The organism is Streptomyces sp. NPDC058000 (assembly GCF_042886435.1).
Classification (GTDB): domain Bacteria; phylum Actinomycetota; class Actinomycetes; order Streptomycetales; family Streptomycetaceae; genus Streptomyces.
This window is the reverse complement of record NZ_JBHVQS010000008.1, coordinates 115,344-170,577: the sequence shown is the minus strand read 5'-3', so window position 1 is coordinate 170,577 and position 55,234 is coordinate 115,344. Positions and strand designations below refer to the sequence as shown.

At 72.9% G+C, this 55,234-nt stretch carries 52 protein-coding genes and 1 riboswitch (2 of these 53 only partly in view); of the genes, 32 read left to right on the top strand and 20 right to left on the bottom strand.

What is annotated here, in order from left to right:
- The 3 genes from ACFVT2_RS11435 to ACFVT2_RS11425 all read left to right on the top strand — a co-directional run.
- Positions 1–741, top strand: partial view of a LysR family transcriptional regulator gene (locus tag ACFVT2_RS11435; RefSeq protein WP_390015252.1) — the 3' portion only. It extends 174 nt beyond the left edge of the window; only the last 741 of its 915 coding nucleotides appear in the window; the start codon falls outside the window, past its left edge; it ends in the stop codon at positions 739–741.
- A gap of 178 nt (positions 742–919) precedes the next feature.
- Positions 920–1,726, top strand: a complete 807-nt coding sequence (locus tag ACFVT2_RS11430; RefSeq protein WP_390015249.1) for a carbon-nitrogen hydrolase family protein — start codon at positions 920–922, stop codon at positions 1,724–1,726.
- Between the two features lie 158 nt (positions 1,727–1,884).
- Positions 1,885–3,591: a flavin monoamine oxidase family protein gene (locus ACFVT2_RS11425; protein ID WP_390015247.1), complete on the top strand. Its 1,707-nt coding sequence runs from the start codon at positions 1,885–1,887 to the stop codon at positions 3,589–3,591.
- A gap of 159 nt (positions 3,592–3,750) precedes the next feature.
- Here ACFVT2_RS11425 and ACFVT2_RS11420 read toward each other — a convergent pair whose 3' ends face one another.
- Together ACFVT2_RS11420 and ACFVT2_RS11415 are read right to left on the bottom strand one after the other, a co-directional pair.
- The gene (locus ACFVT2_RS11420) at positions 3,751–4,683 is read right to left on the bottom strand and encodes a TIGR03619 family F420-dependent LLM class oxidoreductase (protein WP_390015244.1); all 933 of its coding nucleotides are present in this window, start codon (positions 4,681–4,683) and stop codon (positions 3,751–3,753) included.
- Positions 4,684–4,773: 90 nt separating this feature from the next.
- Positions 4,774–5,529, bottom strand: a complete 756-nt coding sequence (locus ACFVT2_RS11415) for a DUF5995 family protein (protein ID WP_390015241.1) — start codon at positions 5,527–5,529, stop codon at positions 4,774–4,776.
- 327 nt (positions 5,530–5,856) lie between these two features.
- Here ACFVT2_RS11415 and ACFVT2_RS11410 point away from each other — a divergent pair, with 327 nt between their 5' ends.
- On the top strand, positions 5,857–6,291 hold the full coding sequence (locus tag ACFVT2_RS11410) for a phospholipase (RefSeq protein WP_390015430.1): 435 nt from the start codon (positions 5,857–5,859) through the stop codon (positions 6,289–6,291).
- A 219-nt stretch (positions 6,292–6,510) separates the two neighbouring features.
- Entirely contained in the window at positions 6,511–7,896 is a 1,386-nt protein-coding gene (locus ACFVT2_RS11405) for a uracil-xanthine permease family protein (protein WP_390015238.1), read from the top strand.
- Here the strand turns inward: ACFVT2_RS11405 and helR are convergent.
- Positions 7,866–10,082: an RNA polymerase recycling motor ATPase HelR gene (helR, locus tag ACFVT2_RS11400; protein WP_390015235.1), complete on the bottom strand. Its 2,217-nt coding sequence runs from the start codon at positions 10,080–10,082 to the stop codon at positions 7,866–7,868. The two genes, ACFVT2_RS11405 and helR, sit on opposite strands and share 31 nt — an antisense overlap.
- Positions 10,083–10,581: 499 nt before the next feature.
- On the opposite strand from helR, the gene ACFVT2_RS11395 reads away from it, so the two are divergent.
- Entirely contained in the window at positions 10,582–11,085 is a 504-nt protein-coding gene (locus ACFVT2_RS11395) for an acyl-CoA thioesterase (RefSeq protein ID WP_390015233.1), read from the top strand.
- A 10-nt stretch (positions 11,086–11,095) separates the two neighbouring features.
- On the opposite strand, the gene ACFVT2_RS11390 is transcribed toward ACFVT2_RS11395, so the two are convergent.
- Complete coding sequence (locus ACFVT2_RS11390; protein ID WP_390015231.1) at positions 11,096–12,370, bottom strand: MFS transporter; 1,275 nt, start codon at positions 12,368–12,370, stop codon at positions 11,096–11,098.
- Positions 12,371–12,440: 70 nt separating this feature from the next.
- Here ACFVT2_RS11390 and ACFVT2_RS11385 point away from each other — a divergent pair, with 70 nt between their 5' ends.
- Positions 12,441–13,703, top strand: a complete 1,263-nt coding sequence (locus ACFVT2_RS11385; RefSeq protein ID WP_390015228.1) for an ROK family transcriptional regulator — start codon at positions 12,441–12,443, stop codon at positions 13,701–13,703.
- 62 nt (positions 13,704–13,765) lie between these two features.
- Here the strand turns inward: ACFVT2_RS11385 and ACFVT2_RS11380 are convergent, their stop codons facing one another.
- On the bottom strand, positions 13,766–14,542 hold the full coding sequence (locus tag ACFVT2_RS11380; protein ID WP_390015225.1) for an SDR family oxidoreductase: 777 nt from the start codon (positions 14,540–14,542) through the stop codon (positions 13,766–13,768).
- 165 nt (positions 14,543–14,707) lie between these two features.
- Positions 14,708–14,838: riboswitch (FMN riboswitch) on the top strand.
- A gap of 185 nt (positions 14,839–15,023) precedes the next feature.
- Here ACFVT2_RS11380 and ribD point away from each other — a divergent pair.
- The 10 genes from ribD (at position 15,024) to ACFVT2_RS11330 (ending at position 23,740) form a co-directional block, all read left to right on the top strand.
- Positions 15,024–16,118: a bifunctional diaminohydroxyphosphoribosylaminopyrimidine deaminase/5-amino-6-(5-phosphoribosylamino)uracil reductase RibD gene (gene ribD, locus ACFVT2_RS11375; protein ID WP_390015427.1), complete on the top strand. Its 1,095-nt coding sequence runs from the start codon at positions 15,024–15,026 to the stop codon at positions 16,116–16,118.
- 1 nt (position 16,119) lies between these two features.
- Positions 16,120–16,755 (top strand): riboflavin synthase, encoded by a 636-nt coding sequence (locus ACFVT2_RS11370; protein ID WP_390015222.1) that lies wholly within the window; start codon positions 16,120–16,122, stop codon positions 16,753–16,755.
- Positions 16,752–17,411: a nicotinamide riboside transporter PnuC gene (locus tag ACFVT2_RS11365; protein ID WP_390015220.1), complete on the top strand. Its 660-nt coding sequence runs from the start codon at positions 16,752–16,754 to the stop codon at positions 17,409–17,411. The genes ACFVT2_RS11370 and ACFVT2_RS11365 overlap by 4 nt, the downstream gene beginning before the upstream one ends.
- The gene (locus ACFVT2_RS11360; RefSeq protein ID WP_390015218.1) at positions 17,408–18,775 is read left to right on the top strand and encodes a bifunctional 3,4-dihydroxy-2-butanone-4-phosphate synthase/GTP cyclohydrolase II; all 1,368 of its coding nucleotides are present in this window, start codon (positions 17,408–17,410) and stop codon (positions 18,773–18,775) included. Before ACFVT2_RS11365 ends, ACFVT2_RS11360 begins: the two co-directional genes overlap by 4 nt.
- Before the next feature lie 55 nt (positions 18,776–18,830).
- Positions 18,831–19,316: a 6,7-dimethyl-8-ribityllumazine synthase gene (gene ribH / locus ACFVT2_RS11355; RefSeq protein WP_390015216.1), complete on the top strand. Its 486-nt coding sequence runs from the start codon at positions 18,831–18,833 to the stop codon at positions 19,314–19,316.
- Positions 19,317–19,386: 70 nt separating this feature from the next.
- Entirely contained in the window at positions 19,387–19,659 is a 273-nt protein-coding gene (locus ACFVT2_RS11350) for a phosphoribosyl-ATP diphosphatase (RefSeq protein WP_100602326.1), read from the top strand.
- Positions 19,660–19,713: 54 nt separating this feature from the next.
- Entirely contained in the window at positions 19,714–20,562 is an 849-nt protein-coding gene (gene hisG, locus ACFVT2_RS11345; protein WP_390015213.1) for an ATP phosphoribosyltransferase, read from the top strand.
- 45 nt (positions 20,563–20,607) lie between these two features.
- The gene (locus ACFVT2_RS11340) at positions 20,608–21,078 is read left to right on the top strand and encodes a PH domain-containing protein (RefSeq protein ID WP_390015210.1); all 471 of its coding nucleotides are present in this window, start codon (positions 20,608–20,610) and stop codon (positions 21,076–21,078) included.
- 173 nt (positions 21,079–21,251) lie between these two features.
- Positions 21,252–22,613 carry a hemolysin family protein gene (locus tag ACFVT2_RS11335; RefSeq protein ID WP_390015207.1) on the top strand — a complete coding sequence of 454 codons (1,362 nt, stop codon included), beginning with the start codon at positions 21,252–21,254 and terminating at the stop codon, positions 22,611–22,613.
- Positions 22,610–23,740, top strand: coding sequence for a hemolysin family protein (locus ACFVT2_RS11330; protein ID WP_390015204.1), 1,131 nt, complete (start codon positions 22,610–22,612; stop codon positions 23,738–23,740). The genes ACFVT2_RS11335 and ACFVT2_RS11330 overlap by 4 nt, the downstream gene beginning before the upstream one ends.
- Before the next feature lie 121 nt (positions 23,741–23,861).
- Here ACFVT2_RS11330 and ACFVT2_RS11325 read toward each other — a convergent pair whose 3' ends face one another.
- Both ACFVT2_RS11325 and ACFVT2_RS11320 read right to left on the bottom strand, forming a co-directional pair.
- On the bottom strand, positions 23,862–25,763 hold the full coding sequence (locus tag ACFVT2_RS11325) for an AAA family ATPase (protein WP_390015201.1): 1,902 nt from the start codon (positions 25,761–25,763) through the stop codon (positions 23,862–23,864).
- A gap of 498 nt (positions 25,764–26,261) precedes the next feature.
- Positions 26,262–26,858 carry a uridine kinase gene (locus ACFVT2_RS11320; protein WP_390015198.1) on the bottom strand — a complete coding sequence of 199 codons (597 nt, stop codon included), beginning with the start codon at positions 26,856–26,858 and terminating at the stop codon, positions 26,262–26,264.
- 148 nt (positions 26,859–27,006) lie between these two features.
- Here ACFVT2_RS11320 and ACFVT2_RS11315 point away from each other — a divergent pair, with 148 nt between their 5' ends.
- Entirely contained in the window at positions 27,007–28,386 is a 1,380-nt protein-coding gene (locus ACFVT2_RS11315; protein WP_390015195.1) for a peptidase C39 family protein, read from the top strand.
- A 194-nt stretch (positions 28,387–28,580) separates the two neighbouring features.
- Here ACFVT2_RS11315 and ACFVT2_RS11310 read toward each other — a convergent pair whose 3' ends face one another.
- Positions 28,581–28,856 (bottom strand): nuclear transport factor 2 family protein, encoded by a 276-nt coding sequence (locus ACFVT2_RS11310; RefSeq protein ID WP_390015193.1) that lies wholly within the window; start codon positions 28,854–28,856, stop codon positions 28,581–28,583.
- Between the two features lie 58 nt (positions 28,857–28,914).
- Complete coding sequence (locus ACFVT2_RS11305; protein ID WP_390015190.1) at positions 28,915–29,676, bottom strand: SDR family oxidoreductase; 762 nt, start codon at positions 29,674–29,676, stop codon at positions 28,915–28,917.
- A gap of 148 nt (positions 29,677–29,824) precedes the next feature.
- On the opposite strand from ACFVT2_RS11305, the gene ACFVT2_RS11300 reads away from it, so the two are divergent.
- Positions 29,825–30,691 carry a helix-turn-helix transcriptional regulator gene (locus ACFVT2_RS11300; protein ID WP_390015187.1) on the top strand — a complete coding sequence of 289 codons (867 nt, stop codon included), beginning with the start codon at positions 29,825–29,827 and terminating at the stop codon, positions 30,689–30,691.
- Positions 30,692–31,333: 642 nt separating this feature from the next.
- The gene (locus ACFVT2_RS11295) at positions 31,334–32,047 is read left to right on the top strand and encodes a TetR family transcriptional regulator (RefSeq protein WP_390015425.1); all 714 of its coding nucleotides are present in this window, start codon (positions 31,334–31,336) and stop codon (positions 32,045–32,047) included.
- A gap of 290 nt (positions 32,048–32,337) precedes the next feature.
- Here the strand turns inward: ACFVT2_RS11295 and ACFVT2_RS11290 are convergent, their stop codons facing one another.
- Positions 32,338–32,916 (bottom strand): TetR/AcrR family transcriptional regulator, encoded by a 579-nt coding sequence (locus ACFVT2_RS11290; RefSeq protein WP_390015184.1) that lies wholly within the window; start codon positions 32,914–32,916, stop codon positions 32,338–32,340.
- An 86-nt stretch (positions 32,917–33,002) separates the two neighbouring features.
- On the opposite strand from ACFVT2_RS11290, the gene ACFVT2_RS11285 reads away from it, so the two are divergent.
- Complete coding sequence (locus ACFVT2_RS11285) at positions 33,003–33,884, top strand: SDR family oxidoreductase (RefSeq protein WP_390015181.1); 882 nt, start codon at positions 33,003–33,005, stop codon at positions 33,882–33,884.
- Between the two features lie 321 nt (positions 33,885–34,205).
- Entirely contained in the window at positions 34,206–35,054 is an 849-nt protein-coding gene (locus ACFVT2_RS11280) for an SDR family oxidoreductase (protein ID WP_390015179.1), read from the top strand.
- 202 nt (positions 35,055–35,256) lie between these two features.
- On the opposite strand, the gene ACFVT2_RS11275 is transcribed toward ACFVT2_RS11280, so the two are convergent.
- Entirely contained in the window at positions 35,257–35,709 is a 453-nt protein-coding gene (locus ACFVT2_RS11275) for a nuclear transport factor 2 family protein (protein ID WP_390015176.1), read from the bottom strand.
- Positions 35,710–35,864: 155 nt separating this feature from the next.
- Here ACFVT2_RS11275 and ACFVT2_RS11270 point away from each other — a divergent pair, with 155 nt between their 5' ends.
- Positions 35,865–37,571, top strand: a complete 1,707-nt coding sequence (locus ACFVT2_RS11270) for an amidase (protein ID WP_390015173.1) — start codon at positions 35,865–35,867, stop codon at positions 37,569–37,571.
- A gap of 46 nt (positions 37,572–37,617) precedes the next feature.
- On the opposite strand, the gene ACFVT2_RS11265 is transcribed toward ACFVT2_RS11270, so the two are convergent.
- Positions 37,618–38,076 carry a nuclear transport factor 2 family protein gene (locus ACFVT2_RS11265; RefSeq protein ID WP_390015170.1) on the bottom strand — a complete coding sequence of 153 codons (459 nt, stop codon included), beginning with the start codon at positions 38,074–38,076 and terminating at the stop codon, positions 37,618–37,620.
- A gap of 91 nt (positions 38,077–38,167) precedes the next feature.
- Between ACFVT2_RS11265 and ACFVT2_RS11260 the strand changes: the two genes are divergently transcribed.
- Positions 38,168–38,545, top strand: coding sequence for a hypothetical protein (locus ACFVT2_RS11260; protein WP_390015168.1), 378 nt, complete (start codon positions 38,168–38,170; stop codon positions 38,543–38,545).
- Here ACFVT2_RS11260 and ACFVT2_RS11255 read toward each other — a convergent pair.
- The 4 genes from ACFVT2_RS11255 to ACFVT2_RS11240 all read right to left on the bottom strand — a co-directional run bounded on the left by ACFVT2_RS11255 (position 38,494) and on the right by ACFVT2_RS11240 (position 41,958).
- Positions 38,494–39,270, bottom strand: coding sequence for an SDR family NAD(P)-dependent oxidoreductase (locus ACFVT2_RS11255; protein ID WP_390015166.1), 777 nt, complete (start codon positions 39,268–39,270; stop codon positions 38,494–38,496). The genes ACFVT2_RS11260 and ACFVT2_RS11255 overlap by 52 nt on opposite strands.
- Positions 39,271–39,471: 201 nt before the next feature.
- Entirely contained in the window at positions 39,472–40,266 is a 795-nt protein-coding gene (locus ACFVT2_RS11250; RefSeq protein ID WP_390015163.1) for an HAD family hydrolase, read from the bottom strand.
- A 23-nt stretch (positions 40,267–40,289) separates the two neighbouring features.
- Positions 40,290–41,225 (bottom strand): M56 family metallopeptidase, encoded by a 936-nt coding sequence (locus ACFVT2_RS11245; RefSeq protein WP_390015161.1) that lies wholly within the window; start codon positions 41,223–41,225, stop codon positions 40,290–40,292.
- Between the two features lie 121 nt (positions 41,226–41,346).
- Positions 41,347–41,958 carry a DUF5134 domain-containing protein gene (locus ACFVT2_RS11240; RefSeq protein WP_390015158.1) on the bottom strand — a complete coding sequence of 204 codons (612 nt, stop codon included), beginning with the start codon at positions 41,956–41,958 and terminating at the stop codon, positions 41,347–41,349.
- A 186-nt stretch (positions 41,959–42,144) separates the two neighbouring features.
- Between ACFVT2_RS11240 and ACFVT2_RS11235 the strand changes: the two genes are divergently transcribed.
- A complete protein-coding gene (locus tag ACFVT2_RS11235; RefSeq protein WP_390015155.1) occupies positions 42,145–42,810 on the top strand; it encodes an antibiotic biosynthesis monooxygenase in 666 nt (221 codons plus the stop codon).
- Between the two features lie 25 nt (positions 42,811–42,835).
- On the opposite strand, the gene ACFVT2_RS11230 is transcribed toward ACFVT2_RS11235, so the two are convergent.
- From ACFVT2_RS11230 to ACFVT2_RS11215, 4 genes are all read right to left on the bottom strand, one after another.
- The gene (locus tag ACFVT2_RS11230; protein ID WP_390015153.1) at positions 42,836–43,450 is read right to left on the bottom strand and encodes a DNA-binding response regulator; all 615 of its coding nucleotides are present in this window, start codon (positions 43,448–43,450) and stop codon (positions 42,836–42,838) included.
- Positions 43,444–44,844 carry a sensor histidine kinase gene (locus tag ACFVT2_RS11225; RefSeq protein WP_390015150.1) on the bottom strand — a complete coding sequence of 467 codons (1,401 nt, stop codon included), beginning with the start codon at positions 44,842–44,844 and terminating at the stop codon, positions 43,444–43,446. Before ACFVT2_RS11225 ends, ACFVT2_RS11230 begins: the two co-directional genes overlap by 7 nt.
- A gap of 192 nt (positions 44,845–45,036) precedes the next feature.
- Positions 45,037–47,322, bottom strand: coding sequence for a TOMM precursor leader peptide-binding protein (locus ACFVT2_RS11220; RefSeq protein WP_390015148.1), 2,286 nt, complete (start codon positions 47,320–47,322; stop codon positions 45,037–45,039).
- A complete protein-coding gene (locus ACFVT2_RS11215) occupies positions 47,316–47,714 on the bottom strand; it encodes a hypothetical protein (protein ID WP_390015145.1) in 399 nt (132 codons plus the stop codon). Before ACFVT2_RS11215 ends, ACFVT2_RS11220 begins: the two co-directional genes overlap by 7 nt.
- Positions 47,715–48,084: 370 nt before the next feature.
- Between ACFVT2_RS11215 and ACFVT2_RS11210 the strand changes: the two genes are divergently transcribed.
- The 7 genes from ACFVT2_RS11210 to ACFVT2_RS11180 form a co-directional block, all read left to right on the top strand.
- Positions 48,085–48,900 carry a BTAD domain-containing putative transcriptional regulator gene (locus ACFVT2_RS11210; RefSeq protein ID WP_390015142.1) on the top strand — a complete coding sequence of 272 codons (816 nt, stop codon included), beginning with the start codon at positions 48,085–48,087 and terminating at the stop codon, positions 48,898–48,900.
- A 39-nt stretch (positions 48,901–48,939) separates the two neighbouring features.
- Positions 48,940–50,064, top strand: coding sequence for a nucleotide disphospho-sugar-binding domain-containing protein (locus ACFVT2_RS11205; RefSeq protein ID WP_390015139.1), 1,125 nt, complete (start codon positions 48,940–48,942; stop codon positions 50,062–50,064).
- 162 nt (positions 50,065–50,226) lie between these two features.
- A complete protein-coding gene (locus tag ACFVT2_RS11200; protein WP_390015136.1) occupies positions 50,227–51,783 on the top strand; it encodes an MFS transporter in 1,557 nt (518 codons plus the stop codon).
- A gap of 10 nt (positions 51,784–51,793) precedes the next feature.
- Positions 51,794–53,095, top strand: a complete 1,302-nt coding sequence (locus ACFVT2_RS11195; protein ID WP_390015134.1) for an aminotransferase class I/II-fold pyridoxal phosphate-dependent enzyme — start codon at positions 51,794–51,796, stop codon at positions 53,093–53,095.
- Entirely contained in the window at positions 53,092–54,546 is a 1,455-nt protein-coding gene (desII, locus tag ACFVT2_RS11190; RefSeq protein WP_390015131.1) for a dTDP-4-amino-4,6-dideoxy-D-glucose ammonia-lyase, read from the top strand. The genes ACFVT2_RS11195 and desII overlap by 4 nt, the downstream gene beginning before the upstream one ends.
- 38 nt (positions 54,547–54,584) lie before the next feature.
- Complete coding sequence (locus ACFVT2_RS11185) at positions 54,585–55,019, top strand: DUF3224 domain-containing protein (RefSeq protein WP_390015128.1); 435 nt, start codon at positions 54,585–54,587, stop codon at positions 55,017–55,019.
- A protein-coding gene (locus ACFVT2_RS11180; RefSeq protein ID WP_390015125.1) for a class I SAM-dependent methyltransferase crosses the window boundary here: on the top strand, positions 55,016–55,234 show its 5' portion. 525 nt of this gene lie beyond the right edge of the window; 219 of the gene's 744 nt are visible here — the first part of the coding sequence; its start codon is at positions 55,016–55,018; the stop codon falls past the right edge of the window. Before ACFVT2_RS11185 ends, ACFVT2_RS11180 begins: the two co-directional genes overlap by 4 nt.

Here is a 55,234-nt window from a genome sequence, read left to right as displayed (position 1 = left end):
GGCCGGCACATGGTGCCGACCCCCCGCGCGCTGGAAATCAAGGCCGAGGTGCGGCGGCTGGTCGAGGCCGCGCACGGGGTACTGGCCCCGTCCGCCCCCACCGATCCGGCCCAGCTCACCCGGAGCTTCGCCCTGAACGCCAGCGACCTGTTCGTCACCACCCTCGGGCCCGCACTGGTCGCCCGGGTCGCCCGGGAGGCGCCGGGGGTGGTGCTGCGCTTCCTCGGCGAGAGCCATGTCGATCTGCCGCTGCTCCGGGACGGGGTGGCCGACGTGGAGCTGGGCATGATCGACAGCCCGGAGCCGGAGATCCGTACGGAGCGGCTGTTCGAGGACCACGCGGTCGCCGTCGTCCGGGAGGGCCACCCGCTGACCACCCGGCCCCTCACCGCCCGCCGGTTCGCCGCCGCCGCGCACCTCAACTTCTCCCGGCGCGGCCGGCTGGCCGGCCCCATCGACACCGCGCTGGCCGAGCGCGGGCTGCGCCGCCGGGTGGTCGCCACCGTGCCGACCGTGGCGGCCGCGCTGATGATGGTGCGGGACACCGACGTGGTGGGCATGGCCGCTGAGCGGACCGCGGCACCGATGGTGCGCGGGCTGGGCCTGTGCACCCTGCCCATCCCGTTCGACCTGCCGCCGATGCCGATGGGGATGGCCTGGCACCCGCGGCAGGAGGCCGACCCGGGCCACCGGTGGCTGCGCGGCGTGGTGCGCGAGACGGTGGCCGCCGCGGTGGCCTGAGTCACCCCGTAGGCACCCGCCCGACCTGGCCGCATGCCGCGTGCAACGAATCGCCGCGGTGGCCCTTGAACGCGCAACGAATCGTCCGTCGCCACGCAACGGTGGCGCCTTGTCCCGGATCGTCGGCGGCCCGTACCGTCATTGAGTCCCACCCGAACCGCCACCGCCGAGGGGTCCCATGCCGCCGCTGCACACCGCCCTGCTCCAGAGTTCGGGACGGCCCGGCGACGTCGCGCACAACCTGAAGGTGCTCGCCGACGCGGCCCGCGAGGCGGCCGCGACCGGCGCCCGGCTGCTCGCCTGCCCCGAGCTGTTCCTCACCGGCTACGCGATCGGCGGTGACGTGCACCGCCTCGCCGAGCCGGCCGACGGTGCCGGCGCCCGGGCCGTCGGCCGGATCGCCGCCGAGCACGGCATCGCGGTGCTCTACGGCTACCCGGAGCGCGCCCCCGAAGCGGACGGCGTGGTCTACAACTCCGCCCAGCTGATCGGCCCCGACGGCACCGCGCTCGCCAACTACCGCAAGACCCACCTCTTCGGCTGCTTCGAGCGCGAGTGGTTCACCCCGGGCGACCGGGCGGTCGTCCAGGCGGAGCTGGACGGGATCCGGATCGGCCTGCTGATCTGCTACGACGTGGAATTCCCGGAGAACGTCCGGGCGCACGCGCTGGCCGGGACCGATCTGCTGCTGGTGCCCACCGCGCAGATGCACCCCTTCCAGATCGTGCCGGAGCAGATGATCCCGGTGCGCGCCTTCGAGAACCAGATGTACGTCGGGTACGTCAACCGGGTCGGCGCGGAGGGCGAGTTCGAGTTCGTCGGCCTCAGCTGCCTGGCCGGACCGGACGGCGTGGTCCGCACCCGCGCCGGACGCTCCGAGCAGCTGGTGCAGGCCGCGGTCGACCCGGAGTTCCTGAAGGAAGCCCGGGAGAACAACCCCTACCTGCACGACCGGAGGCCGGAGCTCTACACCGACCTCACCTGACCGGCGCCCCACCGCGCCCGGCGGCCCCGCCCGCCGCCGTGCCGTTCCCCGGTCCGCCGCAGCGCCCCGCACCACCCCACCGAGCCCGAGCGCGCCCCGCCCCGCCCGCCCGTGCCCGATACGCCCTGATCCGCCCCGCCCGCAAGGAGTCCGCCCCGATGACGTCCACGGTGCCCCCCGCCGTCCCGCACACCGCCGCGCAGCCGCCGATCACCATGTTCGGCCCGGACTTCCCCTACGCGTACGACGACTACCTCGCGCACCCGGCGGGCCTCGGCCAGATCCCGGCGACCGAGCACGGCACCGAGGTGGCCATCGTCGGCGGCGGCCTCTCCGGCATCGTCACCGCGTACGAGCTCATGAAGATGGGCCTCAAGCCCGTCGTCTACGAGGCGGACCAGATAGGCGGCCGGCTGCGCACCGTCGGCTTCGACGGTTGTGACGAGTCTCTCAACTGCGAGCTGGGCGCGATGCGGTTCCCGCCGTCCTCGACGGCGCTCCAGCACTACATCGACCTGGTGGGCCTGGAAACCGCTCCGTTCCCCAACCCGCTCGCCGAGTCCACCCCGTCGACCGTCGTAGACCTCAAGGGCGAGTCGCACTACGCCGAGACCGTCGACGACCTGCCCGCGGTCTACCGCCAGGTCGCCGAGGCGTGGAACGCCTGCCTGGAGGAGGGCGCCGACTTCTCCGACATGAACCAGGCGATGCGCGAGCGCGACGTGCCGCGGATCCGCGAGATCTGGGCGCAGCTCGTCGAGAAGCTCGACAACCAGACCTTCTACGGCTTCCTCTGCGACTCCAAGGCGTTCACGTCCTTCCGGCACCGCGAGATCTTCGGCCAGGTCGGCTTCGGCACCGGCGGCTGGGACACCGACTTCCCCAACTCCATCCTGGAGATCCTGCGGGTCGTCTACACCGAGGCCGACGACCACCACCGCGGCATCGTCGGCGGCTCCCAGCAGCTGCCGCTGCGCCTGTGGGAGCGCGCGCCGCAGAAGATCGTGCACTGGGCCCAGGGCACCTCGCTGTCGTCGCTGCACGACGGCGCGCCGCGACCGGCCGTGACCCGGCTGCACCGCACCGCCGGCAACCGCATCACCGTCACCGACGCCTCCGGCGACATCCGCTCGTACAAGGCGGTGGTCTTCACCGCACAGAGCTGGATGCTGCTGTCGAAGATCGACTGCGATGACGACCTGTTCCCGATCGACCACTGGACGGCGATCGAGCGCACCCACTACATGGAGTCCAGCAAGCTCTTCGTGCCCGTGGACCGGCCGTTCTGGCTGGACAAGGCCGTCGACGACGAGGGCAACGAGACGGGCCGGGACGTCATGTCGATGACGCTCACCGACCGGATGACCCGCGGCACCTACCTGCTGGACAACGGCCCGGACCAGCCGGCCGTCATCTGCCTCTCCTACACCTGGTGCGACGACAGCCTGAAGTGGCTGCCGCTGTCGGCGAACGAGCGCATGGAGGTCATGCTCAAGTCACTCGGCGAGATCTACCCGAAGGTCGACATCCGGAAGCACATCATCGGCAACCCGGTGACCGTGTCCTGGGAGAACGAGCCCTACTTCATGGGCGCGTTCAAGGCCAACCTGCCCGGCCACTACCGCTACCAGCGGCGCCTGTTCACCCACTTCATGCAGGAACTGCTCCCCGAGGACAAGCGCGGCATCTTCCTCGCCGGTGACGACATCTCCTGGACGGCGGGTTGGGCCGAGGGCGCCATCCAGACCGCACTGAACGCGGTGTGGGGCGTGATGCACCACCTCGGCGGCGGCACCGACGGGACCAACCTGGGCCCCGGTGACGTCTACGACGAGATCGCGCCGGTGGAGCTCCCGGAGGACTGAGCGCTTCCGGAGCGCTGCGGAGCGGCGGGCGTCGCGTCCTGAACGTTCCGCTCGTGTGCGCGCCAACTGACGTGCGGAGGGCCCCGGTTGATCCGGGGCCCTCCGCACGTCCGCGTACGGGCCGGGTCCGGGAGCCCCGGCGGTCCCGCAGGTGCGGTGCTACAGGCCGGCCGCCCGGACCCGTCCGTGCAGTTCGGCTGCCCGGTCGGCCAGCTCCTTGCCGTCCCGGCAGTGCACCTGGAGATCCACCAGGACCTCCCGGGCCCCGGCTTCCGCGGCGCCGGCCAGATCCGCCAGCACCTGGTCGTGGCTGCCGGTGTACGGGCGGCGCCCGGCCTCCGGCAGCGGCGCCCCGGTCAGCTCGACCCCGACCCGCAGGACGACGTCCAGCTCCCCGACGTCGCGGCCGTACCGCTCGGCCGCCCGGGCCAGCCGCGCCAGCAGCGGGGCGAGCTGCGCACCCGTCAGGTGGGCGGGCAGCCAGCCGTCGGCGCGCCGCGCCACCCGGTCCAGGGCCCGGCCACCGCCCGCGGCCAGGTAGACCTGGATCGGACGGGCCGGCTTGGGCCCGACCGAGGCCGGTGCGATCTCCGTCCAGCGGCCCCGGTACGCGACCGGATCGGGGCCCCAGACCGCCGCGCAGACGTCCAGCAGCTCGTCCAACTGGGCGCCGCGGTCGGCGTACGCGGTGACCCCGGCCGCCCGGTACTCGTCCTGGGACCAGCCGGTACCCAGGCCCGCCAGCACCCGACCGCCGCTGGCCGCGTCCAGCGTCGCCAGCGTCCGGGCGAACGGGAACGGCGCGTGCAGCCCGGAGACCAGCACACTGCTGCCCAGCCGGACCCGGTCGGTGACGGCGGCGGCCAGCGCGAGGGTGACCAGCGGGTCGGCGCACCGGCGGTAGAAGTCGGGCCAGGGCAGGCCCGGCACGCCGTAGAGCCCGTCGAGGGGCTCGCGCGGGAACACCGTCCGCTCGAAGACCCAGACGCTGTCGAAACCGATCTCCTCCGCGGCGCGGGCCACGTCCCGCACCGCGCGCCGCGGGTCGTACTGCGGCATCTGGGGCAGCCCCAGTCCCAGTCGTAACGTCATGGGCGGCACCCTACGGCGGGGCGCCCGGCAGCGGAACGAAGCGGGCGGCGGTCGTGGCGCGCCGCCGTCGGTCGGCCGCCGCGCCGCGGACTATCCCAGCGGGGTCAGCAGACAGCGGCCGATCAGGCCCACGCTCGCGTCCAGGCGGTCGGCGAACTCCTCCGCGACCTCCGGGAGCCGGCGGACGCCCCACATCATGCGGGCCGCGGCCCAGGCACCGTCGCGGGCCATCTCCAGGCTCCAGGAGCCGATGAGATGGGTGAGCGGGTCGGCGATGTCCAGGAGGTCGGGGCCGGGCATCAAGGTCTCCCGGATGCCCTCCTCCAGGCCGGTGAGGAGCGTGCCGATGCGGTCGAAGTCGCCTTCCAGGGCGGGCGGTTCGCAGTCCAGCGCCCGGCAGGTGTCCACGACGGCCAGCGCGAGGTCGTGGCCGATGTGCGCGTTGATGCCGGCCAGTGCGAACTGCAGCGGGCGGACCCTGGGGTGCCGGCGCAGCTGGAACAGCGGCCGCCAGCAGGCCGGTGGCCGCAGCCCGGTGGCGTCGGCGTCCACCGCGGTGAAGTAGCGGCGGGCGAACTGGACGTCCAATGCGCCGGCGGCCTCCGGGTCCTCGAAGGCGCCACCCCCTACCCGCTGGGCGACGGCCTCGGTGACGGCCAGGTAGACCCGGTTGAAGACGGCCACCCCGTCGTCGGCGGGCAGCGCCCGGTCCAGCGCCCGCATCCGCGCCAGTACGTGCGTCACCCCTGCCGTCGCCGCAGGTCCGGAGCGGTCGGCGGACCGGGCGGCGGGCTCTGCGGCGGTGTGCTGCGGGCCGTTTCGGCCGTGCTGCTGAAGGGTCGTCATCCGCTCAGCGTGACATCGCGGTACCCCTAAATATGCCGATGACTGTGGCGAGTTGACCGGAACGGGGTAATAATCGGCCCGCCGTCTTGAGGCCCTTCCTACCGTCCCGCGCCGTTCGGCTCCCGTGGTGCCCCTACCGCGTCGATGTGTGCTGCGCATTTCCGGTCGGACCGCAAGCAGCGGTGCTGTCCCCGCGAAATCCCGTGAGAACACCCATGTCCATGCGGACAGATCAGTTCGGACATATCCATTCGGCATCCCAGGAAACGCCGTATGAACGCGGCGCAGAATTCCGGAGGTTGATCCGTGTCCCGAAGACTTGCCGCCATGGTGGTCACGCCGCTGCTGGCGGTCTCCGCACTGACGGTGGCCGCCGCCCCGGCCCAGGCCGCCCCCGCCGACAAGCCGCAGGTGATGGCGAGCTTCACACAGACCAGTGCGGCCAGCTACGGCAACTGGCTGGCGGCCCGCAACAATCAGGGAAAATGGGCCGCCTACGCTTTCGACTGGTCCACCGACTATTGCTCCAAGTCGCCGGACAACCCCTTCGGCTTCCCGTTCAAACTCTCCTGCGCCCGACACGACTTCGGCTACCGCAACTACAAGAAAGCGGGCACTTTCTCCGCCAACAAGGCACGTTTGGACAGTGCTCTCTATGCGGACCTGAAGCGGGTCTGTGCCGGCTATTCCGGCGCGAAGAAGACCTCCTGCAACGGGCTGGCCTGGACGTATTACGAGGCCGTCAAGAACCTCGGTAGGTAACGCCGGGCGGCGCTCCGGGGTGCGGCGCGGCCACCGCCCGCGCCCCGGACCGTCCGCGGTGGCGGCCGCCGCTGCTCGGTGTGCGCGGGAGCCGGGGTGCGCAGCAGGTGGAGGCGGGTGCGCACCACGATGGTGCCTAGTTTGTCCTGAAGCGGTGGTTCGACTATGAATCACTTCGGCTCTGTGGCGTGCAGGGCGTCGCAGAAGTGGAGAGTGATCATGGCGGGCTTCGGGTGGAAGCTTCATGGAGACGGGCGGCATCTGAAGCCGGGGGAGGTGGTCAAACCCGGTGAACGTCTGACGTGGGGCCGCACCATCGCGCTCGGAGCCCAGCACGTCGTCTCGATGATCGGCGCGTGTTTCGTCGCTCCGGTACTGATGGGCCTGGACCCCGGCCTGGCCCTCATGGCATCCGGCGTGGCCACGGTCCTCTTCCTGGTGATGACCCGCGGACGCATCCCCAGCTACTTGGGCTCGTCGCTCTCCTTCGTCGGCGTATCCGCCGTGATCGCAGGTCAGGGAGGTGACGCCGGCACGCTGACGGGCGCGATGCTCGTCGTGGGCGCGTGTTTGGCGGGCTGCGGGATCGTCATTCACGTTCTCGGCGCCCGTGTGATCCACGCGGTTCTGCCGCCCGTGGTGACCGGCGCGGTCGTCATGCTCATCGGCTTCAACCTCGCCCCGGTGACGGCATCCACGTACTGGCCGCAGGATCAGTGGACGGCCCTGGCGACCATGCTGTTCACCGGCCTGGCCCTCGTCGTCCTGCGAGGCTTCTGGTCGCGGATCGCCATCTTCCTGGGTCTGGTCTTCGGGTACGTACTGTCCTGGGTTCTCGACCGCACCACGGGAATGATTCATGCGGCCAACGGCGCGGGGAAGGTGACCGACCACTGGCGCATCGACTTCTCTGCCGTCGAGAAGGCCGACTGGATCGGCCTCCCGACGTTCCACGCACCGAACTTCTCGGCCTCGGCGATCCTCGTTGCGCTTCCCGTCCTGGTGGCACTGGTCGCGGAGAACGCCGGTCACGTCAAGGCGGTGGGGGAGATGACCGGTGACCCCCTCGAAGACAAGATGGGCATGGCCATCGTCGCCGACGGCACGGCAACGGTCCTCTCGACCGCGGTCGGCGGCCCCGCCACCACGACGTACGCCGAGAACATCGGCGTGATGGCGGCGACCCGCGTCTATTCCACCGCTGCCTATTCCGCGGCAGCCGTCTTCGCGTTGCTCTTCGGCCTGTGCCCGAAGTTCGGCGCGGTGGTGGCCGCGATCCCCGGCGGTGTGCTGGGCGGCATCACGGTCATCCTCTACGGCATGATCGGCCTGCTGGGCGCCCAGATCTGGATTCGCAACAAGGTGGACTTCACCCTGCCGCTGAACCTCATCCCCGCCGCGGCCGGCATCATCATCGCCATCGGCGGCGTCTCGCTGAAGTTCACCGAGCACTTCGAACTCAGCGGAATCGCCCTCGGGACGCTGATCGTGCTCACCGGATACCACTCCCTGCGCTGGCTCTCGCAGGCGGCCGGCCAGCGCCGCATGCCGCTCCTCGACGCCGGAACCAGCGACTACGACGGATCCGCTGACCGCAACGACTGACCGCAGCGAAGGTCTGACCGCAACGAGCTGGTGAGGATGACGAGCTGCTGGGTAGCCCGGGTCATCGCGACGTAGCGGTCGACCGCTCCTTCGACGCCCTCGCCGAACGTCTCCGGGTCGATGAGGACGACCAGGTCGAACTCAAGCCCCTTCGACAGCCCCGGGGTCAGTGACCGGACGCGGGACGTCGCCCGGAACGTGCCCGCTCCGCTGTCACCGGTGCCGATGACGCAGGCGACCCCGTCGGCATGCGCACCGAGCCAGGCGTCGAGGACCGAGTCCAGATCCGCGACGGATCCGTGGACGACGGGGACGCCGCTGCTGCGGATGGAGGTCGGCACATTGGCGTCCGGGAGTTCGGCCCGGATGACCGGTTCGGCTTCCGCCATGACCTCCTCCGGCGTCCGGTAGTTGACGCTCAGGGAGGCCACGTCGACCCGGTCCAGCCCGATCCGCCCCAGCCGCTCCTGCCACGACTCCGTGAACCCGTATCTGGCCTGGGCGCGGTCCCCGACGATGGTGAAGCTCCGGGACGGGCAGCGGAGCAACAGCATCTGCCACTCGGCGTCGGTCAGTTCCTGGGCCTCGTCCACGACGATGTGTGCGAACGGGCCGGCCAGCGGTTCGGGGTCGGTGCCGGGCAGTGCGGTCTCGTCGATCAGGCTGTCCTGTAGGTCCCGTCCGCGCAGCATCGTCACCGCGCCTTCGCCGTCGTCATCGGCCGCGAGCACGGTGTCGATGACGTCGGCCATGCGCGCCCGCTCGGCGGCGACGGCGGCTCGCTGCCGACGCTTGCGCCGCGCCGCCGCCGGGTCGCCGAGCCGCTGCCGTGCCGCGTCCAGGAGCGGCAGGTCGGACACCGTCCACGCCTGGGGAGCCGCCTTGCGCTGGAGCTTTTGCACCTCGTCGCGGCTGAGCCAGGGAGCGCACATCCGCAGGTAGGCGGATACCGACCAGAGGTCTCCGACGAGGTCGGCGGCTTCGAGCAGCGGCCAGGCGCGGTTGAGGGTGGTGACCAGCTCTTCGTCGTGCTGTAGCGACCTCCGGAACAGGTCGGGCGAGACGTCACCGTCGAGTCTGTCCAGCAGGATCGCGACCAGCTCGTCCCAGATCTGCTCGCGCGCCTCGTTGTGCGGAGTGCCCGGGTCCGGTGCCTCGAACGCCTCGGCCCAGTCGTCGGCGCTCAGCCAGACGTCGGACCAGGAGGTGGTGACCGTCATCCCCTCGGTGGGCGGCTCTTCGTAGAACCTGACGGCCTTCTCGATCGCCTGCACCATGTTCGCGGACGACTTCAGGAGGGCCACGTCCGGGTCGGTCTCGTTCGCCGCGCCGGGGCCCTCGGCCACGAGGTCCCGCAGGGTGCAGGTCTGCACGCCCTCCTCGCCGAGGCTGGGGAGGACGTCCTCGACGTAGGCCAGGTAGGGCTGGTGCGGACCGACGAACAGCACGCCGCCCCGACGGTGACCGAGGCGGGGGTCGGAGTAGAGGAGGTGGGCGGTGCGGTGCAGCGCGACGACGGTCTTCCCCGTACCCGGGCCGCCGTCGACGACGAGAGCGCCGCGCGATCCCGCCCGGACGATGGCGTCCTGGTCGGCCTGGATGGTGGCGAGCACATCGCGCATCCGGGCCGACCGGGTGCTGCCCAGGCTGGCGATGAAGGCTGACTGGTCGTCGAGCGCGGCGTGCCCTTCAAGCGCGTCGGCGGTGAACACTTCGTCCCAGTAGTCGCTGATCAGGCCACGGGTCCAGCGATATCTGCGGCGGCTTGCCAGACCCATCGGGTTGGCGTGCGTCGCCGCGAAGAACGGCTCGGCCGCGGGGGAGCGCCAGTCGATCAGCAGCCGGCGCCCCGTGCTGTCGGTGAGGCCGAGTCGTCCGATGTACACGGGCTCGGTGCCGTCCGCGCTGACGGTGTGTCCGAGGCACAGGTCCAAACCGAAGCGACGCAGGGCGCGCAGCCGACCGGTCAGCCGGTGGATCTCGGCGTCCCGCTCCATCGCCGCCCGGCCCAGGCCACCGGGCGCCCTGCGTTCGGCATCGAGGCGGTCGGACAGTTCGGCGATCGTCTGCTCCAGGCTCTCCGCGATGGCCGCGAAGTGCTGTTCGTCGCCGGCGATCAGCAGTGGATCGGCCTTGGGCGCGAGTTGGTCCGGAAGGCCGAACGCGCTGGTGGTCAGGGGATTCATGTCATCAGCTCCGATCCGAGGTCGCGCCCGCGAAGTCCGACCACGCGCACACCGGCCCGTCGGCACCGAGGGCCCGCAACCGCGGCGCGCGTCCCACCACCGGCTCGACGCCGCCGCGCGCCGCCTGAACTGACAACACCGCACACACCGTGTGAATCTCCTCTTTCCGCAGGTCCGGGGCTTAGGCCAGCGATTCTGCGGTACCACCGGGGCCTTGCCGCAAGCCCCCTGGTGCGCTATACGTTGAGAGTGGCGAGGAGCGGCTGTTCCCCCTCGCCCCTCTGGTCCGCTGTGGACGACGGACCCGCTCTCACCTTCTTCGGACCTCGGCCGCCCGGCGGCATCGCCGCCGGCGCTGAAGATCGCCGTTTCGCGCTCCATTCTCACCGGGTGAAACCGGTTTTAAGCGGCCGCTTAGGATGGTTCGGGCTTGTCGCGCCGCCCCGACCGGTGCCGCGAGCACCGGACCACCCACTCGGATTCCCCAGGAGCACCACCCGTGAGCGTCGAACCCCTCCAGACCGCCGACCCCGTCGCCTACGGGCAACTGGTCCCCGTCACCGTCCACTTCGACGACCTCGACGCGCTCGGCATGCTCCACAACTCCCGCTACCCGCTGCTGGCCGAGCGGGCCTGGGCCGAGTACTGGCACGGGTTCGGCTTCGGCTTCGGCTTCGACGGCGACTGGGCCGCCGCGGGCGACATGTGCAACGTCGTCAAGGAGATGACGGTCTCCTACGAGCGCCCGGTCACCCGCGCCGGCGGCTACGCCGTGCACCTGTGGGTCGAACGCCTCGGTCGCACCGGCCTCACCTACGGCTTCCGGCTCTGCTCCGCCGACGGCACCGAGACCCACGCCCGCGGCCACCGCGTCCTGGTCCGCGTCGACCCGCAGGCGCTGCGGCCCACCCCGTGGTCGGACCGGGGCCGGACGATCGCCGCGGACCTGCTGCGGCCGGAGCCGGCGGCCGAGGTGCCGACCGCCGGGGTCGAAGCGGCCTGAGCCGCCGCGGTCAGGAGCGTTCCAGGTCGCTGTTGCTGGCGGTGCCGCTGTCGCTGTTGCTGGCGGCGGCCGGCGCGCCCGCCGAGGTCGTCCGGGACGGCATCCGCAGTACCCGCGCCCCCGCCACCAGGCCGAAGGTCAGCACCGTGACCAGGGCGAACGAGCCGGTCAGGGACGCCGCCTGGGCGATTCCGCCGATCGCCGACGGGGCGATCAGCCCCGAGGTGTAGGTGATCGTGGCCACCCCCGCGATGGCCTGGCTGGGCGCCGGGCCGCTGCGGCCGGCGGCGGCGAACGCCAGCGGGACCACCACCGCGATCCCCAGGCCGACCAGACCGAAGCCGGCCATCGCCGTCGCCGGGTGGCTCGCGGTGACGACCAGCAGCCCGCCGACGGTGGCCAGCAGCCCGCCCGCCCGGACCGTGCGCACCGGGCCGAAGCGGGCCACCACCTTGTCCCCGGCCAGCCGGGCGGCCGCCATCGTGCAGGAGAACGCGGTGGTGGAGGCGGCCGCCAGCCCCGCGTCGGTGCCCAGCCGGTCGCGGAGGTAGACCGCCGACCAGTCCAGCGAGGCACCCTCGGCGAACACCGCGCAGAACCCTATGGCGCCGATGATCAGCGCCGACCGGGGCGGGAGCGCGAAGCGCGGCGGCGGATGCTCCTCGGGGGCGCTGCGCAGATCCAGTACGCCCCGGCAGGCGAGCGCCCCGAGCAGGGTTGTCACCAGAGCGGCGCCGGCGAGATGGAGCCGGGCATCGGTGCCGGTGTGCGCGGCGACGGTGCCGGCCGCCGATCCGAGGAGTGCGCCCACGCTCCACATGCCGTGCAGCCCGGACATGATCGGCCGGCCCAGCCGGTCCTCGGTCTCCACGCCCAGCGCGTTCATCGCCACGTCCGCCATGCCCGAGGTGCCGCCGTAGACCAGCAGCGTGCCGCAGAGCACGAACACGTTGGGGGAGAGGGCGGGCAGGGCCAGCGACAGCGTCCACAGTGCGAGCAGGGCGCGCAGCGCGGCGCGGGCACCGAAGCGGTGGCTGATCCGGCCGGCCAGCGGCATCGCCAGCGACGCGCCGATCGCCGGGAAGGCGAGGGCCAGGCCGAGCTGGCCCGGCGGGATCTGGGTGTGGTCCTGGAGCCAGGGGATGCGGGTGGCGAAGTTGCCGGTGACCGAGCCGTGGACGAGGAACACCGCGGCGATCGCCCAGCGGGCGCGGCGCAGTCGGTGGTCGGGCATTCGGGGGAGCGGGGCACGGGGGGTGGCGTCGGGAACGCCGTTGCCAGCCATGGCCGGTAAATTATCAGGAACCCTGCCTGATAATAAGGGTGACGGTTCGTGAGGGTGGAAGAATCCAGCCATGCATGCACCGCTCGCGGCAGCCGCCGGCCGTACCGCCTCGCCGGCCACCGCCCGGCTGATCAACGACCGGCTGGCCCTCGAACTGCTCCAGTCCGAGGGCCCCTTGACGGCGGGTCAGCTCAAGCAGCTGACCGGACTGTCCCGCCCCACCGTCGCGGACCTGGTCGACCGCCTCCAGGAGGCCGGGCTGATCGCCGTGGTCGGCGAGAGCGGCGCCCAGCGGCGCGGACCCAACGCCCGGCTCTACGGGATCGTCGCCGACCGGGCCCATCTGCTCGGCCTCGACCTGCGCACCCACACCCTCACCGTGGCGGTCGCCGACCTCCTCGGGCAGGTACGGGCCGAACGCACCGTCCCCATCGGCCTGCCCGGCGCGCCCGGCACCGCCAACGGGCCCGCCGCCGACCCTCCCGACACCACCGCGACGGCCCTCACCAGCGCCCTCGCCGCCATTGACGGGACGCTCGCCGAGGCCGGGGCCGCCGGCCCGCACACCCTCGCCATCGGCGCGCCCGGCCTGGTCGACCCGGTCACCGGGCGGCTCGGCGGCTCCGCCCCCGCCTGGCACGACGCGCTGATCGGCGCGCTGCGCGACCGCAGGACCGGCACCCTGCTGCTGGAGAACGAGGTCAACCTCGCCGCCCTCGCCGAACAGCGGGACGGCGCCGCCCGCGACCGCGACACCTTCGTCCTGCTCTGGCTCGGTCACGGCACCGGCGCCGCGGTGGTCCTGGACGGGGCGGTGCGGCGGGGTGCCTCCGGCGGCGCCGGCGAGATCGGCTTCCTGCCGGTCCCCGGCACCGGCGGGCTGCCCTCCGCCACCGGCTGCGACGGCGGCTTCCACTCCCTCGCCGGCTCCGCCGCGATCAGCCGGCTCGCCGCGGAACACGGTTGCGCGCCGACCGCCGCCGACGACGGCCCCGCACGCACCGAGGCGCCGCCCGCCGAGGCGCTGGTCCGGGACGCGGTGGCCGCGGGCGCCGCCGGTGCCGCCTTCCTCGACGCCCTGGCCGCCCGGATCGCGCTCGGCGTGTCGGGGGTGTGCGCGGTGCTCGACCCCGGGTGTGTCGTGCTCGGCGGGGAGATCGGCCGGGCCGGCGGCGACCCGCTGGCCGAGCGCGTCGCCGGCCACCTCGCCCGGCTCTCCCCGCTGCGCACGGACGTCCGGGCCGGGACGGTAGGCGGCCGGGCGGTGCTGCGCGGCGCGGTGCTCGCCGCCCGGGACGCCGCGCAGAACGACCTGTTCGGCGCCACGGGCTGAGCCGACCCGTGGCCGACCTCGGCCGGGTCCGGCGCGTCACCGCCCCGTACCGGCCACCGGGCTCACCCGCCCGCCCGTGCCGCCAGGAACTCCGCGTAGGTGCGCCGGCCCACCGCGTGCTCCGGGGTGAGGTTCTCCCCGCGCCGCAGCGCCGCCCCGGTCGTGCCGGGCAGCCACACCGGCAGCGGCAGTCGCCGCCGCCGGCCCGCCGTCAGCGTCATCCGGACCACCTCGTCCGCCGTCAGCACCTCGGGCCCACCCATGTCGGCGACCCGCTCGGCCGGCCTTCCGAGCGCCAACTCGGCCAGCCGGTCGGCCACTTCACCGGAGTCCACCGGTTGGAAGCGGATCCCGGCCGGCACCGGGACCACGGGCGAACGGGCGCCTGTCTTGACCAACTGGAGCAGCAGGTCGTGGAACTGCGTCGCCCGCAGCACCGTCCAGCCGATCCCGGCCCCCGCCACCAGGCGCTCCACGGCGAGCTTGGTGCGGTAGTAGCGCAGCGGGATCCGGTCCACACCGACGATCGAGATGTAGACCAGGTGCCGGACCCTGGCCCGGCGCGCCGCCTCGATCAGCCGCCCGGCCGCCTCCGCGTCGCCGCCGGCGGGCGTGGAGGCGCAGTGCACCACCGTGTCCACGCCCGCCACCGCCTCCGCCAGCCCGGTGCCGTCCCGCAGGTCGACCGCGTACGACCGGGGGCGGTGCCGCCCGGTGCCGGTGTGCGGGTGCCGGCTCAGCGACCGGACGCCGTGGCCGCCGTCCAGCAGCCGGCCGACCACCGCGTGCCCGAGGGTGCCCGTGCCGCCGGTGACGAGGATTTCCGTCTTTTCCGTCATCGCGGATCCGTCCTTGAAGTGAGGGGAGGGTTACCGCCCCATGACGGGGCACCGGGCGCGGCCGTGACGGGCGGCGCGCCCGCATCCTGTGAGGCAGCCCACAGGGCTTCGCTCGCATGGCCGACGAGCGGCCGTGGCAGACTGAGGCTGTACTGACATAAGCAGCAGCGCACTCCGGGGTCGGTGTAATTCCGAACCGGCGGTAATAGTCCGCGACCCGTCCGCAGCCAGCGGCCGGTTGAGCAGGTGAAATTCCTGCACCGACGGTGAAAGTCCGGATGGGAGGCAGTGCGCGGCGGGCGAGCTTGACGTACACCGCCGTCGGCGGCGCGTCCGGACGTTTTCCGGTCGGGTCGTGTGGTGCCGGCCTGGTGTGCGGTGGCTTCAGCGTCCGCTCCTGTCGTCCAGACAGCCCCGGAGTCCGTGCCCGAAGAGGCAGGAGGACCCGGTGGCCACCCCAGCCCCCGTAGAGACCGCGGCGATGCGCCGAGCCATCGAGCTCGCCGCCCGCGGCCTCGGTCACACCAGCCCGAACCCGATCGTCGGCTGTGTCGTCCTGGACTCCGCGGGCCGCACCGCGGGCGAGGGCTGGCACCAGCGGGCCGGCGGGCCGCACGCCGAGATCCACGCCCTGCACGCCGCAGGCGAGCGCGCCCGGGGCGGCACCGCGGTGGTCACCCTGGAGCCCTGCAACCACACCGGTCGCACCGGTCCCTGCGCCCAGGCGCTGATCGACGCCGGCATCGCCCGGGTCGTCTACGCCGTCGCCGACCCCACCCCCTCCGCCACCGGCGGCGCGCTCACCCTGGCCGCGGCCGGGATCGACGTGGAGGGCGGACTGCTCGCCGACGAGGCAGCGGCCGGCAACGAAGCCTGGCTGACCTCGGTGCTGCGCGGCCGCCCGTTCGTGCTCTGGAAGTACGCCGCCACCCTGGACGGCCGGATCGCCGCCGCCGACGGCACCAGCCGCTGGATCTCCTCGCCCGAGTCCCGCGCCGACGTGCACCGGTTGCGCGCCGCCGCGGACGCCGTGATCGTCGGCTCCGGCACCGCCCGGGCCGACGACCCGCACCTCGGCGCGCGGATCGCCGGACTCGCCGGCGACGAGGTCAGCCAGCCGCTACGGGTGGTCGTCGACTCCGGCGCCAGTGCCGTCAAGGCCGGTGCCCGGGTCCTGGACGGCACCGCGCCGACCCTGATCGCGGTCGCCGAGGACGCGGACGCCGCCCACCTCGAAGGGCTCGCCCCGCTCGTCCGGCTGCCCCGCGCCCCCGAAGGGCGCGGCCTGTCCATCCCCGCCCTGCTCCACGCCCTGCACGCCCGCGACGTGCGGTCCGTCCTGCTCGAAGGCGGGCCCACGCTCGCCGGGGCCTTCCTCGCCGCCGGGGTCGTCGACAAGGTCGTCGGCTACCTCGCGCCGGTGCTGCTCGGCGCCGGCCCGGCCGCCGTCGGTGACGCCGGAATCTCCACCATCACCCAGGCGTTGCGGCTCGATGTGACCGACACCGTCCGGCTCGGCTCCGATCTGCGGATCACCGCCACCCCCATTCGCCACTCTCGTCCCGAGGAGAACTGAAGTGTTCACCGGAATCGTCGAAGAACTGGGTGAGGTCGCTGCCATCGAGGACCTCGGTGACGCCGCCCGCTTTCGGCTCCGCGGCCCCGTCGTCACCGAAGGCGCCAAGCACGGCGACTCGATCGCGGTCAACGGCGTCTGTCTGACCGTCGTGGACACCGAGGCCGGCGAGTTCACCGCCGACGTGATGGCCGAGACCCTGCACCGCTCCAGCCTCGGCGCGCTGACCACCGGCTCCAGGGTCAACCTGGAGCGCCCGATGGCCCTCGGCGGGCGGCTCGGCGGACACCTCGTCCAGGGCCACGTCGACGGCACCGGCACGATCGTCGAGCGCACCCCCGGCGAACACTGGGAGCTGGTGAAGGTCGCGCTGCCCGCCCAACTCGCCCGCTACGTCGTCGAGAAGGGCTCCATCACGGTCGACGGCACCAGCCTCACCGTCGTCGAGGCCGCCGACGACTACTTCACCATCAGCCTCATCCCCACCACCCTCGCCCTGACCACCCTCGGCATCAAGCAGCCCGGCGACCCGGTCAACCTGGAGGTGGACGTGCTCGCCAAGTACGTCGAGCGACTGCTCGGCCGGGGCCAGGCGGACACCGACGACCTCGCGGAGATCAAGGAGATGGACCGGTGAGCGTCCTGGACTGGCTCAACGGGCCGGCCTTCACGGCCTTCGGACAGCGCGTCATCTGGTCCGACATGATCGGCAACACCATCGGCCTGGCCGCCCTGGCGCTCGGCTGGCGGCGCTCGATATGGACCTGGCCCACCCAGTTCCTCTCCGGCGTCATCCTCGTCGCCGCCTACGCCTCCGCCCACCTCAGCGGTGGGGTCGGCAAACAACTCCTGGTCATCGGGGTGGCGCTGTGGGGCTGGCGGCAGTGGCAGCGCGGCCGCCAGCAGGCCCAGGACGGCTCGATCGCCGTCCGGTTCGCCAGCTGGCGCGAGCGCGGGCTGCTGATCGGCGGCACCGCCCTCGGCACCCTGGCCGTCGGCGGCCTGTTCACCCTGATCCCGCAGCTGTCCTGGAACCCCTGGCCGGACGCCTACATCTTCGTCGGCACGCTCGCCGCGATGGTCGCCCAGGCCCGCGGACTGGTCGAGTTCTGGTTCGCCTGGCTGCTGGTCGACGTGGTCGGCGTACCACTCGCCTTCAGCAGCGGCCTGGCCTTCTCCGGCTTCGTCTACGTCGTCTACCTCGCCCTCGTCGCCTGGGGCATGCGCGACTGGTGGCTCCGCTCGCGGACCGCCACCGCCGAGCGCCCCGCACTGGAAGGAGCCGCGGCATGACCGCACTACAGAGCTGGTACGGCGAGACCGAGACCGGCGACTTCACGCTGGACCCGGTCGAACGGGCCATCGCCGACATCGCCGCCGGCCGGCCGGTCGTCGTGGTGGACGACGAGAGCCGGGAGAACGAGGGCGACCTGATCATCGCGGCCGAGAAGGCCACCCCGGAGATCGTCGCGTTCATGATGAGCGAGTGCCGCGGCCTGATCTGCGCCCCCATGGAGGGCACCGACCTGGACCGGCTGGACCTCCCGCAGATGGTCGAGCGGAACACCGAGTCGATGGGCACCGCCTTCACCGTCTCGGTCGACGCCACCGCCGCGCACGGCGTCTCCACCGGCATCTCCGCCGCCGACCGCGCCACCACCCTCCGGCTGCTGGCCGCCGGCGGCTCGGCCCCCGGCGACTTCGTCCGCCCGGGCCACGTCTTCCCGCTGCGCGCCAAGCCCGGCGGCGTCCTGGTCCGCAACGGCCACACCGAGGCCGGGGTGGACCTCGCCCGGCTGGCCGGCCTGCACCCGGCCGCCGCCATCGTCGAGATCGCCGGCGAGGACGGCACCATGCTGCGGCTGCCCGAGCTGGTCCCGTTCGCCCGCAAGCACGGCCTGGCGATCATCTCCATCGAGGACCTGATCGCCTACCGCCGGTCCGCCGAACCCACCGTCCGCCGCGAGGCCACCACCCGCCTGCCCACCGCGCACGGCGAGTTCACCGCGTACGGCTACCGCTCCACGGTCGACGGCGTCGAGCACATCGCGCTCGTCGCCGGAGAGCTCGGCAACGGCGAGGACGTCCTGGTCCGGATCCACTCCGAGTGCCTGACCGGCGACGTCTTCCACTCGCTGCGCTGCGACTGCGGCCCCCAGCTGGAGGAGTCGCTGCGCCGGATCGCCGAGGCCGGCCGCGGGGTGGTGGTCTACCTCCGCGGCCACGAAGGACGCGGCATCGGACTGCTGTCCAAGCTCCGCGCCTACGAGCTCCAGGAGCGCGGCCGGGACACCCTCGACGCCAACCTCGAACTGGGGCTGCCGGCCGACTCCCGGGACTACGGCGCCGGCGCCCAGATGCTCCGGGACCTCGGCGTCCGCTCGCTGCGCCTGATGACCAACAACCCTGAGAAGACCGCCGCCCTGGTGCGCCACGGCCTCACCGTCACCGGTCGCGAGCCGATGCCCGTCCAGGCCGGCGAGCACAACCTGCGGTACCTGCGCACCAAGCGCGACCGGATGGGGCACGACCTGCCCTGGCTGCCCGGTGCAGGCACCGTTCCCCACGCCGCACCCGCTCGGGCAGGGGAGGCCCCGACCACCGGAGCGGCTGACGCCGCGCCCCCTGCCGCGCCCACCACCTGCGGCAACCAGTAACCCCCGACCACCCCGTCAACCAGTCACCGGCACCATCCCCCGTACGAGGAGAAGCATGAGCGGCAAGGGCGCACCCGAACTGACCGTGAAGAACTGTGGCGACCTGCGGGTGGCCGTGATCGCCGCACAGTGGCACCAGCAGGTCATGGACGGCCTGGTGGAGGGCGCACTGCGGGCCCTGGGCGAGCTGGGCATCGACGAACCGACGCTGCTGCGCGTGCCCGGCACCTTCGAGCTGCCGGTGGTCGCCAAGGTCCTGGCCGACCGCGGCTACGACGCGGTGGTCGCGCTCGGCGTGGTCATCCGGGGCGGCACCCCGCACTTCGACTACGTCTGCCAGGGCGTCACCCAGGGCCTGACCAAGGTCGCGGTGGACACCGGCGTACCGGTCGGCTTCGGCGTGTTGACCTGCGACACCGAGGCGCAGGCGCTGGACCGCGCCGGGCTGCCCGGATCCGCCGAGGACAAGGGCCACGAGGCGGTCACCGCCGCGGTCGCCACCGCCACCACGCTCCGCACCGTCGCGGAGCCCTGGCGCTGAGCGCACCACCCTTCGTACATCCGAGGCGCTGCACACCGCTGTGGCATCACCGCGTAGGGTAGGCGGCATCATGTCCAAGAAGACGTTCGAGGAGCTCTTCACCGAGCTCCAGCAGAAGGCCGCCACCGGCGACCCCGCCACCTCCCGCACCGCCGAGCTGGTGCAGGCCGGTGTCCATACGATCGGCAAGAAGATCGTCGAAGAGGCCGCGGAGGTGTGGATGGCCGCGGAGCACGAGTCCCACGACGCCGCCGCCGAGGAGATCTCCCAGCTCCTCTACCACCTCCAGGTGATGATGGTCGCCAAGGGGATCTCCCTCGACGACGTCTACGCCCACCTCTGATCCAGCCCCCTCCGCACTTCCCCAACTCCCTGAGCTGCAAAGGAAATCGCTGTCATGCTGCGCATCGCTGTCCCCAACAAGGGTTCACTGTCCGAGCCTGCGTCGGCGATGCTCCATGAGGCCGGCTACCGCCAGCGCAAGGACCGCCGCGAACTGGTCCTGGTCGACGCCGACAACGAGGTCGAGTTCTTCTTCCTGCGCCCCCGCGACATCGCGGTCTACGTCGGCTCCGGGAAGCTCGACATCGGCATCACCGGCCGCGACCTGCTGCTGGACTCCGGCTCGCCGGCCGAGGAGATCCTCCAGCTCGGCTTCGCCGGCTCCACGTTCCGCTACGCCACCCGTCCCGGCACCGCCCAGGACGTCAGCGAGTTCGGTGGGATGACCATCGCCACCTCCTTCTCCGGCCTGGTCACCAAGCACCTCGCCGACAACGGGGTGACCGCCTCCGTCGTCCACCTCGACGGCGCGGTGGAGACCGCCATCCAGCTCGGCGTCGCCGAGATCATCGCCGACGTCGTGGAGACCGGCACCACCCTGCGCAACGCCGGCCTGGAGATCATCGGCGAGCCGATCCTGAAGTCCGAGGCCGTGGTCATCCGCGGCACCGGAGCCCCGGACGACGACCCGAAGGTCCGCCAGTTCCTCCGCCGCATGCAGGGCGTCCTGGTGGCCCGCCGGTACGTGATGATGGACTACGACATCCGCGTCGACCAGGTCGAGAAGGCCGTGGCCCTCACCCCGGGCCTGGAGTCCCCGACCGTCTCCCCGCTGCACCACGAAGGCTGGGTCGCGGTCCGCTCCATGGTCCCGGCCAAGGACGCCCAGCGCATCATGGACGAGCTCTACGACCTCGGCGCCCGCGCGATCCTCACCACCGGCATCCACGCCTGCCGGCTCTGACGGACCACAGTCAGCACTCCCACACCCCCTGACGGAAGACGACACGTGTCCGCGCCCGCGTCCCCCGATCCCTCCCTGCCCGGCCTCCCGGTGACTTTCCGGCCGACCCGCACCCGGGCCGTCCTGTACACCGTGGGCATCGCCCAGCTGGTCGCCCTCACCGTGATCGCGGTGTTGCTGCCGGAGCTGAGCGGCGGCGAGCGGATCAGCTTCGTCGGCACGGGAGTGCTGGTGGGCGCCGTCCTCCTGCTGCTCGGCCGCCCCAAGGTGGTCGCGCGGCAGGAGGGTGTCACGGTCGTCAACCTCACCACCCGGCGCGACCTGGCGTGGGCCCAGGTCCTCCGCGTCAACCTCCGTGCCGGCGACCCCTGGGTCCATCTGGACCTCGCCGACGGCACCAGCTTGCCCGCCATGGGTATCCAGCCCGGCATCGCCCGGGACCAGGCCATCCGCGACGCCCGCGCACTGCGCGACCTCGTCGAGACGCACGGTGCCGTCGACCACACGGCCCGATGAGCCTGCCCTAACGCGGGCCCCGCTGTTTACTCTGTTCTCCGGGGTGCGCCCGCGCCCCGCCCCTTGAATGGGACCCAACGACCCGAGGAGTGACTCCCTCCGGCAATGGACGGATCGTCCTGTAGTACCTGCGCCGCCCCTCCCGAACCCCCGCATACCACGGAGGCGGCGGCATGACCGGCCCCCTGCTGCTCCTCCTTGCGGCACTCGCACTGATCTTGGCCAACGGCTTCTTCGTGGCCGCCGAGTTCGGCCTCATCACCGTCGAGAAGGCGGACGCCGAACGGGCCGCCGCCGACGGCGACCACCGGGCCGGCACCGTGGTCTCCGCGCTGCGTGAACTCTCCTTCCAGCTCTCCGGCACCCAACTCGGCATCACCATCACCTCCTTGGTGGTCGGCATGCTCGCCGAGCCGGCACTGGCCGAGCTGCTGTCCGGTCCGCTGCTGGCCCTGGGCCTGCCGCGGGGCGCCGTCCCGGGCATCGCGGTGGTCATCGGCATGCTGGTGGCCGCCGCCGTCCAGATGGTCATCGGCGAGCTGGTGCCCAAGAACTGGGCGGTCTCCAAGCCGCTCCAGGTCGCCCGCTTCGTCGCCGGCCCCCAGGACGCCTTCTCCCGCTTCTTCCGGCCGGTGATCACCCTGCTGAACACCGTCGCCAACCGGCTGGTCCGCGCCCTGGGCGTGGAACCGGCCGATGAACTGGCCTCCGCCCGCACCCCCGGCGAGCTGGTCTCGCTGGCCCGGCACTCCGCCCGGGCCGGGGCGATCGAGCAGGACACCGCGGACCTCTTCGTCCGCACCCTCTCGCTCGCCGACCTCACCGCGGAGAACGTCATGACGCCCCGCGTCCGGGTCAGCGCCCTCCAGGCGAACGCCACCGCCGAGGACGTCGTCAACCTCACCCGGGCCACCGGGCTCTCCCGCTTCCCCGTCTACCGCACCCGGCTCGACGAGGTCGTCGGCATGGTGCACCTCAAGGACGCGCTGGCGGTCCCCGCGGAGGACCGGCTGCGCATTCCGGCGGTCCGGATCGCGGTGTCGCCGCTGCTGGTGCCCGAGACGCTGCCGGTGCAGCCGCTGCTGGAGCGGCTGCGCAGCGAGCAGCCGATCGCCGTGGTCGTCGACGAGTACGGCGGCACCGCCGGCGTGGTGACCCTGGAGGACATCATCGAGGAACTCGTCGGCGAGGTCCGCGACGAGCACGACCGGGTGGACCTGCCCGAACTGGGCCAGGCCCCGCCCGAGGACGGCCGCCCCGCGTGGGACGCCGACGGCGGTTGCCGGGTCGACACCCTGCGCCGGATCGGCCTGGACGCCCCCGAGGGCCCGTACGAGACGGTCGCGGGGCTGGTCGCCCACATACTCGGCCGGATCCCGGCACCCGGCGACACCGCGGAACTCGACGGCTGGCGGCTGCGGGTGCGGCTGGTCACGCACCACCGCGCCGAGCGGATACGACTGGTCCGGCTGGCCCCCGTCGTCCCCGAGGCCGCCCGTGAGCGGGTCGCGGCCGGTGCGGAGGCGGCCCGATGACCATGGCCCAGCTCCTCTTCGCGGTCCTGCTCGTGCTCGCCAACGGCTTCTTCGTCGGCGCCGAGTTCGCCCTGGTCTCGGTCCGCCGCAGCCAGATCGAACCGCTCGCCACGATGGGCTCCAAACGCGCCCGCCGGGTCCTGCACGGCCTGGAGAACCTGCCGCAGATGATGGCCGCCGCCCAGTTCGGCATCACCATCTGCTCCCTGACCCTCGGCGCGGTCGCCGAACCGACCGTCGCCCACCTGCTGGAGCCGGTCTTCGCGGCCGTCCGGCTGCCCGCGGCGCTGGTGCACCCGCTGGGCTATGCCCTCGCCCTCGCCCTGGTGGTCTTCCTCCACCTGGTCATCGGCGAGATGGTCCCCAAGAACCTGGCGATGGCCGCACCCGAGAAGACCGCCCTGTGGTTCAGCCCCGGACTGGTCGCCTTCGCCCGACTGTGCCGCCCGGTCACCGCGCTGCTCGGCGCGCTGGCCCGTGGTGTGCTGCGGCTCTTCGGGGTCGAGCCCAAGGACGAGGTCGAGGCGGTCTTCACCAGTGAGCAGCTCACCCACCTCGTCGAGGACTCCGGCCAGGCGGGCCTGCTCGACCCGGCCGAGCAGGAGCGGCTCTCCGACGCCCTGGAGCTCGGCAGCCGCCCGGTCACCGACGTGCTCCTCGACCCCGCCGGGCTGATCACCGTCGAGCCGACCGTGACGCCCCGTCAGCTGGAGGCAATGACCGTGCGGACCGGCTACTCCCGCTTCCCGGTCTGCGCGCCGGGCGGCGCCTACATGGGCTATCTGCACGTCAAGGACGTCCTGGACCTGGAGGACCGGGACCGGGCGGTGCCGCAGCGGATCTGGCACCCGATGGCCACGCTGCGCGCCGAACTGCCCCTGGACGACGCCCTGACGGCGATGCGCCGGGCCGCCTCCCACCTGGCCGCGGTCTCCGACGCCACCGGCCGGGTACTCGGCCTGGTCGCGTTGGAGGACGTCCTGGAGATGCTGGTCGGCGAGGTCCGCGATCCGGCGCACCGGACGGAGCCGAAGGCCGATTCGGCGCCCTGGAAGGGGACCGAGCGGGTCGGCGGGCCGCACGAGGGGTCGCCGCTGGCGACCGAGGACCCCGCGCTGGCCGGCTGACCACCGGACGACCACGACGTCGAGGGGCCCGCCGGACCACCGGCGCGCCCCTCGCGTCTTCGGTCCTGGAAGCTGTGCGGTGGATCATGGCCGGCGCCGACGCTGGTCCACCGGGCAGGCCCTAGAGATCCAGCCCCTTCGGCGGCGCCTGTGGATCCGGCCCGCGCCCCGAGAGCACCTCGCCGTAGGCCTGCATCAGGTCCGGCAGGCGGAGGGTGGCGAGGTCGTCCCGGGTCGGGGTGCCCTGCCAGGTGGACAGCCGCAGGTCGCGGTAGGCGCAGCTCTTCTCGTACAGGGTGCGCAGGAAGCGGCCGTTGCCCAGCTCGTCGATCCAGCCCTGCTCGACGACGTGGCCGTTGATGCTGCACAGTTCGTCGCGGGCCTCCTCGTCCCAGCGGTCGCCGTTCTCCGCGGCCAGCACCTCGCCGATCTTGGTGAGTTCCAGCGGCCGGTAGCTGGGGAAGTCGACCCGGCTGGTGAACCGTGAGGACAGGCCGGGGTTGGCGGCCAGCAGCCGGTCCATGCCCTCGGGGTAGCCGGCCAGGATGACCACCAGCCGGTCGCGGTTGTCCTCGGCGCGCTTGAGCAGCACCTGGAGCGCCTCGTCGCCGTATGCGTCGCCCTTGCTGTAGCCGGAGTTGGACAGGCTGTACGCCTCGTCGACGAAGAGCACCCCGCCCAGCGCCGAGTCGATCAGTTCGTTCGCCTTGACCGCGGTCTGGCCGAGGAACTCGCCGACCAGATCTGCCCGTTGGGCCTCCACGAGATGGTCGCCGCCCAGCAGCCCCAGCGCGTAGAAGACCCGGCCGAGTATCCGGGCCACCGTGGTCTTGCCGGTCCCCGAGGGGCCGGAGAAGACGAAGTGCCGCTTGGGGGGCGCCACCGGCAGGCCCTGGCTCGCGCGCAACCTGGCCATCCGCAGCTGCGCCGAGAGCGCCCGTACGTGCCGTTTGACCGGCTCCATGCCGACCATCCGCTCCAGTTCCGCCAGCGCCTTCTCCAGCAGCACCGGGTCGGCCGGCCCGGTGGGCAGGAGTTCGCCGCTGCGCCGGCCCGGTGCGGTGGTCTTGATGCGGGCCGCGCCGCCGTCCCCGGCGGGCGGGCCGGACGGTTCGGTGGGTGGGCCTGACGGCTCGTCGGCCAGCAGCAGTTCCCGGCCGTCCATCGGGTCGAGCGGCGCCAGCGGGTCGAGATCGCCGCCGGCCTCCTGGACCGGTCCCTGGGCGGAGACCGTCGCGAGGCCGGCGCCCTCGTCCAGGCCGTCCGCCTCGGCGATGGCGGTCAGCCGGGCCGCGGTGTCCATGAAGGTCGGGTCGACCCGGTGCACCGCGCGGTAGAGGGGGAGTGCGGCGGCGCTGCGGCCGGTGCCCTCGTAGGCACGGGCGAGCCAGTAGCGCAACTCCTTGCGCTGCGGTTGCTCGCTGCGGCAGCGCATCAGCGCCGCGGCCAGCAGCGGTTCGGCCTGCCCGTACATCTCCAGCCGCACCCGCGCCATCCCGCCGAACAGCCCCGCCTCGATGCCCAGCACCGGATCGCCGAGCAGCGGTTCGGTGTGCCGGACGAGCTGGTCCCAGTCCTTGACGAGATAGGAGCGGCAGGCGTGCAGGAAGCGCACCTGGGGGTCGGTCTCCACCGGTGGACAGCCGGCCAACGCCTGGTCGAGTTCGGCGACGTGGCGGCCGTCGAGCCAATGGGAGGCGTGCGCCAGCAGCAGGTCACGGCTGGTCTCCAGGACGGGCTGGACCCACCAACCGAGCCAGTACCAGGAGTTGAGGGCGCGTCGGTGCCGGGCGCGCTGTTCACCGAAGCGGTCCCGGTGCTGGTGCATCCGCAGCAGCGCCATGGCGGTGTCGGCGCGCAGCGCGTGCAGCCCGAGCCAGGCGTCGGCCATCGACGGGTCGAGGCGTACCGCGGCCCGGAACTCCTCCTCGGCCTGGGGGTAGGCCCCCATGGTGTAGGCGTCGACCGCGCGCAGCCAGGCGAGTTCGGCCGGGGCGGGCGAACCCTGAGCGCCGACATCCATCCCGTCCCCCCACAAAACGTCCCCCCGTGGTGTACCACCGGACGTGTGCCGGGCCGTGGGCCCCAGGACCTGACGGGCCCTGGCCGAACCGGCGTGCGGCGGGCGGGAGTTGCCCTGCCGTACACCCGGGTCCGGGTCCTGCGGTGGCACAGACTCGCATCGTACCTGCGCTGTCGGTGCAGGCCGTAGAGGGCCGCACGAGGTGGAAGCGGGGGCTTGCGAGGGGGCGCATCGGCGCGAAGAAGGTGGTGACCCTGGGTGAGGGAAGTGGTGCGCGGCGAGCGCCGCGGAAGGTACTTTCGCACAGAACGAAGCCCCCGATCACGGGGGAACAACCGGGGGCTTCGCGTCTGCGGGCGGTCCGTTGAACCGCACATTGAGAACGTAAGTCCTGTACGCCCCCTAGGTCAAGCCGAGTTGGCGCACTCGGCGGGTCCCGTTCGGCAACCGTCGGCGTGTCAGCCATGGTCGGCTACACAGGGTGAAATCCGGGCCCGGTCACGGCATATCGGCCGGCCCCACGTGCACCTCGTACCCCATCTGCCCCTGGTGCACCAGGAGATCGGCGTGCGGTCGGGACGGATCCGCCGCGAAGTGCGCGCGCTCCGCCGGAATCCAGCCATCCCAGAACGCGGAGAGCCCTGGCCCGTCCCGGAGTTGGCCCCGTTCCCATGAACGCTCGCTCGCCAGTTCCATCCACAGCAGGCACGCGGTGTACGGCCGCAGCGCGCGTCGCCCGGTGCCCACGCCCTCGACCAGCACCACCGGCGCCGGGGCCAACTCCCGTACCTCTGTGAACTCCCGACGCACCCAGTCGTACACCTCGTAGCGCGCCGTCTCGCCCCGGGTCAGCGGCGCCAGCACCTGCTCCTGGAACCGGCCGCTCCAGGCGAACAGCTCCTCATGGGTCGCGAGGTCGTCGGTGTGCACCACCGGGGCGCCGCCGAGCGCCTCGGCCAGCCGCCCGGCGAACGTGCTCTTACCGGAGCCCGCGTGCCCGTCCACCGCGATCAGCCGCACCGGGCCGCAAGAGGGCGCCAGGGTGTGCAGCCGGGTGGCCAGCGAGGTCAGTACGGTGTCCGGGGCGGGGGTCATCCCACCAGCGTACGCCAGTGGTCCACACCAATATTCGTGGCGCGACGCGCGTCGGACCGCCTTCCTAAGCCCGCCCGTAACGGAGATAGTTGAGCCCACCCGCACCAGTTCGCACCGCCACCCATCCGCACCGACTGGGGGACCCCATATGACCAGCTCCGCGCCCCGGCGCACCGTCCTGGCCGCCGCGCTCGCCGCCGCAGCCGGTGCCGCCACCCCCCTGGCCGCGGCCGCCGGCGAGCCCGGCCGCCGCCCCGCCCCACCGGTTCCCGCCACCTCCCGATCGAAGAGCCCCGTGGAGTACCACGCCTGGACCACCGCCGCCGACTGGCGCCAGGGCACCCGCCACGGCACCCGGGTGCTGTCCGGCCCCCGCCCCGGCATCGCCCTCGCCCGCCCCACCGGCACCACCGACTACCACGACCCGCACACCGGCAAGGCGGCCACCTGGGAGTACGCCACCTGGACCAGCCCGGCGCACCGCCTCCCGGTCCCGGCCACCGAGGCCGTCGCCTCCTGGAACGCGCACACCCCCGCCGGCACCTGGATCGCCGTCGAACTGCGCGGCACGTACTCCGACGGCGGTCACACCCCCTGGTACGTCATGGGCCGCTGGACCGCCGGCGACGGTGAGACCGACATCCGGCGCACCTCCGTCGACGACCAGAAGGACGGCCGGAGCGCCGTCTCCACCGACACCTTCGCCGTCGACGACCCGTCGAGCGGCCTCCGGCTGGCCGCCTACGAACTCCGCCTCACCCTCTACCGCCGGCCCGGCAGCACCCTCACCCCCACCGTCTGGCGCGTCGGCGCGATGGCCTCCGACCTCCCCGACCGCTTCGAGGTCCCGGCCTCCACCCCCGGCCTCGTAGGCCACGAACTGCACGTCCCGCGCTACTCGCAGGAGATCCACAAGGGCCAGTACCCCGAGTACGACAACGGGGGAGAGGCGTGGTGCAGCCCCACCTCCTCCCAGATGATCATCGAGCACTGGGGCCGCCGCCCCACCCCGCAGCAACTGTCCTGGGTCGATCCCTCCTACGCCGACCCCCAGGTCTGCCACGCCGCCCGCTACACCTTCGACTACCAGTACAACGGCTGCGGCAACTGGCCCTTCAACGCCGCCTACGCCGCCACCTACCGGGACCTGCAAGGCATCGTCACCCGCCTCTCCTCCCTCACCGACGTCGAACACCTCGTCCACGCCGGCATCCCCGTCATCACCTCCCAGTCCTTCCTCAAGACCGAACTCGACGGCGCCGGTTACGGCACCGCCGGCCACCTGATGACCGTCATCGGCTTCACCCGGACCGGCGACGTCATCGCCAACGACCCGGCCGCCCCCGACGACCCCGCCGTCCGCCGCGTCTACAAGCGGCGCGAGTTCGAAAACATCTGGCTCCGCACCAAGCGTCACGACGCAAAAGGCCAGGTCAAGAGCGGGTCGGGGGGCGTGTGTTATCTGTATTTCCCGGTGGAGCCGTCACCGGTGCAGCGGCGGGTGCTGCGGGGGTTGGGGATTCGGTGAGGGGCGGGGGCCGGCCTGTCGGGTAGTGGGTGTGGGGCTTGTTCGGGTTGGCCGCTGTGCCGTACGCGTGGCGCCGTTCTGAGCGGATGTGCTCCGCGACGATCTGCTGGAGCGTTGGTTGCTGCCGGCGGTAGGTGGGCGGCCTTGTCGGCCGTCGCTCCGCCGGGCGTGTGGATCGTCGGGTGGTCCTCGGCTCACCGGTGGTCGTTCTCCTTCAGTTCGATCACCCAGGCGCGGCGCTCGGCGATCTTGCCGTCGCGCAGCACGAACACCTCGGCCATCGACATGCGCATAACCTCGCCGGTGTCCCGCCTGACGGATCCGGTGAGTTCCGCCATGACGACGTCGCCCTCCTCGACCATGCGCACGACCTCAAGCTGGGGCGGTGGTACAAAGCCGGGCCCCTCGATGGCGTTGTCGTACGCCTCCTTGCCGGTCAGGTGGAAGCCGCCGAACACGGTCCACACCATCCCGACCCCGCGGGGGTGCGCGTCCGGGTGGTGTGGGGCGTGTAGCCGTCGGGTGGTGTCATGCCTGTCGCGTCGGTAGCACGATCGCCTGGCGCAGGTTCACATGGCGGGCGCGGCTCGTGGTGTAGGCGATCAGGTCCGCGATGTCGTCCGCCGACAGGCCGATGAGTGCGTCGAACATGCCGTCCAGTTGGCCGGACAGCTCCGCGTTGTCGATGTGGCCGCCCAACTCCGTGTCCGTGAGGCCCGGTTCGATGTTGGTGACGCGGACGTCGCGCGGGCCCAGTTCGGTGCGGAGGGACTGCGAGAGGTAGGTCAGGGCGGCCTTTGTCGCGCCGTACACCGCGTAGTTGGGGAACGGGATGTGGGCGCCGATGGACGAGATGTTCACCAGGTCCGCCGTCCGGCCCGCCGCGGCCACCGTGATCAGGTCCGGTGTGAAGGCGCGGATGACGCGCAGCGCGCCGGTCACGTTCGTGTCGAGCATGCGCTGCCACTCGTCGGCGCGGCCCTCGGTGACGGGGTTCGGCAGCATCACGCCGGCCGCGTTGACCACCAGGTCGACTTCGCCGTACGCGGCGTGCACCCGCTCCACCGCCGCATCCACGGAGGCCGCGTCGGTGACGTCGGCGGCGACCGCGAGGGCCTGCCCGCCGTCCGCCGCGATCGTGGCGGCCAGCTCGGTCAGCCGCTCGGCCCGGCGGGCGAGCAGCGCTACCCGCACCCCGTACGAGGCGAGCAACCGGGCGGTGGCCTCGCCCATACCGCTGGCGGCTCCGGTGATGACGGCGGTGCGGCCGGTCAGGGTGTCGTACGCCATGGGAACTCCTGGTTCGGTGGTGTCGTTGCCGGGCGTTTCCCGGTGACGACACCCACCTTGCGCCCGGTCGCCGCTCTTACCCAGGGTGGCCGTTTTCCTGGGTCTGCCAGTACCAGGAACGGAGGGGGCGGGGCCTAGGATCGCCGGCATGGACATAGCCATCGGCCGGGAACTCGGCGATTTCCTGCGCTCCCGGCGCGCCCGCATCCAGCCCGAGGAGGTCGGACTGCCGGGCCACGGCAGGCGGCGGGTGCCGGGCCTGCGCCGCGAGGAGGTCGCCCAGCTCGCGGGCGTCAGCGTCGACTACTACATCCGCCTCGAACAGGGCCGCGGCCCCTCGGTCTCGGACGCCGTCCTCGACGCCATCGGGCGGGTGCTGCGCCTCGATGACACCGAGCAGGAGTACCTGCGGCGGGTGGCCAGGCCCGCCGCCCGGCGTGCGTCCGCTGCCCGCCGCGCGTCCGCCGGCGGTCCCGCGGTCCAGAAGGTCCGCCGCGGCCTGCGGCTCCTCCTGGACACCATCGACAAGGCCCCTGCGTTCGTGCTCGGCCCCCGTATGGACGTGCTCGCGTGGAACGGCCTGGGCGACGCCGTCGTCGGCTTCTCGCAGATGGCTCCCGAGGACCGCAACATGCCGCGGCAGGTGTTCCTCGAACCGCGGGCGCGTGAGCTGTACCTGGACTGGTCGGCGGTGGCCGCGGAAACGGTCGCCCATCTGCGGCTGTACGCGGGCAACCATCCGCAGGACGAGCAACTGGCCACGCTGGTGGGTGAGTTGTCGCTGGGGAGTGAGGACTTCCGTCGACTGTGGGCGGACCACCAGGTCAAGGAGAAGACGCACGGCGCGAAGCGCCTGATGCACTCGGTGGTCGGCGAACTCGACATGCCGTACGAGACGTTGACGGTGCCTGGGGAGCCGGGCCAGATGCTGGTGGTCTACACGCCGGAGCCGGGCTCGCGGACGGAGGAGCGCTTGAAGCTCCTGGCCAGCTGGGCGGCGACAGCGGCGGTCTGATGGGGGCGCGGTCGCTGACGGGGCGCGGCTCCTGGTGCGGCGCGGTCTCTGGCGCGGCGCGGCTCCTGACCTGCCAGTATGTCGGTTTTCCGGTATGCCGGTATGGCGGTCGGGGGTCGCGCCGATTCGGTTTCGGGGTGTCGTCGTCCCCTTTTCGCCCTTCGCGGACGTCCTGCGCGGGAACGAGAAGTTGGCGGACGCCGTCAACCACCTGCTGGTGGTCGGCTTCTACCGGAGGCCCGGCAGCGGCTACCGGAGCTGGACCACGCCAGCACGCTGGAGGAGATCACCGTGGTCGGGGACGGCGGGCAGGTGTACCGGGGGGCCGCCGCCTGGGTGGTGTGCCTGTGGGCGTTGGCCAAGTACCGGCCGTTGGCCCACAGGTTCAGCACCCGTTCCGGGCTCCGGTTCGCCCGCGGGGCGGTGCTCGCCGCGGCGCAGTACCGCGAGACGCACCGGCGCCCCCGGCCCGTTGAGGGGGAGGTACTCGCTCCGGGTGGAGCGGCCCCGACGGGTTCGGCCGCTCCACAGGGCTGCCGTAGCGGTTGCGCGGTGCGCGATTAGGCTCTGACCGTGCCAGCAGAGAACCAGCCCCGACCGGCCAAGAGCGAGCAGACCCGCACCCTGATCCTGGAGACGGCGATGCGGCTGTTCCAGGAGCGGGGCTACGACAAGACCACGATGCGGGCCATCGCCAAGGAGGCCGGGGTCTCCGTCGGGAACGCGTACTACTACTTCGCGGGCAAGGAGCACCTGATCCAGGGGTTCTACGACCGGATCGCCGCCGAGCACCAGGCGGCGGTCCGCGACGTACTGGACCGGGAGACGGACCTGGAGGAGCGGTTGGCCGGGGTGTTGCGGGTGTGGCTGGACATCGCCGCGCCGTACCACGAGTTCGCGGCCCAGTTCTTCAAGAACGCCGCGGACCCGGACAGCCCGCTCAGCCCCTTCTCGGCCGAGTCCGAGCACGCCCGCGAGGCGGCCATAGACGTGCACCGCGAAGTGTTGGCGGGGTCGAAGGCGAAGGTGCCGGCCGAACTCGCCGAAATTCTGCCCGAGCTGATGTGGCTGTCCCAGATGGGGCTGGTGCTGTACTGGGTTTTCGACCGTTCCGAGGGGCGCGAGCGCAGCCGCCGGCTGGCCGGTCGCGGCGCCCGGCTGACGGCGCGCGGGGTGTCACTGGCCCGCTTCCGCGTGCTGCGGCCCCTGGTGCACGAGGTGCACGAACTGTTCACCGACTTCCTGCCGGGCATGGCCCAGACCGTGGTCTCCCGCAAGGGGACGACGGGAGCGAAGGAGGAGAAGGAAGGGGAGGGGGAGAAGGGGGAGAAGGGGGCGGTAGGGGCGGCGGGTTAGCGGCACTCACCCATGACATATGGCAGGGGTCCCGACGGCTTCGGCGTGCTGTGACGGGCCCATGTTGCACGTGGAGAGGGCCGGCTCGTGCGTTGCTCGACGAGCGGGGCGAGCAGATCGGCTCGATCACCCGCGCCGGTCGGGTGAAGAGCGGCGCTGCCGCCGAGTTCGGCCTTGGGGACTATCCGAAGCCGTACGTGAGCGCGCTGTGGCGGAGTCGCGTCCATCGGCGAGCCTGACGAGCGACGGGTCGATGCGAAACCAGCCGATGAGCGGGTGGATCTGTCCGATCAGCCCAGCGATGCGCTCACTGCGCGCAGTTCGTCCAGGGCCGCCAGGACGTATCCGGCGAGTTCGTCCTTGCCGTCGCGGTCGCCCTCGGACCATTGGGCGAACCCGCGCTTGAAGGCGAGGACGCCCAGCTCGCTCGCGAGGGCCGCGGTGGGGTCGGGCAGGCCGCGGGCGACCAGGGCGGCCGTCATCGCGGCGGCGAGGCTGACGATCTTGAGGGCGTCACGCGCTTGCAACTCGCCGCTGGCGGCGACGGCCGCCTTCAGGCGCGGGGCGAGCTCGCGGTTCATGGGGCCCATCGCGCTCGACGCGCGCTCAAGACCGGCGGCGACCGCCTCCAGCGGGGTGGCGCAGCCGGGGGCCTCGGCGATCCCCTCGGTCAGCAGCCGGCTCAGCGTCTCCTGTCCGGCCACCAGCAGCTCGCGCTTGTCGGGGAAGTGCCGGAAGAAGGTGCTCTTGGTGACCCCGGCACGCTCGGCGATCTGCGCGACCGTCGTGGCGTCGTACCCCTGCTCGGTGAACAGGTCGCATGCGGCCACGACAAGGCGCTCGCGTGCGCCTGGTTCCCACCTACCCATGGGACCAGCATATGCGATGGGACTCTTGTCCCGTCACCTGGTAGCGTGTGACGGGACAAGAGTCCCATCACTTGGGGAGGATTTCCATGCGTGTCTTCGTCACTGGTGCCACCGGTCTGATCGGGTCCACCGTCGTCGCCGAACTGCTCGGCAACGGCCACACCGTCCTCGCACTCGCCCGTTCCGACGCGTCCGCGCTCGCCGCCGAGGCGGCCGGCGCCGAGCCGCTCCGGGGAGCCCTCGCCGATCTGGACGTCCTCCGGGCCGGCGTCGCCCAGGCCGACGGGGTCGTCCACCTGGCGTTCGGCAATGACTTCAGCAGCCCCGAGGCCCTCGCGAAGAACGTCGCCGAGGAGAGCACCGCCCTCGCGGCCCTCGGCGAGGAACTCGTCGGCAGCGGCCGCCCCTTCGTGACCGTCTCGGGTACGCCCCACGCCCCGGGCCGTGTCTCCACCGAAGCCGACCCGGTGCCGACCGACGGACCGGTCGGCGGTCGCGGCCGCGCGGTCACGGCGGTCCTGGGCCTTGCCGCGCGCGGGGTCCGGAGTACGGCCGTACGCCTGCCGCGCACGGTCCACAACCAGGGCACGGGCGGGTTCGCCGGCCTGCTGACCGACATCGCACGCCGCACCGGGGTGTCCGGCTACCCGGACGACGGCACACAGCGCTGGCCGGCCGTCCACGCGCTCGACGCGGCGGTCCTCCTCCGGCTCGCCCTGGAACAGGCGGATGCCGGCAGCGTCTGGCACGCCGTGGCCGACGAGGGGGACCGGGTGCGGGACGTCGCCGCGGTCATCGGCCGACGGCTGGGCCTGCCGGTCGAGTCGGTGCCGTCGCAGACGTACGGCCCTCTCGGCCCGATCTTCGCGACCGACCAGCCCTCGTCCAGCGCCCACACCCGGCAGACCCTCGGCTGGGAGCCGAAGCACCCCGGCCTTCTGGAGGACCTGGAGAACATCCAGCCCTGACTGGCGACCGGGCGGCCCGCTCACGGCGCTCGCGCCGCCAACGGCAGCCCCTCACCCCTCACCTACGTCACTCGCGGTCGACCGTCTCGGCGCAGCGATGTCCCGCGCCCGTCCACGCCCGGTCAACGCGGCTCCGGCTCTCGACCTGATCCCCGCGTCATCCCCACGTCTTCGCCGACGGCCAAGCCCGCTGACGCCGGGCCGCCACCCGCGTGGCAGCAACACGTCCCGCACTGTCGACATGTCCGTGGCGAAAGTGGGTCTCCACGGCATCGCCGGCTGTGCAGCCATTCACGTCCACAACCAACAGGAGGTCCCGTCATGGTGGCAGTTGTCTTCGGCGCTCGCGGTAACGTCGGTCGTCATGTGGCCGATGGCCTGCTGGCCGCCGGCGAGCAGGTCAGAGCAGTCAGCAGAACCCCAGCCGCGGGCTTGACGCCCGGGTGGGAAGCAGTCGCCGCCGACCTGGAGCGTCCCGAGACGCTGCCCGCAGCGCTCGACGGTGCCGACAAGGTGTTCCTCTACGGAATGCTCAACCCCCAGAAGCCCTACGACATCGAGAAGGTCGCTGCGGCGGCCACAGCCGCGGGGGTCCGGCAGGTGGTTCTGCTCTCGTCGGTGTCGGTCCTGAACCCCGACGCCGACCACCCGGTCCCCCGCCTGAACCGCACGATCGAGCAGGCCGTCCAACGGTCCGGCATGGACTGGACGTTCCTCAGGCCGGGGACATTCGCGACCAATACCCGCACCTGGTGGGCCGAATCGATCCGCACCGACAACGTCGTCCGCCTTCCCTATCCGCTCGCACAGTCGGCACCGGTGCACGAGAAGGACATCGCGGCGCTTGCGGTGACCGCCCTGACCGAACCGGGCCACTCGCACCAGGCGTACACCCTCTACGGAGCCGAGTCCCTGACCCTGCAACGGCAGGTCGAGCACATCGGCGAGGCCCTCGGCCGCCGCATCCGGATCGAACACGTCTCCGGCGAGCAGGCTCGCGCGGAAGTGGGCAGAACAATGCATCCGGTCGTGGCCGAGGCAATCGTGAGTCAGTGGTCCGCCGCCAACGGCGTTCCGGTCCTGACCTCCGTCATCGCCGAAAAGATCACCGGCACGCCGGCACACACCTACGCCCAGTGGGCCGTCGACCACTCCGACGACTTCCGCTGAGCCTGTCGTTGACCTGCGGTGTCGGTGGCGACCCCGGCCGGTCGTGACCTGTCCTCGGCGATCAGTGAACCCAAGCCCGCACTCGTGCCGAAGCGGCCCGCAGCGCCGAGGCCGACGGGGGGTTGTGGGTCCGCCGTCCTCGTGGCCGCCTGTCATGCGTGGCCAGGCCCGGCACGTTCAGTCGGGTCGGGCGCCAGGAGGGTCAGACCTCTGGCGCGGCCGGCTGCGTGCACGCCTCCGCAATCGTCGCGGTGTCCCAGTAGAAGGGCCGGACCTCGGTGATCCGCCCGTCCCTGATCGTGATCATCTGGAGGATCGGGAAGGCGAGTTCGCGACCGGTGGCACGCGCACGCGCACGGACCTGGGTGAGCACGACCGCGGTCTCGCCCGTGACGAGGAACTCCTGCTCCAGCATGTCGAACGCTTCCCAGGCCGCGCTCATGGCGAGGAAGAAGTCCGTCATGCCCGCATGCCCGTGCCATGTGCCGCCGTAGGGCAGGGCCGCTGCCTGATGCAGGACGACGTCGGGTGCGAAGAAGGGGGCGAGCGGGGCGAAGGAAGCCACGCCGGGGCCTCCCGCTGCCAAGTACGCCGCTTCGGCCTCGTACATCCGGTGGAGCAGGGTCGTCGTATCCGTCGTTCGTGTTGTTGCCATGTCGCCAGCCTGCTCTTTTCCGGTGGAGCTGACTGGCGGGAATCGGACCGTACGTTCCGCAGGAGTCACCGTCGTCACCGGCCCTGGGCCCGTCCACCGGACGCGGCGCGAAAGGCTCTTGTGCGGGGGCGTCGGCCTGTAGTCCGCTGGGCTTCATGAGGAGCAGGAGGAAGCGGAGCATCGCCACGTTGATCGGTGCCCTGGTGGTGGGGTCCTTGTGCGCGGGCGCACCGACGCCGCGTGCGGGCGCGGCCGAAGCCGCTGGGTACCGCAGCGGCGGTGGGTCGCCGTCGGGAGGTGGGTCGGCGACGGGCGGTGAGGCGGCGGCGCCAGGCACCGACGTCGACCGCTACGTCGACCGCTACGACCAGGACGCCGGCATCGGCGTCGACCTCGACACCGTGACCATTCCGGAACTCCAGGCGCGCATGACGCGCGGTTCCCTGACCTCGTCGGCGCTGACCACCGCCTATCTGCGGCGGATCAAGGCCATTGCCCCCAAGATCCGGGCCCTGTTGCGCACCGACCCGACGGCCCTGCGCCAGGCGGCCGCCAGCGATGCCCGGCACCGGCGCGGCGACCCCCGCGGCCCGCTCGACGGCATCCCCGTCCTGCTCAAGGACAACATCGACACCCGTGACCTGCCCACCACGGCCGGGTCGCTGGCGCTCGCCGGCAGTCCGCCGGACCGCGACGCCGCCCTGGTGACCCGACTGCGCGAGGCGGGAGCGGTGATCCTCGGCAAGACCAATCTGTCCGAGTGGGCGAACTTCCGGGCGGAGAAGCCGACTTCGGGGTGGTCGGCGGTGGGCGGGCAGACCCATAACCCCTATGTACTGGACCGGAATCCGTGCGGTTCCTCCGCCGGATCGGCCGCCGCGGTCGCCGCGTCGTTGGCGCAGGTGGCGATCGGGACCGAGACGGACGGTTCCATCGTGTGCCCGGCCGGGATGAACGGGGTGGTCGGCCACAAGCCCAGTCTGGGCCTGGTCAGTCAGGCCGGAGTGGTCCCGATCTCCGCCGAGCAGGACACCGCGGGGCCCATGGCCCGCAACGTGATCGATGCCGCGCTCACCTTTGCGGTGCTCAGCGGCGGGGAGGCCGCGCGCCACGGCGGTTCCGGCGGCCTCCGGGCGGGGCTCCCGCGCCCGGACGGTCTGCGCGGCAAGCGGATCGGCCTGTGGCGGCTGCCCGAGCTCGGGCCGGAGGTGGACGCCGTACTGACCCGGACCGCGGAGCGGCTGCGTGCGGCGGGCGCCGAGGTCGTCGAGGTGACACCGCCGTACCAGAAGCGCCTGGCGGAGCTCGAATTCCCGGCGCTGCTGAGCGAGTTCCACCGGGACATCGACGCCTACCTTCCCAGCCGAGGCGGGCCGCAGAACCTCGCCGCGCTCATCGCGTTCAACCGCGCCCACCCGGCCGAACGCACCTGCTTCGCCGGCCAGGAACTGTTCGAGCGGGCGCTTGCCGCGCCGTCCACCACCGATCCGAAGTACCGGGCCGGACGCGCGGAGTTGACGGATCTCGCCCGGCGCTCCATCGACGAGACCATGGCCGCGCACCGGCTGGACGCGATCGCCGCGCCGACGAACCCGCCCGCCTGGACGACCGACTGCGCACGGGGCGACAACGACGTCATTCCGTCCTCCACGCCCGCGGCCGTGGCCGGATACCCGTCGTTGTCGGTGCCGGCCGGATTCGTGAACGAACTCCCCGTGGGGCTGCTGCTGATGGCCGGTGATCGCCAGGACGACGAGCTCCTGTCGCTGGGGGCCGCGGTGGAACACCGCCTGCACGCCTGGCGGGCGCCGCGGTATCTGCCGTCGGTGGGGAACCAGGCGGGCAGTGGCGCCGCGCGATGAGTGGGGTCGGGGGCTTCCCGTTCTTCTCGGGTGCGGGTGATTCCGGTCAGTTCCCGGGGTCCCGGTCCGCCGGTGCGAACGCCCGGGCCACGGCGAGGCTGTCCTCGTAGATGTGGTGTCGGGTGACCGCGCCGTTCTCGACGGTGAGGTGGAAGGCGAAGCGGGCGCGGTAGGCGCGCCCGGTGGACCGGGCGGTCTGGCGGATCTCGCCGAGCACGACGGCGTCCGGGCCGTCCACGAGGATCCGCTCGATCTGGGTGGCCGCGGCCTCGGCGACGTGGTGCTCGGCCAGTTCGCGGTAGTGGGTGGCGGCGTCGGCGCGGGTGGTGCGGTGGCGGATCCAGGGGGTGGCGGCGCTGCCGTGCTCGGCCTCGGGCCAGTCCAGCTTCCAGTCGGCGTGGTCGGCGTACAGCTCCGCGATGCGCTCGGGATCACCCTCGCCGATGCGGCGCAGCAGCTCCTCCACCACGGTGCGGGTGGTGGCCGTCGGTGCGGTCGCGGTCATGGTGGGGGGTCCCTTCGGTTGGTGGGTCGGCCGGCCGGCTGGCCGACCGGTCGATGCGGTGCGGCGTGGGCGGAATTCCCGTGCTGCCGGGGTGTTCTCATCCTGGCGGGCGTGGGCGGATGCGGCGATTACCTCGGAGGTAACGGGCGCCGGGCGCGAGCCGGACGGGCGGTGGCCCGCAGGCGGTGACCCGCGGACCGACTACGCCTACCACCTCACCCGCCGCCCGCGCGGACTGCCGCTGTGGTCCTCGCTGGCCGTCCACGGCACCGACGCCTACCGCGACGCCATCGCCCGGGGCGCCGGGATCGCCCGCTGGACCGCCGACCGGGTACGGGCGACCGACGGCCTGGAGCTGCTGCGCGAGCCGGAGCTGACCGTGGTTCTGGTGCGCCGCACCGGGTGGCGGGCGGGACCTCAGGTCACCGAGAAGCCGCCGTCGACGAAGACCGTCTGGCCGGTCACGTAGGCCGCACCGGGGCCGGCCAGGAACACCGCGGCGCCCGCGAAGTCGACCAGCTCGCCGTTGCGACCGGCCATCGTCCGGCGCGCCATCGCCTCGGTGCGCACCGGATCGGCGAAGACCGCCGCGTTGAGCGGGGTGCGTACGAAGCCCGGGGCGAGGGCGTTGACGCTCACGCCGTGCCGGGACCACGCCTCGGCCTGGGAGCGGGTCAGCGCCGCCAGCCCCGCCTTGGACACCCCGTAGGCGCCGCTGTTGCCGAACGCCCGGATCGACTGCTGGGAGGCGATGTGGAGGATCCGCCCCCAGCCCCGCTCCGCCATACCGGGCCCGAAGCGCTGACCCAAGAGGAACGGGGCGTCCAAGTTGACCGCCATCGTGCGGTCCCACTCCTCGGTGCTCAACTCGTCCATGGGCGGCCGGGGGTTGACCCCGGCGGCGTTGACGAGGATGTCCGGCTCGCCGAACCGGTGCGCCACCTCGTCGGCGCCCGCCCGGACCGCCGCCCGGTCACCCAGGTCGGCGGCGACCCAGTCCGCCGTGCAGCCCGCCGCCCGCAGCTCCTCGGCGGCGGCCCGCAAGGGGTCCGGGCGGCGCGCCATCAGGACGACGGTGGCCCCGGCACGGCCCAGCGCCTCGGCGATGGCCCGCCCGATCCCGGAACTGCCCCCGGTCACCAGGGCCCGGCGGCCGGCGAGCGAGAACAGTGCGTCGAGGTACGGGGTGGGCACGGGGCCGGCCTCCTGGTCGGAAGGAACGCCGCGCGTCGGTGTGGTGCGGCACGGCGTCGGGCCCCTCGACGATCACATACCGCCCCGTGCCGCGCCACCCCTTCCGGACGGGGACGGCCCAGGGCCCGCGGTTCCCCGTGCCCCGTGCTGCGTACCGCGGTGCCCCGTGGCTCGTTCCGTGGTGCCCCGTGCCCCGTCCGTTCAGCCGACCAGGTCCAGGACCGGGCGCAGGCCGCCGGGGCGGCGGTGGACGGGGAGGTGATCGACCGGGAAGTAGGCGCAGCCGACGGCGGTGGCGCCGCCGTCGGCGGTGCGGTCGTCGCCGACCATCAGGACCCGCGGCGGTGCCACCCCCAACTCCCGGCAGGCGAGCGCGAAGAGCCGCGGATCGGGCTTCTGTAGAGCGTGCTCGTAGGAGAGGACGCAGGCGCTGAGGTGGTGGTCGAGGCCGTGGGCGCGCAGGACCGGGCGAAGGTCCCAGCCGATGTTGCTGAGCACGCCGGTGCGGATGCCGCGGTGGTGGAGCGCGGTCAGCACCTCGGCGGCGTCGGGGTAGGGCAGCCAGGCGTCCGGGGTCCGGTGGCGCTCGTAGAGGACGTCGTAGAGCGACCGGGCGGCGCCCGGCGGGTCGTACAACTCGGGGTAGGGGAGCGGGACTTGGCGGGCGAGGCCGGTGTAGAGGGCGCGGTGGTTGTGGGCGTCGCGGTCCCGGAGGTCCCAGAGGGCGGTCAGCGCGTCGGGGATCGTGGCCGGTGTGGCGCCGCCGGGGAGGGCGCCGGCCTGCTCCAGGGCGGCGGCCAGTCGGGCGATCTCGGCCTCGGTGAGCGGGCAGGGCGCGGTGCCGGGTGCGGCGTGGAAGGCGGCGAGGGACGCGCGGAGCCAGGATGCGGTCGGCTCGATGCGCAGCAGCGTCCCGGAGAAGTCGAACAGCACGCCGTCGATCCCGCCGCCGGCCGTACCGCCGGGTGCGCCGTTGGTGGTTGTCATGGTGACCATGGTGGCGGCTCTTCGGCGGCCGGTCAGGTGAGCGCGCTGAGTCCGGGCCCGAACGCGACCAGGAGCGGGACGGCGGGGAGCAGTAGGGCGTACGCGGTCATCCGCAGGCGGCGGCCGGGGGTGAAGCGGGCGGCCGGGGCCAGCAGCCGGTCGACCCGCTGGGGGACCTGGGCGAGCTGGGGCGGACAGGGCCCGAACACCCCGCGGTCCTCGTTGAGTTCGACCAGTGCCAGGGCGATGGTCAGGCGGCCGAAGCGGCGCGAGGCGACGTCGTCGGCGGCCATCTCGACCAGGCGGTGCACCTGGTCCCGGAACGCGGCGAAGACCGGGATCGTCGGGAAGCCGCCGGCCAGCGCCGATGCGCAGTGCAGCAGGACGTCGTGCCGGGCCCGGAGGTGGCCCTGCTCATGGGCGATCAGCGCATCGACCTGACGACCCTTCAGGCGCTGCAACGCGGCCGTGGTGATGACGAGTTGAGGCGAGGGGTGGTGCAGCCAGAAGGCTCCCGGCCGGTCGCCCTCCAGGACCACCAGGCGGCCGCCGCGCGGGTCCTCGCCGGGCAGCAGCGGTGAGCGGCGCCGCAGTTCGGTCCGCCGCCGCCGGCGGCGGGCCCGCGCCGCCCGCACCTCGCGGGTCAGCGCCACCGCCGTCCACGCGCCGCCGCCGGCCAGCAGCAGCGCCAGCACACCGGCCCACGGCCCGTACGTATTGAGCGCGTACGCCTCGACGACCACCCGCGGGGCGAAGCCGAAAACCGGGCTGCGGACCGCGTCCCAGGCGGCGGCCGCGCTCAGTGACATGACCAGCGCACAGCACAGCAGGACGCCGGCCACCACGCACTGCCACACCCACAGGGCCAGGACCGGCTCGCGGTCGGGCCAGTCCGAACGGGCCATCAGGCGCGGCGCCATCGCCGCGGCCAGCACGCCGAGGATCATCAGCGTGAGGGGGACCATCATGGCGTCAGCCTATGAGCGGCCCACTACCAGTTGGTACGGTCCCGCGGCGGAAGTGACGTACACCACGCCCCGGGGAGGTGTGGTGCGCGGGGCGGGGGCGGCCCGTGACGGACGCCGGACCTCAGAGCGCCAGCAGCATGGCGAGCATGCCCAGCCCCATGGCCACCTGACAGGCCCGCAGGACCGTGGGCGGGCCGGCGCACGCGGCGCGGGACCCGTCGGCCGCGGTGCCCGCCGGGGCCAGTCGGATCCCGGCGGCGAGCACGTAGACCGTGTAGTAGGCGAGCAGCAGGCCGGTCAGCAGCGGGACGCCGGCCGGGGCGGTGTGTGGCCCCCCGGTCATTTCCGTCATGCCGCCCATGCCGGTCATGCCGGCCGCCGGGTGCCCGCCCCCCGGCATGCCGTGCGCCTCGGACATCCCCGGCATGTCGACCATGGCGAGCGCCATGTAGACCATCGCCAGCGCGCCCACCGCGTGGTGCAGATGGCGCCGCACCAGCCCCCACAGCGCGACCGCGCCGAACACCGCGGTGAACGCCCAGGGCGCCCACGCGGGCGGCGCCACCGCGGACGCCGGCACCGCCATCACCGCCATGCCCAGCGCCATCAGGGCCTCGCCGCGGGCCGTCACCTGTTGCGCCGGGGGGCCGGTGCGGGCGCGGGGCAGGCAGTAGCCGCCGGTGGCGGCGCACAGCAGTACCAGTAGCCAGCCGACCAGCGGCGGTGTGTGCACGGGGACACCTCCCGGACCGGGGGGACGGTGAGCATCGGCAGGATGCCCGGCCACGGCGTGGCACACGGGAGCGCACGGACGCAATCCGGGAGCGCAGAGCGCGGGCGGCGGGAGAGCCGGACTCAAGCGGGAATCGAGAGCCCGCTGGCACAGTGGGGTACCCGAATCGCAGAGGGAGGCTGCCCGATGCCTGGCTTCGCCCACGATCGGCACGGGGCGCTGACGGTGGTCAACCGCTTCTCCGTCAAAGGGAACACGGACCGCTTCGAACGCTGCTTCCGCGGCCATGCGGAGTTCCTCGGCGCCCGCGCGGGCTTCGTCGCCTCGACGCTCGTCCGGCACACCGGCAACCCGCGCAGCTACGTACACCTCAACTCCTGGGCGGACGACGACGCCTTCGTCAAGGTGACCCGGAACGAGGAGTTCCTGGACCAGGTGCGGCGGCTGGGCGCCCTGGTGGAGACCCGGGGCGACAAGATGGCCGCGGTGTTGCGGCGCGGCGTCGGTCGGACGGCGGGCGGGGCGGGCCGCGGTGTGGTGGTGCTCGTCGACTACGAGGTGGACGACCCGGAGGAGTTCGAGCAGCGGTTGGCGGTCCGGGCGGACGCGCTGACCGGCGTCGAGGGGATCCGCGCCGTGGAGCTGCTGCGCTCCACCGTCTCGCCGGAGCGGTACCTGGAGGCGATCTGGTGGACCGATCGGGAGGTGGCGCGAACCGCGATGGACGGCGCCACCTACCTCGCCCACGAGCCGTGGCTGCCGGGGCTGGCGGGGGTCCGTACCACCGAGACGCGGCTGGTCTCCACCGTGTTGGCGCCGGGGTCCCGGGAATCCGGGGGCGGGGCCGGCTGAGCCGCCGGCCGGTCGGCCGCGCGGTTCAGGGGATCCAGCCGGCGTCCTCGGCGATCCGCATCGCGTCGATCCGGTTGCGGGCGTTGAGCTTGCTGACGATGGCCGTCAGATAGTTGCGGACCGTGCCCTTCGAGAGGTAGAGCAGGCCCGCGATCTCGGCGGCGTCGGCGCCCTGGGCGGCCAGCCGCAGTACCTCCAGCTCGCGCGGCGAGAGCGGACTCTCCTGGGAGTCCCAGGCGGTCAGGGCGAGTTGCGGGTCGATCACCCGACGGCCGGCGGCGACGCCGCGGACCGCCTCGGCGAGCTGGTCGGGCGGGGCGTCCTTGAGGAGGAAGCCGGAGACCCGGGCGGTCAGCGCCCGGCGCAGGGTGCCGGGTCGGCCGAGGCTGGTGAGGATCAGGGTGTGGCAGCCGGGCAGTTCCTCGTGGAGCTGGGCGGCGGCGGTGAGGCCGCTGATACCGGGCAGGTCGATATCGATGATGGCGACGTCGGGCCGGTGTTCCAGCGCGGCGGGGAGGATGGCGTCCCCGCGGTCGACGGCGGCCACGACCGAGAGGTCAGGCTCCAGTTCGAGCAGAGCCACGAGGGCGCCGCGGATCATGTGAACGTCTTCCGCGAGCAGAACCTTGAGTTCTAACATCGCTGCGATTCCCCCTGTCCGTCCTGGTGTCCGGATTCCGCTCCGGACCGATCTCCGGGCTGCTGTCCGTGGTGCTGTCCCTGGTGCTGTCCGTGGTGCTGTTCATTGTGGGGGGAAGTCTCCTTTCCTGGGTGCGCGGCATCCGGCCGTCGCAGCGGCGTCTGCGGGGCCGTGGCGACCAGCCGGAAGCGGCCGTCGTCTTCCGGGCCGGCGGCCAGGCGGCCGCCGATCTCGGTGAGTCGGGTGGACAGATTGCCCAGTCCGCTGCCGTCGTTGAGCTCCTCGCGGGAGGAAAAGCGTTCCGGGACACCGTCGTTGACCAGCGTCAACCGGACCGTTCCGGCCGCGTCCTGCGCGTCCCCCTCGGTCCCGTCGTCCGCCACGTAGGCCACCGTGATCCAGCAGTGCTGGACCTTGCTGTGCCGGAGGATGTTGGTGATGCCCTCGCGCAGGGCGGTGGCCAGGACCGTTCCGACGACCGGGTGCAGCCGGCCGCCGCCGACCGAGACCTCCGCCTCGATGCCCGCCGCGGCCAACATCGACTCCGCGGAGGCCACTTCGGCCTCCAGGGACATCTCGCGGTAGCCGCTGGCGACGACGCGGACGTCCGACAGCGCCTGGCGGGAGATCTCCAGGATCGAGGTGATCTCCTCGCGGGCCTGGGTGGGGCGGACCAGCACCAGGCGGTGGGTCAGTTCGCTCTTGAGCGTGATCGCGGAGAGGCTGTAGCCGAGGAGGTCGTGCAGATCGCGGGCGAAGCGCAGCCGCTCGTTGGCGACGGCCAGGTGCGCGAGTTCGCTGCGGGCCGCGTGCACTTCCTGGACGAGGTCGGTGAGCCGGGTCAGCCCGAAGATGACCAGGCCCGTCAGCACGCTGGCGATGGTGAAGTAGCAGACGTCCAGGACGGACAGGCCCAGGGAGAGCGAGTAGGTCAGCATGCTGACGCAGACCAGGGCGTACAGCGACCAGCCCAGCAGCCCCGGCAGCATGAGCAGAATCGATCCTGCCAACGGCCCTGCCATGCTGCCCCAGTTGATCCCGAACCAGAAGAACGGGAGGTAGGTGAGCAGCGCCTGGAGACCCAGGGTGAGCGCCTTGCGGCGGGGCGGCCAGTGGCGGGTGGCCGGTGCGGAGTGCACGAACTGAACGGTGAAGACGGCGGCGACCGAGGCGAGGCAGGCCAACGTCTCCTCGGGCCGGGGGTGGCCGCGCAGCACGTTCAGCAGGGTCACCGCGCCGTAGCCGACCAGCACGGTGACGGTGACGGCCCGGGCCAGGCGGGGTGGCGGGATGTGCCGCTCGGGCAGCCGCTGGCCCGGCCGGCCGGGCGTCGCACCGGCCGGTGGTACCCCGTCCTGGTCCCGGTCCTCGTCTCCGGCGAAGGGTGTGGGCATGCGTAAATGGGCCACCCTCGGATCCCCCTTCACGGCCTGCGGCGGAGTGGTTGCCCGAATCTATCTCGTGAAGGCGCGCGAGAGGGATGCCAGTTCGTCAGGTATGTGTGCGGAGTGCCCCTTCTCGGCGACGCCGGGCGCCGATCGCAGGGGTGGACAGCCGGGTGACGCCGTCCACATGAACAGCAGGCCCTAGATGAACATCGGGATCGGGTTCAACTGTGCGTAGGCGGTGGGTCGGTCGGTCCGGCCCAGCGCCGCCGGGACGTCGAAGAGCCGGCCCGGGGCGAACCGGGCCCAGAAGTGCCGCAGGCCGGGCACCAGCACCTTCGCGACCGGGAGGCCGATGTCGGGCCGGGTCTGGTCGAGGACCAGCAACTCCATGCCGTGGGCGCGGACCAGGTCCTCGATCGCGTCGAGGTCGTCGCGCAGGTCCGGGCGCGGGGTGTAGCCGTACCCGCCGGGGGTGCGCGGGGTCTGCGCCGGATCCGGCAGCAGATGGGGCTGGTTGGCGGTGGTGGCACCGGACCACCAGGCGCGCAGCTCGCGTTCGGCCGCCGACGGGGCGCTGCCCGGCGCGGGGGCGTCTACGACCGTGGGCAGCAGCTGGCCCATCTCGGTCAGTGCCCGGCGCAGCGCCAGCCGCGGGTCGAAGTGCGCACCGAAACCGAACGCGATCTCCTCGGCCGGGCCGTCGGTGCGCCGGGACAGCGCGGCCATGACGGGGATGCCGAGGTCGGCGGTGAGGTCCAGGACCCAGACGCGGCGGTGCAGCCGGCCGTAGACCTCGGCCAGTGCGCTGATCCACGGCTCGTCGAACGCGCCGAGGTCGACCGCCGGTTGACGGGTGCGGTTGTACCACCACAGGGCCACCGCATCGCGTTCGACCAGCTCCAGGAAACCCTGGACGACCGCGTCCTCCAGGCTGGCGCCCGCCGCGTTGCCGTTGGAGTCGGCCCAGGGCAGCTCGGGCGGCGCCTCGGCGCAGTGCGGGGAGTAGTAGAGCATCGAGGTCGGCAGCAGGCGGTGGGTGCGCCCGGTGACCGACCAGACCGGCGTCCACTCCGTGGGACGGTCCGGATCGAAGGGCGGGCAGACCTGCTGGAAGGCGGAGTGCCGGGCGTTCCACCGCGCACGGTCCCGGAACTGGCGGGCGTCGAAGAGCTGGCAGTCGTTGGGGTGCAGCGCGGCCGGGCCGAGGCCGGTCAGGGTGTCGCGGACGGCCGGCTCATCGCCCTGGCGGGTGCCGCTGTACCGCTCGACCGCCTCGCACAACGCGCTCACCTCGGCCTCGACGCGGGTCACGCCCTTGCCGCCGCTCCGGCTGCGCAGGCAGCTGCGGACCCCGGCGAGGCTGCGGCCGGTGAGCGCCAGATTGTGGCCGGACACATAGCAGTTGATGCCGTCGGGGGCGCGCTCGTCGGGCCGGTTCTCGGCGACGATCCCGGTCACCGGGCCGATCAGGTGGCGGTGGCGGTCGAGCACCTCCTCGGGGCGCAGCGCGCGGTGGTTGCCGCCGCCGTCCACCTTGGGGCGGGAGGCGAGGGTGAGCGGGCGCCGCAGCCGCGCGCCGAGCAGCCCCGGGTCGCCGCAGTCGGGGCACTGCGGGCGGCGGGTGACCGGATGGTGCTCGGTGTGCAGGGTCAGGGTGTCCAGCGCGCACACCGCGTGTTGGCCGTCGGTCCGCACCCCGGCCAGCCATTTCGCGGCCTCCAGCGCGGCGGTGTGCAGCGCCATCGCCCGGCCCGCCGCCAGCGACGCCTCGGGGACGGCGACCGGTCCCGCGCAGCCGAGCGCCCGTTGGACGGGGACCTCGGCGGCGCGATGGCCGCGCAGCCGGTGCGCCAGACACGACCAGCACGGGCCGTCGGGGGCGCCGAAGACCGGGCCCACCCACGGGTTCGGGCCGCACGGTTTGGCCAGCAACCAGGGGCGGCCGGCCAGCCGGTGGGCGGCGTCGATACCGCGCAGGCCCGGGTGCAGGTAGTCGTCGCACAGCACGAGGGAGAGGCCGGCGGTCCGTTCGGCTCCGGGGGCGACGAGGGTCAGCCCGGAGGCCAGGCAGGCGGCGCGGGCCGCGCCGAGGTCGGCCCGGCCCAGGGCCAGCAGGGCGACGGGGGTGCCGGCCACCCCGCGGCCCGCGGCGTCGCCGTGCAGGCCCAGCAGGTCCCAGTACGCCAACGCCGCCGCGTCGCAGGTCTCTTCGGCGGCCGGGTCGCGGTAGCCGACCAGGCCCGACCGGGCGAGCCGGCCGATGACCCGGCCGGCCTCCAGCGCCGGCATCGCGGCGGACGCCTCGCGCAGCAGGTCGGGCAGGGTGCGGGTGCCGTCGAGCAGCCGGGCCAACTCGGCCATGTGCGGGCTGCGCAGCGCCGTCACGCCCTGCTCGGAGCGGAGGTAGACGGCCTCGCCGGCGACGATGTCGGTCCGCAGGTGGCGTTTGAAGCCGACCCGGGGCCCGTCGGCGGCCGTCAACACGCGACCGGCCGGGCGGCGGCGAACGCGACGACGAGCGGGGTGGAGATCGGGGTGGCGAGCGGGGCGGCGTCCCCGCGGTCCCCGGCGTACTCGGCGTACTCGGCGTCCCCGGGGTACGCGGCGTACTCGGTGGGTTCGGTGAAGTTGCCCGTGATGCAGACGTTGCTGGCGGTCAGGGCGCCGGCCGGGTCCGGCCGGTCCAGGTCCTCGATCACCAGGCCCGCGCAGAGCGCCGGCAGCTCCGCCGGGGAGTGCTCCGCCAGGCCGAACTCGGCCAGTACCGCCACCGGGTCGGCGCCGAACCGCGCGCCCAGCTCCGCTTCCAGTCCGCTGCGCGCGGCCAGTACCGCGAAGCGCCAGTCCTGCGAGGTGTAGCCGGCCGTAGAGCTCATCGGTGGTTCCCCCTGTGTCGAATGAGACGGATGCGCCGGACGCGCCACGTGAGCCGGGCGTGCCGGACGTACGGTGGCTGTGCGGTGGCTGTGCGGTGGTGCCGTTGCAGGTCGTGCGCGAGCCGTGGGGCGGTGGCCACGGGGCCGTTCCGGGAATGCGGTGTGCGGCCGTCGCCGTGGAGCCGTTGGGGAAGGATTCTGCGGAGGCCCCCCGGGTGCGGACAGTGCCGGGCTCACCTCTCCGGCATGAAAAATTCACGCCCGCCCTCGTGTGCCGCTCACTGGGCCCGCGACCTCCGGTAATGCGACTCTCCGGACATGCTCCGCTAAGCCCCGCGCTGCCGGGGACGACGAAGGGGGAGAGCTGGAAGTGGACATCTCATTGCTGGGGCCGCTCGCGGCCCACGAACGCGGCGCCTGCGTGGTCCCGACCGCGGGCAAGCCGCGCCAGGTGCTCGCGCTGCTGGCGCTGAACGCCGACCGCATGGTGACCGTGTCGACGCTGATGGAGGAGATCTGGGGCCAGGCCGTACCGCGCAGCGCGGCCACCACCCTCCAGACCTACATCCTCCAGCTCCGCCGGCTGATCAGCGCCGCGCTGGTCGGCGATCCGTCCCGGGAGGCCAAGGACGTGCTGGTCACCCAGCACGGCGGCTACCTGCTGCGGGTCCGGCCCGGCACGGTCGACACCCAGGAGTTCGGCCGGCTCGCCGGCCACGGCCGGGCCGCCTTCGAGGCCGGCGACCACGCCGACGCCGCCGAGGTGCTGCGCCGCGCCCTCGACCTGTGGCGCGGGCCCGCACTGGTCGACGTCCGCGCCGGCAGCGTCCTCGAACTGGAGGTGCTGCGGATGGACGAGGACCGGCTGGCCGTCCAGGAACTGTGCATCGAGGCCAACCTGATGCTCGGCCGGCACGCCGAACTCGTCCCGGAACTCCGCGTCCTGATGGTCCGTCACCCGATGCATGAGAGCTTCTGCGCCCAGCTGATGATCGCGCACTACCGCTCCGGCAGCGCCTGGCGCGCCCTGGAGGCGTACCAGCGGCTGCGCGCCGGACTGGTGGAGGAACTGGGACTGGAGCCCTCGGCCCGGCTCCAGCGGCTGCAACGCGCCGTCCTCGCCGGGGACCCGGGGCTGGAGGCGCTTCCGGCGGGACTCAAGTCACCCTCGACGCGCGGTTTCTAGCGTGGTCGCGGACCTGAAGCCTGCGACCGGAGAGCCGTCATGCGGATACTCGTCTGCTGCACCCACGCTGTCAGCCATGTCTTCCCGACCGTGAGTCTGGCCTGGGCCCTGCGGGCCGCCGGCCACGAAGTGGCGTACGCGGCCGCGCAGGACGGCCTGGTCGCCCGTTCGGCCGGCTTCCCGGTCATCGACGTCCTGCCGCACCTGACGATGGCCGAGCTGTTCGGCAAGTTCGCGCAGGAACGCCCGGATCTGATGCGGGAGATCGAGCAGGGCATCCCCGACCTCAAGGGCGCGGTGCCCGGATTCGCCTACCTCTGCTCGCAGTTGACTGACGGCACGGTTGCCGCCGCGGAGGCGTTCCGACCCGATCTGATCCTGCACTCGGAGATGAACGGCGCCGCCCTGATCGCCGCCGCCAAGCTCGGCGTCCCCGCCGTCGAGCAGGGCTTCGGCTTCGCCGACGCCACCGGCATCCCGGAACTGCTCGCCGAGCACATGACCGACGCCGCGGGCCGGCACGGCGTCACCGGGCTCCCCGAGCGCCGCGCCACGATCGAGGTGACCCCGCCCAGCATGGCGGCCGGCAGCGGCGGCTGGGCGATGCGCTGCGTGCCCTACAACGGCGGCGGAGTGCTGCCGGAGTGGCTCACCCAGCGGCCCGAACGCCCCCGGATCGGCGTCACGTTCGGCACCGTGTCGTCCCTGACGAACGGGCTCGGCCCGCTCCAGCAGGTGATCGAGGCCGCGCCGGAGTTCGACGCGGAGTTCGTCTGCGCGCTCACCGAGGCCGAGATCGAGGGCCTGGGCACCCTGCCGGACAACGTCCGCACCGCGAGCTGGCTGCCGCTCAACGCCCTGCTCGACACCTGCACCGCCGCCCTCCACCACGGCGGCGCCGCCAGCACCCTGACCGCGCTGCACACCGGACTCCCGCAGGTCGCCCTGCCCGGCGGCGGCTACCGCAGCATCTACGCGAACGCCATGGCCCGCCGCGGCGTCGGCCTGGTCTCGCCGGCGAGCGGCCTGGACACCGCGCTGATCGGGCGGCTCCTCACGGACCGGTCGCTGTACGAGGCGGCCGGCGAGGTGCGTGCCGAGATCGCCGCCATGCCCAGCCCCGCCGAACTCGTCCCGCGCCTGGCCGACCTGGCCGGTGCCTGACCCGGGCCGGCACCCGCACCCGCACCCGCCGACACCGGACCGTCCGCCGCACCACCCACCGGACGGTCCACCCGACCACCGGGCCGTCCACCCGACCACCGGACGGTCCACCCGACCGCCGGACCACCCGCCGGACCGTCACGGACAGAAAGAGGGGACATCGTGGCCGATCAGCGCCACCCCAAGCGGTGGTGGATTCTCGCCGTCATCTGCATCTCCGTACTCACCGCGGTACTCGACAACACCGTGCTCAACGTCGCCATCCCGTCGATGTCGTCGGAGCTCGGCGCCACCACCACCCAGCTCCAGTGGATCCTCAACGCCTACTCGCTCGTCCAGGCCGGGCTGCTGGTAGCGGCCGGCGGCCTCGGTGACCGCTACGGCCGCAAGCGGGCACTGGCCGGCGGCCTCGCCCTGTTCGGCGCCGGTTCGCTGGGCGCGGCGCTGTCCGGCACCGCGGCGCAGCTGATCGCCTCCCGCGCGGCGATGGGCGTCGGCGCGGCCTTCCTGATGGCCAGCTCGCTGGCCGTCCTGGTCCGGGTCTTCGACGACGCCGAGCGGCCCAAGGCGTTCGGCGCCTGGGCGGCCACCGCCGCACTGGGCATCGCCATCGGCCCGCTGGTCGGCGGCTTCCTGCTGACCAACTTCTGGTGGGGCTCGGTCTTCCTGGTCAACGTGCCGATCGCGCTGCTGGGGGCGATCGCGGTGCTGGTGCTGGTGCCCGAGACCCGCGATCCGGAGGGCGAGCGGCCCGACCTGCTCGGCGGCCTGCTGTCGATCGTGGCGACCGTCGGCCTGCTCTACGCGGTGACCGCCATCCCCGAGTACGGCTGGGCCTCCGCGCAGGTCCTGCTGTCCGCGCTGGTCGGCGCGGTGGCCGCGGTCGGCTTCGTCGTCTGGTCGCGGAAGGCGGCCTACCCGATGCTCGACGTGTCGCTCTTCCGCGACCCGCGGTTCAGCGGCGCGGTGGCCGGCGGGGTGCTGGCCGCGCTCGGCATGGGCGGCGCGCTCTTCCTGCTCACCCAGCACCTCCAACTGGTGCTGGGCTACAGCGCGCTGGAGGCCGGACTGCGGGTCGCACCGATGGCCGTTTCGGTGTTCGTGTGCAGCAGCATGGTCAGCCCCAAGGTGGTCGCCGGGCTCGGCGCACCGCGCACCGCGGCGACCGGCCTCGCGGTCTCGGGCGTCGGGCTCGCGGTCCTCGCCTGGGTCGCCGCGGACGGTATCGGCTACGGCGGGATGCTGCTGGCCCTCGTCCTGATCGGCGCCGGCCTCGGCATCGCCATCCCGGTCACCGCCAACGCGTTGATGAGCGCCATCCCGCCGGAGCGGGCCGGCACCGGCTCGGGCGTCAACAGCGCCCTCCAGGAGCTCGGCACCGGCCTCGGCGTCGCGGTGCTCGGCGCGATCCTGATGGGCCGCTTCGGGTCCCTCGTGCCGTCCTCGGTGTCCGCGGCGGCGGACCGCTCACTGCCGGCGGCGCTGGACGCCGCACACCGCCAGGACGCCGGCGTCCTGGCGAAGGTGCAGCACGCCTTCACCTCCGGGATGTCGCTGAGCCTGCTGGTCGCCTCCGTCGCGCTGCTGGTCGGCGGGGTGCTGGCCGGGGTACTGATCGGCCGGCAACGTAAGCCGGCCGCGGCGCCCGGTGCGGCCGAAGTGCCCGGTACCGCCACCCTGGGCGGCCCGGCCCAGGACGCTCCCGCCTCGGCGGTCTGAGGAGGCCGACATGCTGACGACAGGCGGCCGGCTCGCGGAGCGGCCACCGGCAACGGCGCGCGCCGGCCGGGCCAAGCGCACCGTCACGGACCTGGCCGTATTCGGCGGGCCGGCCGCCTTCCGGGAGGAGCTGAGCGTCGGCCGCCCCACCATCGGCGACCGCGCCCGGCTCCTCGCCCGGATCGGCGAGGCACTGGACCGGCGGTGGCTCAGCAACGACGGACCGCTGGTCCGGGAGTTCGAACGACGGGTCGCCGAGGTCGCCGGCGTCCGGCACGCCGTGGCCACCAACAACGCCACCATCGGACTCCAACTCATCATCCGGGCCGCCGAGTTGACGGGCGAGGTGATCGTGCCCGCGATGACCTTCGCGGCCACCGCGCACGCGGTCCGCTGGCTCGGCCTCGACCCGGTCTTCTGCGACGTGGACCCGGCCACCGGCAACCTCGCCCCGGCCGCCGTCGAAGCCGTCCTCACCCCGCGCACCACCGGCATCATCGGCGTGCACCTGTGGGGACGGCCCTGTCCGGTGCGGGAACTGGAGGCGCTCGCCGCGGCCCGCGGACTGACCCTGCTGTTCGACTCGGCGCACGCCATCGGCGTCACCAGCGCCGGCCGGCCGGTCGGCGGCTTCGGCAGCGCCGAGGTCTTCAGCTTCCACGCCACCAAGGTCGTCAACGCCTTCGAGGGCGGCGCGGTCCTCACCGACGACGACGCCCTGGCCGAACGGGTCCGCAGCCTGCGCAACTTCGGCTTCGACGACGCCCGCGAGGTCCAGTGGGCGGGCACCAACGGCAAGATGGCCGAGAGCTCCGCCGCGATGGGCCTGACCTCCCTGGAGGCGATGCCCCGCACCGTGGCCCACAACCGGATGCTGCACCACGCCTACCGGGCCGGCCTGGTCGGCGTCCCCGCGCTACGGCTGGCCGGCTTCGACGAGCGGGAGACCAACAACTACCAGTACGCGATCGTCGAGGCCGATCCGGCGGCCTGCGGCCTGGGCCCGGACGACCTGCTGGAGGTGCTGCGCGCCGAAGGCGTCAGCGGCCGCCGCTACTTCGCCCCCGGCTGCCACCAGATGCGCCCCTACCGCACGCCCGGCGCCGCGGTGCCGGTCCTCCCGCACACCGAGGCCCTGGCGGCGAAGGTCCTCGCCCTCCCCACGGGGACCCAACTCGGCCCGGACGACGCCCGGGTGATCTGCGACATCCTGCGCGTCGCGGTGGACCACGGGCCGCTGACCGCCTACCGGGTCCGCGAGCGGCGCGCGGCCGCCACCCCGGCGCACGCCCCCGACGGACACCCCCGATGAGTGAGGAACCGGACATGGCACTGGACTCGACCCGTGTGGCCGCGACGGAACTGGAGGCGGCCGTCGGGGCGCGGCTGCCCGAGGGGGAACGAGCCGCCGCCGGCCGGCTGACCGCGCTCGCCCAGCTCTACATCGACGACCCCTTCACCCACCTGGAGACCGCCCGCGCCCACCTCGGCCTGGACCGCGCGGAGTTCGCCCGACACCTGGAACTCTTCGACGCCGTACCGGAGTTGCGCCGGGCCGTCACCCAGGGGCCGACCGGCAAGTACTGGGACAACACCTTCCTGCCGCTGGAGGCGTCCGGCGCGATCGACGCGGTCCTCGCCGGCCGCGCCGCCTTCCCGCACCGGGTCGGCCTCTACCCCGGCCCGACCTGCATGTTCCGGTGCAGCTTCTGCATCCGCGTCACCGGCGCCCGCTACCAGGCCCGGGCCGTGACGCCCGGCAACGAGATGTTCGCCGCGCTGATCGACGAGGCCCCCACCGACGACCCCTACCGCTTCTACCTCTCCGGCGGCCTGGAGCCGCTGACCAACCCCGGCCTGGGCGAACTGATCACCCACGCCGCCGGGCGCGGCTTCAAACTCTCCTGCTACAGCAACTCCTTCGCCCTCACCGAACAGGCCCTCACCCGCCAGCCCGGCCTGTGGGACCTGCACGCCCTGCGCACCTCCCTCTACGGCACGGACGACGCGGAATACCAGGCCACCACCACCAAGAAGGGCGCCTACGAGCGGGTCAAGAACAACATCAAGAACCTGCTCCGGATGCGACGGGACCGCGGCTCGGACCTCCGCGTCGGCTTCAACTACGTCGTCCTGCCCGGCCAGGTCGCCCGCCTGCGCCGACTGATCGACCTGTTCGCCGAGATCAACGAGGCCGCCCCGGACCGCCCGGTCGACTTCCTCACCCTCCGCGAGGACTACAGCGGCGAGCCCGACGGACGGATCGGCCCCGCCGAGCGCGCCGAACTCCAGGACACCCTGCTCGCCTTCGAGGAGTACGCCCGCCGCCGCACCCCGACCCTCAACATCGACTACGGCTACGCCCTCAACAGCCTCCGCCAGGGCCAGGAGACCAAGCTGCTGCGGATCACCCCGCAGACCATGCGACCGGCCGCCCACCCACAGGTCGCCGTCCAGGTGGACGTCCTCGGCGACGTCTACCTCTACCGGGAGGCCGGCTTCCCCGGACTCCCCGGGGCGGACCGCTACATCGCCGGCCGGGTCAGCCCGCAGACCGGGCTGCGCGAGGTGATCGGCAAGTACCTCGCCGAGGACCCGCACATCGTCCCCGCCCAGGGCGACGAATTCTTCCTGGACGGCTTCGACCAGGCGGTGACCGCCCGGCTCGGCCAACTGGAGGCCGACACCGCCGCCGGCTGGGCCGCCCACCGCGGACTGCTGCACCACACCGGCCCCATGGCCTCGGCCGAGGAACGCCGCTGACCCCACCGACGACCACGGCACAGACGAGGAGAAACGCAGTGAGCCTGACCGCGACCGGGAACTTCCGCGGCGAGACCTGGGAGGAGACCCCGTACGACGAGGCCGAGGGGGCACGCCTGACCCGCACCAGCCTGACCAAGAAGTTCTGGGGCGAACTGGACGGCGCCAGTACCGGCGAGATGCTGATGGCCAAGGGGCAGGTGGAGACCTCCGCCGCCTACGTCGGCTTCGAACGCTTCACCGGCCGCGTCCACGACCGCACCGGCACCTTCGTACTGCGGCACAGCGCCCGCGCCACCGCCGCCGGCCGGGAGGCGCAGATCGACATCCTGCCCGACTCCGGCACCGGCGAACTGCGCGGCATCCGGGGGACCGGCCGGGTCCTCGACGCGGCCGACGGCAGCCACCCCTTCGTCCTGACCTACGACTTCGCCGGCGCTGCGCCCGACGGGCCCGACGGGGCGGACGGATGACCTCCGCGCCGGTGGCCTTCGACGCGGCCGCCGAACGGTACGACACCGCGCTCGGCGGGCTGCCGCACGGCCGCCGGATCGCCGACGCGCTGGAGCCGTGGCTGGCCCCCGGCGCGGTCTGCGAACCGGGCATCGGCACCGGCCTGGTGGCGGCCGCGTTCGCCGAACGCGGCCGGACCGTCGCCGGGATCGACCTCGCGGTGCCGATGCTGGCC

What these genes read in the sequence shown, in the direction of transcription:
- ribH (WP_390015216.1), top strand. Translation starts at nt 18,831, where the DNA reads ATGAGCGGCAAGGGCGCACCCGAACTGACCGTGAAGAACTGTGGCGAC.
- ACFVT2_RS11265 (WP_390015170.1), bottom strand. Translation starts at nt 38,076, where the DNA reads ATGACCGCGACCGCACCGACGGCCACCACCCGCACCGTGGTGGAGGAG.
- ACFVT2_RS11320 (WP_390015198.1), bottom strand. Translation starts at nt 26,858, where the DNA reads ATGACCCCCGCCCCGGACACCGTACTGACCTCGCTGGCCACCCGGCTG.
- ACFVT2_RS11430 (WP_390015249.1), top strand. Translation starts at nt 920, where the DNA reads ATGCCGCCGCTGCACACCGCCCTGCTCCAGAGTTCGGGACGGCCCGGC.
- ACFVT2_RS11270 (WP_390015173.1), top strand. Translation starts at nt 35,865, where the DNA reads ATGAGGAGCAGGAGGAAGCGGAGCATCGCCACGTTGATCGGTGCCCTG.
- ACFVT2_RS11380 (WP_390015225.1), bottom strand. Translation starts at nt 14,542, where the DNA reads ATGACGGAAAAGACGGAAATCCTCGTCACCGGCGGCACGGGCACCCTC.
- ACFVT2_RS11235 (WP_390015155.1), top strand. Translation starts at nt 42,145, where the DNA reads ATGCCTGGCTTCGCCCACGATCGGCACGGGGCGCTGACGGTGGTCAAC.
- ACFVT2_RS11225 (WP_390015150.1), bottom strand. Translation starts at nt 44,844, where the DNA reads ATGCCCACACCCTTCGCCGGAGACGAGGACCGGGACCAGGACGGGGTA.
- ACFVT2_RS11205 (WP_390015139.1), top strand. Translation starts at nt 48,940, where the DNA reads ATGCGGATACTCGTCTGCTGCACCCACGCTGTCAGCCATGTCTTCCCG.
- ACFVT2_RS11305 (WP_390015190.1), bottom strand. Translation starts at nt 29,676, where the DNA reads ATGGCGTACGACACCCTGACCGGCCGCACCGCCGTCATCACCGGAGCC.
- ACFVT2_RS11385 (WP_390015228.1), top strand. Translation starts at nt 12,441, where the DNA reads ATGCATGCACCGCTCGCGGCAGCCGCCGGCCGTACCGCCTCGCCGGCC.
- ACFVT2_RS11350 (WP_100602326.1), top strand. Translation starts at nt 19,387, where the DNA reads ATGTCCAAGAAGACGTTCGAGGAGCTCTTCACCGAGCTCCAGCAGAAG.
- ACFVT2_RS11390 (WP_390015231.1), bottom strand. Translation starts at nt 12,370, where the DNA reads ATGGCTGGCAACGGCGTTCCCGACGCCACCCCCCGTGCCCCGCTCCCC.
- ACFVT2_RS11215 (WP_390015145.1), bottom strand. Translation starts at nt 47,714, where the DNA reads ATGAGCTCTACGGCCGGCTACACCTCGCAGGACTGGCGCTTCGCGGTA.
- ACFVT2_RS11285 (WP_390015181.1), top strand. Translation starts at nt 33,003, where the DNA reads ATGCGTGTCTTCGTCACTGGTGCCACCGGTCTGATCGGGTCCACCGTC.
- ACFVT2_RS11250 (WP_390015163.1), bottom strand. Translation starts at nt 40,266, where the DNA reads ATGGTCACCATGACAACCACCAACGGCGCACCCGGCGGTACGGCCGGC.
- ACFVT2_RS11415 (WP_390015241.1), bottom strand. Translation starts at nt 5,529, where the DNA reads ATGACGACCCTTCAGCAGCACGGCCGAAACGGCCCGCAGCACACCGCC.
- helR (WP_390015235.1), bottom strand. Translation starts at nt 10,082, where the DNA reads ATGAATCCCCTGACCACCAGCGCGTTCGGCCTTCCGGACCAACTCGCG.
- ACFVT2_RS11300 (WP_390015187.1), top strand. Translation starts at nt 29,825, where the DNA reads ATGGACATAGCCATCGGCCGGGAACTCGGCGATTTCCTGCGCTCCCGG.
- ACFVT2_RS11405 (WP_390015238.1), top strand. Translation starts at nt 6,511, where the DNA reads ATGGCGGGCTTCGGGTGGAAGCTTCATGGAGACGGGCGGCATCTGAAG.
- ACFVT2_RS11290 (WP_390015184.1), bottom strand. Translation starts at nt 32,916, where the DNA reads ATGGGTAGGTGGGAACCAGGCGCACGCGAGCGCCTTGTCGTGGCCGCA.
- ACFVT2_RS11360 (WP_390015218.1), top strand. Translation starts at nt 17,408, where the DNA reads ATGACCGCACTACAGAGCTGGTACGGCGAGACCGAGACCGGCGACTTC.
- ACFVT2_RS11335 (WP_390015207.1), top strand. Translation starts at nt 21,252, where the DNA reads ATGACCGGCCCCCTGCTGCTCCTCCTTGCGGCACTCGCACTGATCTTG.
- ACFVT2_RS11310 (WP_390015193.1), bottom strand. Translation starts at nt 28,856, where the DNA reads ATGGTGTGGACCGTGTTCGGCGGCTTCCACCTGACCGGCAAGGAGGCG.
- desII (WP_390015131.1), top strand. Translation starts at nt 53,092, where the DNA reads ATGAGTGAGGAACCGGACATGGCACTGGACTCGACCCGTGTGGCCGCG.
- ACFVT2_RS11410 (WP_390015430.1), top strand. Translation starts at nt 5,857, where the DNA reads ATGGTGGTCACGCCGCTGCTGGCGGTCTCCGCACTGACGGTGGCCGCC.
- ACFVT2_RS11325 (WP_390015201.1), bottom strand. Translation starts at nt 25,763, where the DNA reads ATGGATGTCGGCGCTCAGGGTTCGCCCGCCCCGGCCGAACTCGCCTGG.
- ACFVT2_RS11230 (WP_390015153.1), bottom strand. Translation starts at nt 43,450, where the DNA reads ATGTTAGAACTCAAGGTTCTGCTCGCGGAAGACGTTCACATGATCCGC.
- ACFVT2_RS11330 (WP_390015204.1), top strand. Translation starts at nt 22,610, where the DNA reads ATGACCATGGCCCAGCTCCTCTTCGCGGTCCTGCTCGTGCTCGCCAAC.
- ACFVT2_RS11275 (WP_390015176.1), bottom strand. Translation starts at nt 35,709, where the DNA reads ATGGCAACAACACGAACGACGGATACGACGACCCTGCTCCACCGGATG.
- ACFVT2_RS11295 (WP_390015425.1), top strand. Translation starts at nt 31,334, where the DNA reads ATGCGGCTGTTCCAGGAGCGGGGCTACGACAAGACCACGATGCGGGCC.
- ACFVT2_RS11420 (WP_390015244.1), bottom strand. Translation starts at nt 4,683, where the DNA reads ATGACGTTACGACTGGGACTGGGGCTGCCCCAGATGCCGCAGTACGAC.
- ACFVT2_RS11245 (WP_390015161.1), bottom strand. Translation starts at nt 41,225, where the DNA reads ATGATGGTCCCCCTCACGCTGATGATCCTCGGCGTGCTGGCCGCGGCG.
- hisG (WP_390015213.1), top strand. Translation starts at nt 19,714, where the DNA reads ATGCTGCGCATCGCTGTCCCCAACAAGGGTTCACTGTCCGAGCCTGCG.
- ACFVT2_RS11195 (WP_390015134.1), top strand. Translation starts at nt 51,794, where the DNA reads ATGCTGACGACAGGCGGCCGGCTCGCGGAGCGGCCACCGGCAACGGCG.
- ACFVT2_RS11315 (WP_390015195.1), top strand. Translation starts at nt 27,007, where the DNA reads ATGACCAGCTCCGCGCCCCGGCGCACCGTCCTGGCCGCCGCGCTCGCC.
- ACFVT2_RS11280 (WP_390015179.1), top strand. Translation starts at nt 34,206, where the DNA reads ATGGTGGCAGTTGTCTTCGGCGCTCGCGGTAACGTCGGTCGTCATGTG.
- ribD (WP_390015427.1), top strand. Translation starts at nt 15,024, where the DNA reads ATGCGCCGAGCCATCGAGCTCGCCGCCCGCGGCCTCGGTCACACCAGC.
- ACFVT2_RS11425 (WP_390015247.1), top strand. Translation starts at nt 1,885, where the DNA reads ATGACGTCCACGGTGCCCCCCGCCGTCCCGCACACCGCCGCGCAGCCG.